This is a genomic window from Hydrogenobacter subterraneus (genome assembly GCF_055390195.1).
Genome location: NZ_AP042473.1, coordinates 1048637 through 1104643, shown reverse-complemented (window position 1 = coordinate 1104643; position 56007 = coordinate 1048637). Strand labels below are relative to the sequence as shown.

Sequence of the window (56007 nt, the reverse complement as noted above, 5' to 3'; positions counted from 1 at the left end):
AGAAATCCAGCTTTAAAGCTCTTTGCTGTCAAGGATTATTGTCACCGGTCCCCAGTTTAGTATATAAACATCCATCATGGCACCAAAGATGCCACACTGGGTTGGCACATACTTAGACATCTTTTCCACAAAAAGCTCATAAAGCTCTTTTGCCCTTTCTGGCCTTTCTGCAAGCTCAAAGCTGGGTCTCCTTCCCTTTTTTGTATTGGCATAAAGGGTAAACTGGGAGACCACTAAGGCAGAGCCTTTTATATCAAGCAAGGATAGGTTAAACTTTCCAGAATCATCCTCAAATATACGTAGATTTATTATCTTTTCTACAAGCTTGTCCACATCCTCTTCCTTGTCCCCCACGCCCACACCAAGGAGTATGTTAAGACCAATGCCAATGCTTGCCACCTCCTTTCCATCCACATACACCTTTGATTCCTTTACCCTTTGCAACACTGCCCTCATGGCTTAAAAAATTTTATTGTAGAATATAGAAAGGAGGGAAATATGAAAAGGTTTGGCCTTATACTCCTTAGCTCCATGGTAGTTTTCGCAGAGGACCTTTCTAATATAAGACTTCTTGACGGTATTAATCAGATGCAAAGAAGTATTGAGTTGGCAAAAGAGAAGAAAGTGGACCAGGCAGACCCCTACCATTTTGAAAAGGCAAGGGCCAATAAAGAAGTGGCATACATATTAGCCTCTGGTATGGATGAGGTTGGTTCAAAGCTTTTTATGGTAAAAAGCTTTAGCTCACTTTCAAAGGCCCTTTCTGGAAGGGAAGAGCTGGATGAGATAAGCTTTGTAAAGGCTGGAAGCTTGTCCACCATTGATGTAGAAAGCCTTAATTCAAAGCTTAGTTATGTAAGAGAAAATAGAGGACTAAACTGCGCACCCGTGGAGCTTGCAAGGGCAGAGGCTTTTTACGAGGCCCTTTCTTATGAACTTTCCAAGCCTGAACCAAACCCCACCAACCTTGTGGATTTCTACAATAAGGCCTTTGCAGACCTTGGCTTAGCAATTGAAAAGGTAAATGTGGCAAAGGAAGAAAGGCTTGAATGCTATACTGGCAAGGCCTATGTGCCCGAGCAAGCAAAGGCTGAACTGCAAACAAAACAGGAAGAAATAGCCCAGCCAACGCCGGAGGCTCCAAAGCCAAGGGAAGAGCCATTAAAGGTGTCCGCAAGGGTGCATTTTGACTTTAACAAACACAGTATAAAAAGGGAATACATCCCCCTTCTAAACGAAGTAGTCAAAGTTCTAAAGGAAAACCCCAACGTGAGAGTTAGGATAGAGGGCTATACGGACGATGTAGGTTCAAAGGCTTATAACGATAAGCTCGCCCTAAGCAGGGCAAAGGCAGTAAAGGATTACCTTGTAAAGGCTGGAATTTCAGAGGACAGGATAGAGGTAGTAGGCTTTGGGAAAGAGAGGTATATAGCGGACAACAAAACGCCCATAGGCAGGTTTACCAACAGGAGAGCGGATTTCATAGTTATACAGGTGCCCGGTCAATAAAGGCATACAAAAAATTCCTCAAAGTTTTTGTTTTTGCGGGCATCCATTAGGAATTTAAAAAGCCTGCTTTCCGAACCTGTATAGAGTCTAAGGCTTTTTATGGGATTACATTTTTCAAAGGTGCCACTTTTATAAACCACTATGGACCCCTTTTGTGGTTCTTTGTCCCTTATTATCTTCCTTTCTGCGTAAAAAGGTAGGCTATGGTGGAAATGTCCCACTTCATACACGGGCATAGCACTCTTAGGGTCAAGCTTTTTTATAAACTCTCCAAGTTCTTTTACCTTTCTTTTTTCTTCCAAATCTGTCAAAAGCCCAAACTTTAAGAGAACAATAAACATCATGCCAGCCAAGGCTGGCGAGAGTCTATGGTCCTTTAAGAAAAGTAAGAAGGGAAGAGGGATAATTAAAAGGAAGGCAAAAGGCAAGGAGAAGAGGAAGATACCAACGGCTAAGGCTATGGATATAAGACTAAGGAGTAAAAGAATGGCATACCTTTTTAATCTCTCCCAGTCTTGGGATAGGATAAAGCCAGAGGTCATAATGGCGAGGGCAGGAAAGGCAGGAAGCACATAAACAGGGATCTTTTGAGCCACAAGGCTAAAAATGCCGTAGACAAATAGGAACCAAACCATAGGAAAGGCGTATTCCCTTTTAATCTTTAACACCACCCAAAGGAAGGCAAAAAAGAAAAGGAAGGAGTAGGGCAAAAAGCTTACATTGAGGTCAAGAAGGTAAAAGTAAAAGGGGTCTTTCCCATCATAAACTCGTTTAAAGTTTTCCCTGTAGAAGACCTCCCAAAAGGTGTGGCCCTTTGTCAAAAGCTCATAAACGTGCCACCAGAGGCCAAGGACCAAAGAGATTGCAGTAAATATGTAATACTTAAGCTTTAAAAGCTCCTTTGGGTCCGTAAAGAGTAGATAAAGGAAGACTATGCCAGCAGGCAGTAGAAAGCCTGCAGGACCTTTTACAAGCATGGCACAAGAGGAGGAAAGGAATGCAAAGAAGAGCAAAAGAAGGCTTTTCCTCTTGTAAGAGATAAACCAAAGGTATAGGCTTAGGGTTATAAAGAAGGTAAAAGGAACCTCTGGAGAGGCATACTGAGAATTGGCAAAGAACTGCACAGAAAGGGTAAGCATGAGAAAGCTAAAAAGGCCTATCTTGTAGTTTCCTGTTATTTCCTTTGCTATAAGGAAAGTGATTATTCCTGTCATAAGGCCCAAAAGGGCATGCATAAGCCTTAGGCCCCACTCGTTTATACTCAAAAGGTAGTAGCCTATAGCCACAAGCCAATAGGTCATAGGAGGCTTGTTTAGTCTAAGTTCTCCGTTGTAATAAGGGTCTATAAAGTTCCCACTTTGAACCATGGCCCTTGTAGCATCCGCATAGAAGGCCTCATTGGGAGACCAAACTTGAAAGTAGCCAAGGTTTAAAAGATAAAGCAAAGGCACCAAAGCCACAAGCAAATAAACCATGCTACAATTATAACCATGAAAAGCATCCCCTTTATGAGCCTAAGGTACTATGCCTATGTTATATCCATAATACTTCTGCTTTTGAGCCTCTTTTCCCTTTTCTACAGAGGCCTAAACCTTGGCCTTGATTTTACCGGCGGTAGCCTTTTGGAGGTAAAGTTTGAAAAGAAGGTAAGTATAGCAGAGGTAAGAAAAAAGCTTGAAAGCCTTGGATATTCACACTTTCAAGTTCAAGATACAGCCCAAGGCACCACCCTTATTAAGCTAAGGCTTGGAGAACCCACAGAGAAGGCCCTTGAAGGCTTAAAGGAGCTTTCTCCTTACCAGCTTATAAGGTCGGAAAGCATCGGCGGTATTATAACCTCGGAACTAAGACAAAAGGCCATATGGTCCATCTTGGTAGCCATAGGGGGTATACTCTTATACCTTGGCTACAGGTTTGAGCCTCTTTGGGCCTTTGGTGCCATACTGGCCCTTGTGCATGACGTTCTCATAGTGGTAGGTGCCTATTCCTTGACCTATAGGGAGGTAAACCTTGATGTGGTGGCTTCCCTTCTTATAGTGGCTGGCTATTCTGTATCCGATACGGTGGTGGTCTTTGACAGGATAAGGGAGAACCTACGCCTGAGAAAAGGCACGCCTTTTAAGGACCTTATTGACCTGTCCATAAACCAAACACTTGCCAGAACCCTCATGACCTCTTTAACTACGCTTGTGGTATCCCTTGCACTTTTTCTCTTTGGTGGTCCCGCCCTTTCCAACATCATGTTTGCCTTTGTGGTGGGCATCTTTGTGGGAACTCTATCCTCCATCTTCGTGGCAAGCGCCATAGTTTTTGATGTAAAGAGCAGGCTAAGACCAGAGCTAAGGGGTAGTGTATAATTTTTAGTGATGAAAGATATAGTTTTAAGGGTTGGTAGCCTTATAGCTGTAATCTTGCTTTTGGTGGGAGGGTTCCTTTTTTGGGACAAATACAAAAAGGATAAGCTTGAAAAGCTGGCATATAAGGAGCATGAAATAAGCAAACTAATCCAAACGGGCAACTACTCCAAGGCCTTGGAGCTTATAAAAAAGGAGGAATCGGCCGGGCCTTTTAAACCATTGCTTTTGTCTTATGAGCTATACATTGCGGAGAACTCAGAAGAAAAGATAGACGAGGGTAAGGTGCTAAAAGAAATCCTTGAAAGTTTAAAGGACAAGGACCTTCTTGCCCTTTATAGGGAAAGGTATGCCTATTACCTTTTTAAACAGGGCAAACTGCAAGAAGCTTTAAAGGAGTCGGAAAACATAGGAGAAAAGGACTTTAACTATGTTAGCGCCATGCTTTTAAAGGCTCAGATACTCAAAAAGGAAGGTAAAAACAAAGAGGCTCAAGAGCTGTTATCCAAAGTAATGGAAAAAAGCCCAAACACCTATTTTTCTAACATGGCTCAAGCCATGATGCTTATGGGTAGGTAAGATGAAGGACCTTCTCATAGAGATAGGAACGGAAGAGCTTCCAGCAGGAGTGATATTACAAGCGGTGGAATATTTAAAGGAAAGGTTTTCTCAGATATTGGGAAGACAAGACATAAAAACCTATTCAACGCCCAGGAGGCTTGCCTTCTTTGTTGAAAACTTTGAAAACAAGGCTCTGGAGAAGGAAGAGGTTCTTTGGGGACCTCCCGTAAAGGTGGCCTACGAGGAAGGAAAGCCCACAAAGGCCCTTCTTGCCTTTCTTGAAAGGAACTCTGCAAGCCTTGAAGAAGTGGTGCATCTGCAAAAGGGGGAAGGCACATACGTGGCCATAAAAAGAGTTTATAAGGAGGACACACCCATAGAAAAGCTTTCCCAATCCTTTGAGGAAATACTTCAATCGGTGCCTTTCCCAAAGAGTATGAGATGGGATAGTTCAAGCCTTAGGTTTTCAAGGCCTATAAGGTGGATATGCGCCCTATATGGCGAAGAGATGTTACCCCTGTCCTTTGGAAGGGTAAAGGCCAGCAATATAACCTACGGCCACCGATTACTTTCCTCAGGACCAATAGAAATTAAAAATCCAAGAGATTACTTGAATGTTCTCAAAGACAACTACGTGGTAGCAGACTACAAAGAAAGGCTCGGTATGGTATTGGCCTTTCTTAAAGATGAGGCCTACGCCTTGGGAGGAAGGCCACTTTACCCAGAGGGTTTGGAGGAGGAAGTGGCAAACCTTGTAGAATTCCCCTTTGCAGTGGTAGGAAAGTTTGAGGAGAAATACCTTGAGCTTCCCCAAAAGGTAATAATGACCGTGCTGGCCCATCATCAAAGGTTCTTCTGTGTAGAAAAGGATGAAAAACTCCTTCCATACTTTATAGCCATAAGCAACAACTACCCAAAGGATGGAGTTATTGTAAAAGGTTATGAAAAGGTCATAAGGGCAAGACTTGAGGATGCCCTTTTCTTCTATAGGGAGGACCTAAAAAGACCCCTTGAAGAACTTGTAAAGGACCTTTCTGGTGTAGTCTTTCATCCAAAGGCAGGCAGTATGTTGGAAAAGGTTGGAAGGGTTGGCGCCCTTGCCCTCAAGATTGCGGATATACTCAAGCTTCCAGAGGACAAAAGGAAAAAGATAGAAAGGGCAAGCTACCTTTGCAAGGCGGACCTTCTTACCCAGATGGTAAGAGAACTGGATGAACTTCAGGGCTATATGGGTTACATATACGCCTTAAAACAAGGAGAGGACCCAGAGGTAGCCCTTGCCCTCTATGAACATTACCTTCCTGTAAAGCCAGGAGATACACTACCATCCAATGAAGTATCTGCTGTGTTATCTGTGGCGGATAAGCTGGATAGCATAAACACTTTAATGGCCGTTGGAGAGATCCCCAAAGGTAGCTCGGACCCCTATGGCATAAGAAGGTTGGCCTATGGTATATATGCAGTATTGGATGCCTTCAATTGGGATATAAACCTTAGGGAAGTTATGGAAAGTATACCACCGGAGCTTGAGGAGTTTTTGAAAGCAAGGCTTTCTGCCTACCTTGAGCCTTATGGCTATGACCTGGTTAGGGCAGTTCTTGAAGTAAAAGACCCGCTTAGACCCTATGAGGTTATAAAAGAGGTAAAAAGACTTGCCAGTTTAAAGGAAGAGGAAGAATTTAAAAATATAGTGGAGGCATACAGAAGGGTGGTAAGGATATTACCTTCCAATTGGGGGGATGATAGGGTAGAAGAAAATCTTTTTAAGGAGGAGGAAGAAAAAGCCCTTTGGCGATCCTTTAAAGCCTTAGAAGCTACAGGAGACCTGCTTGCCCTATCTTCTTTGAAAAAAACCATTGACGATTTCTTTGATAAGGTCCTTGTTATGGACCCAGATGAGAATATAAGAAGAAACAGGCTTGCCTTGCTTTTTAGAATAAAAAGGCTTTTTAACAAGTTTGCAGACTTTAGCAAGGTAATAAGCTAAGGAGGTAAGGCATGAAGAAGTATTTAGTCTGGTTAGATGAGGTGGGCATTGAGGATATACCCTTGGTGGGGGGCAAAAATGCTTCTTTGGGTGAGATGATAAGGAACCTCTCTTCCCTTGGTGTAAACGTGCCATACGGCTTTGTGGTAACTTCTGAGAGCTACTATGAGTTTATAAGGTATAACAATCTGGAGGAGGAAATAAAAAAGATATTAAAGGGCCTTGACCCAAACAATGTGGAGGACCTTGCCAGAAGAGGCCATCAAGTAAGGGAGCTTATAAAGGGTGGAGACTTTCCAAAAGAAATAGAGGAAGGAATAAAGGAGTATTATCAAAAACTTTCCGAACGTTATGGCTCCTTTGCCGTGGATGTGGCCGTGCGTTCCTCTGCAACGGCGGAAGACCTACCCCATGCCTCCTTTGCGGGACAGCAAGAGACCTACCTTAACGTGGTTGGTGCAGAAAACGTGCTTACGGCTGTAAAAAACGGCTTTGCCTCCCTCTTTACCGATAGGGCCATATCCTACAGGGAATCCTTTGGCTTTGACCACTTTAAGGTGGGCATAGCCATGGGCGTTCAAAAGATGGTAAGGTCTGATTTGGGTGCCTCTGGGGTTATGTTCACCATAGACACAGAATCGGGCTTTAAGGATGTGGTGGTCATAAACGCCTCCTATGGCCTTGGAGAACTCCTTGTGCAAGGCATGGTAACACCCGATGAGTATATGGTTTTCAAGCCCACATTGCAAGCAGGATACTCGGCCATAATAGAGAAAAAGCTTGGAAGGAAAGACAGGAAGATGGTCTACGGAGTGGGCCAAGAGAGGGTAAAGATCGTAAACGTGCCTTTGCAAGAGCAAAAACAGTTTGCCCTTTCCGACGATGAGATACTCCAACTGGCAAGGTGGGGCATTCTTGTGGAGGAATACTATTCAAAGAAAAACGGAAGATGGATGCCCATGGATATAGAGTGGGCAAAGGATGGGGTCCTCAACCAGCTTTTCATAGTGCAAGCAAGGCCCGAAACCGTCCATTCAAGGAAAGAAGAAAATATCCTAAGGGTTTATAAGTTTACCGAGCCACTGGAAGAGAGAATAAAAAAGAGAATAGTGTATGGTATAGCGGTAGGGGACAAGATAGCCCACGGAAAGGTAAGGGTCATACACGACTTAAAGGATGCAGGACAATTTCAAGAGGGAGAAATACTGGTTACCGACATAACGGACCCAGACTGGGAGCCTATAATGAAGAAGGCTTCTGGCATAATAACCAACAGGGGAGGAAGAACAGCCCACGCCGCCATAGTGGCGAGGGAGCTTGGCATTCCAGCAGTGGTAGGCACACACAAGGCCACAGAAATACTCAAAACAGGTATGGAGGTGACACTCTCCTGCGCAGAAGGAGAAATAGGTTATGTTTATGAGGGCTATGTGCCTTATCAGGTGGAGGAAATAAACCTTGAGAACCTTCCAAGGACCAATACCAAAATTATGATGAATGTGGGAAATCCAGAATCTGCCTTTAAGTATTCATCCATTCCAAACGATGGTGTGGGCCTTGCCAGAGAGGAGTTTATCATAGCCAACTACATAAAGATACATCCCTTGGCACTTTTGCATTATGAGGAGATAAAGAAGCTATACGAAGACCTAAGGGTTCAGGGCCTTTTGGATGATAGGGGTAATGTGAATATGGCAACCATATACAGGTATGCCAAGCCACCTCTCTCTGAAAAGCTTGCAAAAGGCAAAGACAGAAAGCAGATAAATCTCCAAAAGCTAATAGAAGACATAGAAAACCTCACCTTTGGCTATGAGGACAAGGCTCAATACTTTGTTAAAAAGCTTTCCTACGGTATTGCCAAAATATCCTCCGCCTTTTACCCAAATCCTGTTATAGTGAGGTTTTCCGACTTTAAGTCTAACGAATACAGAGGCTTGATAGGTGGCGAGCTTTTTGAGCCAGAGGAAGAAAACCCTATGCTTGGCTGGAGGGGTGCCTCCAGATATTACTCGGATGTATACAAGCAGGCCTTTGGCCTTGAATGCCAAGCAATCTTAAGGGTTAGGAACAAGATGGGACTTACCAACACAAAGGTTATGGTGCCTTTCTGCAGAACGCCAGAAGAGGGAGAAAGGGTCCTAAAGGTTATGGAGGAGTATGGACTTAAGAAGGGAGAAAACGGCTTGGAAGTTTATGTGATGGCAGAGCTTCCAAGCAATGTGATCCTTGCGGACAAGTTTGCGGAGATCTTTGACGGTTTTTCCATAGGCTCCAACGACCTTACCCAGCTTACCTTGGGCCTTGACAGAGACTCGGGCCTTGTGGCCCATCTTTATGATGAGAGGAACGAGGCGGTAAAGAGGTTTATAGCTCATCTTATACAAACTGCCAAGGAGAAGGGTAAAAAGGTAGGCATATGCGGTCAGGGACCTTCCGACTTCCCAGACTTTGCCGTCTTCTTGGTAGAACAAGGAATTGACAGCATATCCCTAAACCCCGACTCTGTGCTAAAGACCATGCTGGTGGTGGCAGAGGCCGAAGGCAGGCTAAAAGAGGCGGTGATATAAATCATGGATTGAGATGCAAAAAGCTTTTAAAATAGCCAAAAACTCAAAAAGGAGGTTTTATCATGGCACAAACTGTAAATCTTAAGGGCAATCCTGTGGCCCTTTGTGGACCAACTTTGAATGTGGGAGACCCTGCCCCAGTGGCCTATGTGGTCACCAAAGACCTGCAAGAGATAGCCATAGGAGGACAAAAGGATAAGGTGCAGGTTATAGTTACTGTTCCATCCCTTGACACACCCGTCTGTGAAACAGAAACAAAGAAGTTTAACGAGCTTATGGCTGGAATAGAGGGCGCAGAGGTATATGTGGTATCCATGGACCTACCCTTTGCGGAGAAGAGGTTCTGCGAAAGCTTTAACATAGGCAATGTGGTAGTAGCTTCCGACTTTCGCTATAGGGATATGGAAAAGTATGGAGTGCTAATATCCGAAGGAGCCCTCAAGGGCATCCTTGCAAGGGCTGTTTTTGTTGTGGATAAGCAAGGTAAAATAGCCTACATACAACTTGTGCCAGAGATAACACAAGAGCCAAACTACGACGAGGTGGTTGCAAAGGTAAAAGAACTCTTGTAAAAGGCTTTGGGGGCTTTTGCCCCCTTTGCTTTATAAAAAAGGGAGGTGGTTATACTGTGGAAAGGCAAAGGCTATACTCAAAAACCTTAAGGGCTGGTAAAAGAACCTATTATTTTGACGTAAAAAAAGGCAGGGATGGCTCAACCTATCTGGTGATAACAGAGCAGAAGGATGACAAGCGCAACAGGCTTATGATCTTTGAAGACAGAGTGGAAGAGTTTGTATCCCTTTTAAAGGAGGCGGTGGATAAGATGAAAGAAAGATAAGGGGGTAGGAGGATGAAGCTATTGTCTATTTTACTTTTTGCCATAACCCTTAGCTTTGCTATTGAGTGTGGAAATGTGATAAGCATAGAACAAGCCATAAACCACGCCAAGCAGTATGTAGGCACGGTGCAGTCTTCACAGCTATCGCAAAATAAAAAGACCGGTGAATGCTACTACCGGATTAGAGGAACGGAAGGCACAGCCCTTATAGACGCAAGGGATGGGAAACTGCTTAGGTTTTACAGGAAAAGGTAGGTTTATTTAGAGGGCCTAAAGGCCCTTATTTTGCTTTCATCGGTGGTAAGATAGGGACCACCTATGAGGTCTATGCAGTAAGGCACCGCTGGGAAGACAGCATCAAGGCAAACCTTTATAGATTGAGGCTTGCCCGGTAGGTTTATGATAAGGGTTTTGTTCCTTATACCTGCCGTTTGACGGGACAGGATGGCCGTAGGCACCTGTTTTAAAGATACAGCCCTCATAAGCTCCCCAAAGCCCGGAAGAATTTTCTGGCATACGTTCATGGTTGCCTCTGGAGTTACATCCCTGGGTGCAGGGCCAGTTCCGCCCGTGGTCAAAATAAGGCAACATCCCTCCACATCGGCCATATGAATGAGGGCACCCTCTATAAGGTCTTGCTCATCTGGAATTATTCGGTATACCACCTCAAAGGGAGAGGTTAAAACCTCGTTTAAATACTCTATGATGTATTTACCGCTTATGTCCTCATACTCTCCCCTGCTTGCCCTATCGGATATGGTTAGCACGCCTATCTTTGCCTTCTCCATGGTTTTAATATTATAGGGTTTTACACGCCGTGTGAGAAATTAATTAAGCAAAGGTGATGCCATTATACCTTTTTGTTAAAAAAAATAAATGAGACAAGAAATGTAGAAGCACGGCATGCCGTGCCACTAATAAAAAATCTACTGGTCTTGAATTTGCCTGATGCTTTATAATCCGGCAGGTTTAAAACTTGCTACTACAAAGGACGAAATTCCTCACCCAGCGTTTTTTCACCTAAATTATTCTCTTATGAGAGTGGCTGTTGGCATGAGCGGGGGTGTAGACAGTAGCGTCTGTGCCCTTCTTATGAAAGAGCTTGCACAAGAGGTAATAGGTGTAACCTTAAGGTTTCACCAAGTTGCATGTTCCACAGAAGACCTAAGAGTTTGCTGTTCTCCAGAGGATGTAAAGGATGCGGCAAGGGTTTCCGAATATCTTGGCATACCCCACATAACCTTAAGCTGGGAAAATATATTTGAAGAAAGGGTTATAAATTACTTTTTAAAAGAGTCCCTTTCTGGAAAAACGCCCAACCCATGCGCCGTATGCAACAGGGAGGTAAAAACAGGCTTCCTTGCCCAATACTTAAGAAAGGTGGCAGACATAGATAAGCTTGCCACGGGCCATTATGCTAAGTTTGTAGAATACAAAGGCAAAAGGCTTATAGGAAGGGCAAGGGACATAAAAAGGGACCAGTCCTACTTTCTAAGCCTTGTAAAAAGGGAACACTTGGAGCTTTTAGAATTTCCTTTGGGAGATTTAACAAAGGAAGAGGTAAGAAGGATAGCAAAAGAAAATGGCCTGCCTGTGTGGGACAAAAGGGACTCTCAGGATGTATGTTTTTTGATGGGGAAAGAACCCGGTGAGTTTATAGAAGAGAGGACTGGGTCTAAGGAAGGTTATTTTTACTTTGATGGGAAGCCCGTAGGCAGGCACAGGGGCTTTTTCCACTACACAATAGGGCAAAGAAAGGGACTTGGTGTAGCCTTGGGCTTTCCCGTGTATGTCTGTGGTGTGGATGCGGAGAATAACATAGTGTATCTTTGCAAGGAAGAAGACCTTTATAGAGATTGGCTTCTATTGGAAGATATAAACCTTCATCTTGACCTAAACCTTTGGGAGAATCCCAAGGCACAGATAAGGTATAGGAACGAGCCTGTGGTGGTAAAGGATATTGAAAAAACTCAAGAGGGTTATATAATCAGGTTTGAAAAGCCCGTAAGGGGCATTACACCAGGACAGGTTTGCGCCTTCTACGAAAGTGATATTCTGCTTGGTGGTGGCATAATAAAATCATGATAGTTTATGGTAAAAATCCTGTGATAGAGGCTTTGCGTTCTGGAAGGTCCGTAGAGAAAGTGCTTGTGGCCCATGATTCACATCCACCCCATCAGGTTATAAAGCTTTGCAAAGAAAAAGGCATAAAGATACAAAAAGTGCCAAGGCAAAAAATAGAAGAGCTTTCTGGAACAAAGAAAACACAAGGCATCCTCGCCATACTCAGCCCAATAGAGTATGTGGAGCCTTATATTCTTTTCAAAAAGACCTTAGAGGTTGGTTCTTTCTTCTTAGTGCTTGACCATATTACAGACCCACAAAACGTAGGAAACCTTTTAAGGACCTGCGAGGTCTTTGGTGGCGTGGGCGCTATCATGCCAAAGGATAGGTCCTGCCCCATAAACGAGACTGTGGTAAAGGCTTCCGCCGGAGCTGTCTTTTATCTTATGCTTTCAAAGGTGGGGAGCCTATCAAAGTCTTTAAAAACTTTTAAAGATATGGGTGGCTGGATCGTGGTAGTAGAGAGGGGGGGCAAAGATATAAGAGATTTTGACTTTCCAACAGGATGTGCCCTTGTGCTTGGCTCCGAAGGAGAAGGAGTATCAAAAAGCCTTATGGAGATAGCGGACGCGGTGGTATCCATTCCTATGGTTGGAAAGATTAACTCTCTTAACGTTTCCTCCGCAGGCGCCATAGCCATGTGGCATGCTGTTATAAAAAAACTTGACAAGCTCCAAAAATAAGGATATAATTAATTAGGCATTAGATAGGTCCAGTCGGGGCCAGATGGGTCCCGTGAAAAAAATGGGTTGACAAAAAGAAAAATTGGTGTATAATAAATAACCTGTATGCGGTTGAGGGGCCACAGGTCCCTTGTCATATTGAGAGATGAATAAACAAAGGGCTTGACAAATCCGAAAATTTGAAATATAATGAAAGATTGTTCTAAGTTCGGGGTTGGAATAAACCCCGTGTAAAAAACACTTGACAAAGTGAAAAAGTTGGATTATAATAATAAGTCTGTAAGAAAATTGGAAAGGGTTTGAAAGCCCTTGACAGCTTGGCAACTGAATAAGGAGGAAGGGCTCCTAAAACTGGGGGTTTTTCTGAAGAGTTTGATCCTGGCTCAGCGCGAACGCTGGCGGCGTGCCTAACACATGCAAGTCGTGCGGAGGTGCCTTTTGGCACCTCAGCGGCAAACGGGTGAGTAACACGTGAGTAACCTGCCCTCAGGAAGGGGATAACCCTCCGAAAGGGGGGCTAATACCCTATAATGTCAGTCACCACTAAGGTGGCTGACCAAAGGTGGCCTCTGCTCTGCATGCTACCGCCTGAGGAGGGGCTCGCGGCCCATCAGGTAGTTGGTGGGGTAACGGCCTACCAAGCCTATGACGGGTAGCCGGCCTGAGAGGGTGTCCGGCCACAGTGGGACTGAGACACGGCCCACACCCCTACGGGGGGCAGCAGTGGGGAATCGTGGGCAATGGGCGAAAGCCTGACCCCGCGACGCCGCGTGGAGGAAGAAGCCCTTCGGGGTGTAAACTCCTGTCAGGGGGGAAGATGCTCACAGAGGTGAATAATCTCTGTGGGTGACGGTACCCCCAGAGGAAGGGACGGCTAACTACGTGCCAGCAGCCGCGGTAATACGTAGGTCCCGAGCGTTGCGCGAATTCACTGGGCGTAAAGCGTCCGCAGCCGGATGGGTAAGCGGTTCGTCAAAGCCCACCGCTCAACGGTGGAAAGGCGTACCGAACTGCCCATCTTGAGGCACGCTCAGGCAGGCGGAATTCCCGGTGTAGCGGTGAAATGCGTAGATATCGGGAGGAACACCGAAGGCGAAGGCAGCCTGCTGGGGCTGTTCTGACGGTCAGGGACGAAAGCTGGGGGAGCAAACCGGATTAGATACCCGGGTAGTCCCAGCCGTAAACCATGGGCGCTAGACGTCGTCCGTAAGGGCGGTGTCTCAGCTAACGCGTTAAGCGCCCCGCCTGGGGAGTACGGGCGCAAGCCTGAAACTCAAAGGAATTGGCGGGGGCCCGCACAACCGGTGGAGCGTCTGGTTCAATTCGATGCTAACCGAAAAACCTTACCCGGGCTTGACATGATGGGAAACCTCTGCGAAAGCGGAGGGTGCCGTCCTCTGGACGGAATCCCATCACAGGTGGTGCATGGCCGTCGTCAGCTCGTGTCGTGAGATGTTGGGTTAAGTCCCGCAACGAGCGCAACCCCTGCCCTTAGTTGCCACTCTACGGAGGGCACTCTAAGGGGACTGCCGGCGATAAGCCGGAGGAAGGTGGGGATGACGTCAGGTCAGTATGCCCTTTATGCCCGGGGCGACACAGGCGCTACAGTGGCCGGGACAATGGGAAGCGATCCAGAAATGGGGAGCAAATCCTCAAACCCGGTCATGGTGCAGATTGAGGGCTGAAACTCGCCCTCATGAAGCCGGAATCGGTAGTAATGGCGGATCAGCTAGGCCGCCGTGAATACGTTCTCGGGCCTTGCACACACCGCCCGTCACGCCACGGAAGTCAGTCTTCCCGGAAGCCCTCGGGCTAACCCGCAAGGGAGGCAGAGGACGATGGGAAGGCTGGCAACTGGGGCGAAGTCGTAACAAGGTAGCCGTAGGGGAACCTGCGGCTGGATCACCTCCTTTATAACGGAGCAAACTCTAAGGATAAACTTTCAGGAGCCCTTCCTCCTTATTGAGCTGCCTTTTCCTTTGGGCCTCTAGCTCAGTCGGTTAGAGCGTGCCCCTGATAAGGGCAAGGTCGGTGGTTCAAGTCCACCGAGGCCCATTATCTGGGGCAGGTCCAAGGGGATGTAGCTCAGCGGGAGAGCGCCTGCTTTGCAAGCAGGAGGTCGTGGGTTCAAATCCCACCATCTCCACGTTATCTTGGCAACTGAATAGGTTTTCCTTCCTTGTGGGTGTGCAAGTTAGTAAGGGTCCGGGGTGGATGCCTTGGCTGCCCGAGGGGATGAAGGGCGTGCTAAGCTGCGATAAGCCGGGTGGAGGCGCAAAGAGCCTGTGAGGCCCGGATGCCCGAATGGGGAAACCCGGCAGGGCGTTGAGCCCTGTCATCCGCGCAAGCGGAGCCAATACGGGACGAAGTAAAACCTTCTAGTAGTCCCAGGAAAGGAAATCAAACGAGACTCCCCGAGTAGCGGCGAGCGAAAGGGGACCAGCCCAAACTATGCGGGTGCCATGGTGGCGGCCTTAGCCCGCATAGGGTTGCGGGACATGCACGGAGAGGTCCGCCAGCCTCTCAGGGAGTTACAAAACTGCCACCTAGCCGAAGTGAGCTGGAATGCTCCGCCATAGAGGGTGAAAGCCCCGTAGGCAAAAGGTGAGCAGTCTCCTGGGTGCATGATCCCAAGTACCACGGCCCCCGTGGAAGGTCGTGGGAATCAGGGGGGACCTCCCTCCAAGGCTAAGTACTACGGGCAGACCGATAGCGCATAGTACCGCGAGGGAAAGGTGAAAAGAACCCCGGAAGGGGAGTGAAATAGAACCTGAAACCCCGGATCCACAAGCCAGTGGAAGGGTCTTTATGGCCCGACTGCGTGCCTTTTGCAGAATGAGCCAGGGAGTTGTCCTCAGCGGCGAGGTTAAGCCGTCAGGCGAAGCCGTAGCGAAAGCGAGTCCGAATAGGGCGTTAAGTCGCTGGGGGCAGACGCGAAGCGGAACGATCTACCCATGCCCAGGGTGAAGGACGGGTAACGCCGTCTGGAGGCCCGAACGGGTCGGTGCTGCAAAACCGTCCGATGAGGTGTGGGTAGCGGTGAAAAGCCAATCGCGTTCCGTGATAGCTCGTTCTCCCCGAAATAGGTCGACGCCTAGCGTCCTACGGTCCTTCCCGGAGGTAGAGCCACTGGTTGGGCTAGGGCCTCGAAAGAGGTACCGAACCCTGCCAAACTCCGAATGCCGGGAAAGGTAGTAGGGCAGTCAGTCCCCGGGGGATAAGCTCCGGTGGACAAGAGGGAAACAGCCCAGACCGCCAGCTAAGGTCCCAAAATCCGGGCTAAGTGGGGAAGGATGTGCGGCTGCTAAGACAGCTGGGAGGTTGGCTTAGAGGCAGCCATCCTTTAAACAGTGCGTAACAGCTGACCGGCCGAGCGGCCGTGCGCCGAAAATTTAGCGGGGCTCAAGCCCGGTACCGAAGCTGCGGGCTCGCGTAAGCGAGCGGTAGGGGAGCGTTCCCTGTGGGCCGAAGTCTCACCGCGAGGTGGGATGGACTGCAGGGAAGTGAGAATCCTGGCATGAGTAGCAGCGAAGACAGGTGAGAAACCTGTCCGCCGGAAGCCCCAGGTTTTGGCGGCAATGTAAATCATCCGCCAGTTAGCCGGGACCCTAAGGTGAGGCCGGAAGGCGTAGCCGATGGGAAGCGGGTCAACATTCCCGCGCCAGCTGTGTGGAGCCAGAGTCGTGACGCAGGAGGCTAGGGAGAGCCACCTATGGAATGGTGGTCTAAGGTAGTAGGAGGGGGTGGCAGGCAAATCCGTCACCCCATACTCCGAGAGCCGATGGGGTAACTCTCCTGACGCCACACTGCCGAGAAACAACGGCGCTGGCGTTGAAGCACAGCTGCCCGTACCGGAAACCGACACAGGTGGGCTGGGTTAGTAGCCTAAGGCGTCGGGGGAACTCTCCTCAAGGAACTCGGCAAGTTGCCCCCGTACCTTCGGTAGAAGGGGGGCCCATGGGAGTGAAGCCCTTGCGGCGTAAGCTCCTGTGGGTCGCAGAGACCGGGCGGTGCCGACTGTTTATCAAAAACACAGGACTACGCAAACCCGTAAGGGGCTGTATGTGGTCTGAAGCCTGGCCAGTGCCCGTAGGTTAAGGGGAGGAGTGCAAGCTCCGAACCGAAGCCCGGGTAAACGCCGGCCGTAACTATGACGGTCCTAAGGTAGCGAAATTCCTTGTCGGGTAAGTTCCGACCTGCATGAATGGCCCAACGAGTGCCGCACTGTCTCGAGGAGAGTCCCGGCGAAATTGTAATGCCGGTCAAGATGCCGGCTACCCGCGGCAGGACGGAAAGACCCCGTGAAGCTTCACTGCAGTCTGGCATTGAGCCTTGGCTTGTCCTGCGCAGGATAGGTGGGAGCCTGTGAAGTCCCTCCTCCGGGAGGGATGGAGGCGCCGGTGAGATACCACCCTGGACAGGCTGAGGCCCTAACCGAGCGGAGTTATCCTCCGCCGGGACCGTGTCAGATGGGCAGTTTAGCTGGGGCGGCTGCCTCCTAAAAGGTAACGGAGGCGTCCAAAGGTACCCTCAGGCGGGTCGGAAATCCGCCGTAGAGTACAAGGGCAGAAGGGTGCCTGACTGTGAGGCCGACAGGCCGAGCAGAGGCGAAAGCCGGGCCTAGTGACCCACTGGTCCCATGGGGAAGGGCCAGTGATCAGCGGATAAAAGCTACTCCGGGGATAACAGGCTAATCTCCCCCGAGAGCCCACATCGACGGGGAGGTTTGGTACCTCGATGTCGGCTCCCCCCATCCTGGGGCTGAAGCAGGTCCCAAGGGTTGGGCTGTTCGCCCATTAAAGGGGGACGCGAGCTGGGTTCAGAACGTCGCGAGACAGTTCGGTCCCTATCCGCCGCGGGCGCAGGAGTCTTGAGTGGGTCCGTCCCTAGTACGAGAGGACCGGGACGGGGCAGGCTCTGGTGTACCGGTTATCTCTCCAGAGGTAGCGCCGGGTAGCCATCCTGCTACGGGATAAGCACTGAAAGCATCTAAGTGCGAAGCCCACCACAAGATAAGGACTCCCTGAAGGGCCCTGGAAGACTACCAGGTTGATAGGCAGCAGGTGGAAGCTCCGCAAGGGGTGTAGCCGAGCTGTACTAATAGCCCGTTCGACTTGCACACCCACAGGAAGGAAAACCTATTGAGTTGCCAAAGATGCCAAAGCTTCCCTCGGGACCATAGCGGAGGGGAAACACCCGGTTTCCATTCCGAACCCGGCAGTTAAGCCCTCCAGCGCCGATGATACTGTGCCGGACGCACGGCACGGGAAAGTAGGTCGTCCCGGGGGTTTTTAATTATTCCAATTTATAACTCACAGGAAGCCTTATTATCACATCTACAGGCGGTTTTGGAAAAAGATGTGCTACCTTTTTAACCGTTTCTAAGGCATTTCTGTCCAAAAGTTCATAGCCAGAGCTTTTTTCTATCTTCACATCTTCCAAAGTGCCATCACTTCTAAGATGTATGCAGATTATTACCTTGCCTTCCCATCCCATTTTGCGAGCTAAAGGCGGGTAGCTAATATTCTTTTGAATGATTGAAGAGATAACAGAAAGCTTCTCTTTTAAGAACATCTCTTGAGCATGCTCTTTGCTTAAACCCTCTTTAGACTCTTTTTTAACATTCTTTGAAGCTGTGACCTCTTCTCCATTACTTTGAGCCTGGGCAGTTTGACCAATACTTTTTGCCTGTGTATATTGATTGGCTTCATCTTTATCTTTTTGAAAAACAGGCTGGTTTACCTCTTGTGTTTGCATTGGTGGTATGTTAGTTTCTTCCTTTGTATCTTTGATAATCTGGGATTGGTTAGCTTTTAGCTTTTCGGGCATACTTTTATAACTATGTTTTTCTTGTCCTTTTATCTCCTCTTTTGTAGACGGCTTCTCTATTCTAAAATCCTCAATGTTTAGATTTACTTCTATTATTTTTTGTTCCTTATTAAAAGTACTTGCAAAAAATAGGATCATAACTAAAAGCAAAAAGTGCAGAATAAAAGACAAGCTATAAGCTTTTAATTTCATATCACTATGATTCATCTCTTTCCGTTCTTATTACAACCTTTCCCAAGCCATACCTTTTAAATAGGTCAAGAAGGCTAACCAAAGACTGCACCTTGGCATCTCTATCGGTGGAAAGGCTTATTTTAGTAGAAGGACTAATGCTTTTTAAAATATTCTCAAGCTCTTGCAAATTTACCCTTTTCCCTTCAAAGTATATCTCACCTTCCTTTGTAAGGACTATCTCAAGGCTTTTTAAGGCTTCTTCTTTTCCTTCCTTTGCCTTGGGTAGATTTACTGGTATGGCACCCTGCACCATAAAGCTTGCGGTTATAAGCACTATGGTAAGAAGCACAAGCAGTATATCCACAAAGGGTATAACATTTATGGAGCTAAACTCTTTATCCTCCATTTTCCATCTCCCAAAGGCTTATCTTCTCTTTGACCTTTCTTAGAAGATAGTTGTAAAGTACAGAGGAAGGAATGGCTACCAAAAGCCCCAAAGCAGTAGCCTTGAGAGCCAGAGCAAGGCCAACCATAACCTTTTTTGTATCCACCAAACCCTCCTGTCCTATGGTGTAAAAGGTAAGCATTATACCAAGCACCGTTCCCAAAAGCCCAATGTATGGAGCGTTAGAGGCCACAGAGGCTATTATAAAAAGCCCCCTTGTTAAATCTATTTCAATCTCCTGCCTACTTTTATAGGCTTTTAAATCTACCTTTTTTAGATACATATACCTCTCAATGGCAACACCTACACTGAGAAAACTCAAAAAGGCCAAAATACCGATAACTCCGTAATCTACAGAGGTTTTTATCCAATCCATGGTGTTAATTTTAATATAAAGTTATGAGATTTTCAACGATTTAAGGTGTATAAACGGCTTCTATTCTGGTAGTAACCCTTCCCTGAGGGTCGCGCACCTCGGAAATGATTGAATATATATTGCCTTTATTCCCTGGCATTGGTCTACTATAGGCTACTCCAATAAGAGGATAACCAGGTGGTTGAGTATATCCAAGAAAGCACACGGTAATCCTATTTGTGTAAATTTCATTGGTGCCTTTTAATCTAAACTGGAGGTTAAAGGTGCATCCCAATTGAATGTTACCTCCTTGCCCTGCCAAAACTGGACAGCGAGGATTGTTAACAGATGGAGTACCATCGGGACAAATTCCAAGACTGGCTATAGTATCAAAGATTCCTGAAGTTATGGCATAATTCACTCCTGCAACAGCCGCCTCTCTTGCAGAAGAGTAAGTTCGTGTAGTTTCCGATGTCTCAAAAAGCCTTGTCAGCATAAAGTATAAACTACCCAAAAGTACTAATACAATAACCGAAATTATAAGGGCGGATATTAAGGCTATACCTCTTACCTTATGTTTTTCAATGGTATGTCCACCTCTATAGCTGACCATCTGTAAAACCTCCAATTGTTGTTTGGTACAGGACCACCTCCACATGACTGGCTAAACTGCGGAACATCCATAGCCACGCTTTGTCTTCCACCTATCTGTAGAAGCAAGCAAAGCCTTAATCCTAGAAGGTTGTTTACATTATCAACACTGTCGCTGTATACGGCACTTCCGTTTTGGTTGGTTATATACCTGACTCTAAAAGCTCCCACACAATCTATTATTGGTTGTGGTGCATCATTACCTACTTGTTTCATAAGTGTTCGAGTTTCATTTGCACATAAACGAGAGGCTGTTTGGCTTTGGTCGTCTAAGTAATACCGCGTTATAAAGTCGTTGGGATAATTAGGCGGATTATTACTATTATTACTACTTATATCAAAGACCATCATGTTTCTACAGCTTTGATTTTGTTGCGGGTCTGCACAGTTTGGAACTACACAGTTTCCTCTACAGCTTTTAGTTATAGGTTCTAAACAAACGCACCATTCCCATCTATTGTTGCCAGTATTACACTCCCTTCCAAGATAATCCCTTGCAGTTTGGGTAGCTATGTTGCCATTATTATCTACATAGCTCCAACATCCTGCGCTATTATTTTGCCTTGTGGCTAAGCTCAAAAATTCCACTCCATTTTCAGATATGGCTATGAGAGGTGGTATCTGAAGCCTGCTTCTGTCTATACCAAAGCCCACAGAGGAAAGCTCGGAAACAAGGGTAGAAATCAAGAACTGAGCTTCCTGTTCATTCTTTGCCACAAGACTTTGAGAAACCCCTTTTTGAAACACTTCTCTATATGCATAAAAGATTCCACCTGCGAGTATAAGGGTTATCCCAATAACCATCAAAAGCTCAACCAATGTAATACCCTTCTTCATGGCTTCCTCTTTATAAGGGTAGTGCTTACATACTTATATCTATTATCTATGGGACTAAAATACCATGCGGTAATGCCAAAGGCTTTGCCTATTTCATTATTCTTTTGAATTAGCCTTGCTACGGTAATTCCTACATATATCCTTCTGTTCCCTATGGAATACTGCCTGGGTGGACAATTATATTGAATATTTGGATCATCACATAGAGGATGAGGCTTTGGTCCTATAAGAAGCCAATCTGCGGTGTCTAACGGATGATTTTTAAAGTAGTCGCTATAGTTATTGCCATTGTATGGGTCATAGAAATCCGAAATATTATCTCCGTCGGAATTAGTATCTTCTGCTGTAATTTTAAAGGAGGTGCAATTATTTTGATCATAACATTCAATGGAAGCGTTGCCCCAATTGTTTGAACTGTTTGGATATGGATCAGGACTTATAAGGCTTGCATTGTAAGGCAAGCTTTCAAGATATCCAGACCAGTCTCTTATGGCTTTACTTGCCGTATCTTTCATGCGTGCATCCAAAGAAAACTGTATATAAGTTAATACACCACGCAAAAAGCCTATCATCACAAACATAAGAAAAAGCATGGCTATGAGAAGCTCTATGATGGTAAAGCCTTTACTGTTTAGTTTTCCACACATGTTGTTATTTCACCCTCCACTACTCTTATCCTACCATACCTGCTAATGCATATAGTTCTGGCTTTGTTCAAGGTTTCTGATTCTATAATTATGTTAGTCGCACCAAAGCCACATATAGCATTCCTTGGGTATCCCTTTTTGTCAAAGACTATAACGAGAGGATTCCTTACTTTTACTCCGCTTTCCATTTGAAAAGTCTTTACCACTTCTTCGCCGTTATTACAATTGTTATCGCACCGACAATTGGAATTTGTGTCTTCAAAGAGAATAAACCTTCTACCATCTTCAGTTACATAAACACCCCATGGTCTTGGCCCTATTCCACGAACATCCCTCCCTGTCATAGAATACATCCTTGCGGTATTTAACACGCTTACAAGGTTATCTGTGGAGGCTTTTAACCTCTGGTTTAAAACTATGTTTCTAAAGCTTACGAAAGCAAAGCCAGCAAGGATGGAAAGTATAGCTATTATCACCAAAATTTCCATTATGGTGTAGCCTTTTACTTTTCTATCCATAGCAAGAACCTACCCTCGTATGGTTGTGTAACCTGTTGTTGAAGCTTCAATATTCCGCCCGTAGAAATTTGAGCATAAGCTTGATATTCCTTACCCGTTCCTGCTACCACCTGGAAGGGCATGCCTAAGGGCGGGATACCTATACCAAGATTGATACTCTGCTGTACCTTATTGTTTACCACAGCTTCAGGTGATAAAACCGTAGGCCTTGGGTAAGGCGTTCCAGTTTTGTAGTAGAGAGAGTAAAGCTTAGAGCTACCTTCCATAGAGCATATGTCCTGAGGTAGTACTGCTGAAAGAGTGTTTACAGTTCCACCAAAGACAAAGGGCTGGGAGTATATGGCTTCACCACTAAGCCTAATATACCAACCTGTAGAAGGTTCATCTGCCAAAGATCCGGACGCATCGGTAACAATTTCTCTATTACTACATCCTGTTTTATCGCATACGCACATCTGGGTTGTTTCTATTATCTGTATAGGCGTTGTCCAGCCTGTGCGGTTGAGGAGATCGCTTAAATATACAGTGCTAGCCGATTGCCAGGCGTCATACTTTGTTCCATGTTTAAAGCCTATAAGGTAGTTTGTGTAGTTTATAGTTTTGTCTGCAAGGCTTAGGTACTTTCCTGTACCAAAGAATACCCAGAAGTTGTTGTACTCATCTAAAGTGTAGCTTGGAGCTCCAAAAACTGGAGCTGGAGAGTTCCCAAAGTCAAAGGCTTGGCTTACAGTCCAATTGTTAGGGTTTAGGTATCCGTTTTGGGCTCTAAAGTTTATCCTCATAAGAGCTCCAAAAATACTTCCAGATTGCTTTTTACCATAGAGGCCAAAGTATGCTACATCATCGTTGTAATCGTTGTCTATATCTACAGGCATAATATCGCCTATGGCAAAGCTGGCACCCGGTACATTTACATCTTCCGTTGCTACAAGGCTCCCATTCCTTAGGTTAAAGATATACACCTTAGGTGAATTGGTATAGCTCTCACCCAAGGTCTGGTCTATATGTTTTGGACCACTACCCACAAGCACATACCAATTATCCTCCACTTTAGCAATAGCCGGGAAGGAAAGCGTAAGTGTTCCGTCAGGAAGAGATGTTTCCCAAAGGAGCTGTGGTGTGCCAGAAAGGTTATTGTTTAACCAATCTGTTAGGTCAAGGACAAAGACAGAGGAGCTAAAGGATCCAGAAGAGGTTGTTATCGCTTTCCCGCCAAAGCCCATGGCTCCTACCAAGAGGGTGCGCCAATTGGGATTTTGAGCTGTGCCAAAGTTTGCATCAAATATCATTACCCTATAATCCACCGTTGGCACATGGCAATAGTCTTGGTTTCCATACCAAAGAAGATAGGGAAGGGCATTCTTTGGTATAAAGGCAAACACTTCTTCACCTACAAGGTCAGAGCTTGAAGAAAATTGGTCGTTTACAAGCCTTACTGGTCTATATTGTTCATCTGTTTTTTTAAGATATCCCACTCTGAATATGTGAAGCATGCCATCGTTGGCACCAACGGCAACTACGGTTGGCCTCTTTTTATAGCTTTCGCTGACAATATATTGTAAATAACTCTGGTCGTTATACCTAAGGTGGTAATTATTTAATGGATCCGGCCCAGCTATTGCTGGACTTGAGTTTATTATGTCCCCAAGCTTCCAAACCTTATTTCCGCTTATGCCTAACGCACTGCAAAAAGCAGAGACATCAAGAGTTCTTGGTCTTTTTACATAGTCATAGGATGTACATCCAGAAGGATTGTCCTCTCCCCTTATATACCTTATAATACAGCTGGCATCTGCGCTAACGCACGCATTGCCTCCACAATCGCCGTTGTTGGTACAAAGTATACTTTGGTTGTTGGAGCATACTTTCCAGATGTTTGTAAGGTTGCTTGCCTCCCCTGTAGTAAAGGATGTGAGATTTCCATCTTTGTTATAGTAGATCTTCCTTTGGGCTGGGTCTATTTCTGCAAGCCTACAACCCGCATCAAAAACAGGTATGACCTCATCCAAGCGCTTTGTGGTGCTTGAACTACAGGTATCTATATCATCTACTATGGACGCCTTAGTTTCGTTGGTGTTATCATCAAAGAAGATTTGGAATATCTTGTCTATAAGGTTTCCTCCTATGTTTAGGACCTTACTTTCAACAGTGTCCTCCCTTAAATTTTGTTTAGTATCTATCCAGAAGCTTCTAAGAAAGCCAAGCCACTTTAGTTCCACATTAGCCGTTGGGTAGGTTGGTCTAAAGTAAGGCTGTATGACAACTTGAGAGACTTGTGATCTACCGGAAAGTGTGGCCACAGTAGAACCGGAGGAAGCTCTTTTGAGAATATCTGCAAAGGCGGAAAGAAGGGCGCTCTTTAAGCTTTCAGCATCATCTGCTTCATAAAAGTTGTAAGGGAGGCCCTTAGGTGGTTGGGCTGTATCCCATTCGGCGCACTTGGGATCCCAAGAACTATTAGGATTACACTGGGGAAGTGGGTATTGAACTCCTCTGCTATTACAGTAAGTTTGAGTTGGTGTTTGTATATTTGTTCTTATAGTGTATTCAAGACTACTGCAGGTTCCACTGCCATTAGGATACTGAATATTTGTAAATGGATAGGGCCATGTGTTGTTGTCTCTGTCATCAAAACCACCAAAGATGGCGGTGGTTATCATAGCCTGTCTTCCTTGAAGTTTTGTATTAGGGTCCAAATCGCCAAAAGCATAAACTGCATAGGTGTAAACATTTTGCTTTCCTGGTAGGTCGCTTCTGAGGTCCTGCGTTGCCATAATACGGGCAGGCACTACTGGGTCCACATTCCCATTCCAAGCACCGTCAGAGAGCAGGAGAACAAAGCTCTTCCTGCAGGATACTGCGTAAGAATTTTTACCAGAACCATCGTAGTATGGGTCCGTATTGCCATTACCCCTACCAATATAGGCAGTGTTTTTTTCGTAGTCATGGTCGTTGCTTTGCTTGTAAAAATCGTACGCCTCCCACATAGCCTCACCAGTGGGAGTACCGTAGTAAGGAGTTTCATTATTTATGGCGTTTATTAGATCCGATATAGTAGCCTGTTTCCCAACCTTTATTTCTCCATATCTCCCATCACTTGCAAAAACCATAAATTCCATTATTAGCTGGCATTTTTCATTGATCTGTCCGTTTAAGTTTGAAGTATCACAGAAGGAGTGAATAATTCCTTTAATAGAAGATGGGTCTGAAGGTCTTATTTGAAGCTGTGCGTTGTTTATAGCGTTGTTTCCAAGGGGACAAGTTCCATTGTAGTTTCTTATTGTTAAACTTCTGTTGCTGGGTTGGCCGGCGGTTATTTGGAATTGGCATTTGAGGTTTGAGTCATATATAGTGTATATGGCTCCTTCGCTTATAAGAAATGTGTTGCCTTGAGAAGAGCTTGACCTTCCGCCAGTCAAAACCCAACGGGCTATATCAATCCTTGTGGCACTTATCCAGTTTAAAAGGTTTCCAGAGATGCAGGAGGAGGTGCCGATCTTGTTAGAACAATCACAGTTTGCTTCTACAAAGTTTGATCCTGAATAACTATAGCATTTATTTGGATTAAAGTATCCCGAGTAAATCTTGTTAGTGTCATACTTAGCAGGAGATGAGGAGGTTATATAAGAAGTTCCACAGTTTGCCGTTTTTTGCTTAGTATATCCCAAAAAATCACATGGCACATAGGCTGGAAATTGCATGGATCCAGAGAAATCCATAACTATAAGAACGTTGGGCTTTACTGCGTTTGATATAAAAGGTGGTACATAACAGTAATCAGACATTTGGGCTGGCTTTGTCTGCGTGAAAGCCAAAAGTAAGATAACTATCAAAAACAGCACTTTTCTCATGGTGCCCACCTCATATCCACCACTCTAGAACTTTTATAAATATGACCTTTCCCCTTTTATCAAACTCAAGCCTTATAGTCTTTGCAGAGGGAAGGCTCTCTAAGGTAAGCTCCTGACCTGAGGGTCCTTCTATCTTAACGTCCTTTGAAATTGTATACTCTTTTTTGTTAACCATTATAATATCACCCTTTACCTCTATTTGCACATCTCTAAGTTCTAAGGCCAACGACAAGCTTACCAATAAAAGCCCCACAATTAAGACCTTTCTCATCTTCTTCCTCCTCTTACTTTCTATTATTTTCCTATCTTTCTATGTTTACGTGATGTTTTTGTGAAATGCAAGGTTTAAATCCTTAGCAGGGCTTGGGCCCCCCTTGCCATGCAGTATTCTGCACAGGAAGAAAAGAAAAGTTTAAAGCATTTAGCTGGCAAACTTTCACACATGGCTTTTAGGTCCTCCTCAAGACCTCCAAGTAGGTCTTTCATGGCATCTATAAGACCTCCGCCTAAGACTATTCTATCTGGATTGAAGATATGCACGGAGTTCATAAGACCAAGGAGAAGATACCTTCTAAATTCCATAAGAGCTTCTAAGGCCATGGGGTCGCCTTCCTTGGCCTTGTTTATTATCTCAAAGTCCTTTAGCCTTTGGCCAGAGACCTTCTCGTATATCCTTTCAAAGCCATAGGAAGAGGAGTAGGCCTCCCAACAGCCAAACCTACCACAGCTACATTTTTCTCCCCCAGCCTTAATAATATGATGTCCAAGTTCTAAGCTGCTACCACAAGCGCCAAGAAAGGGCCTACCATCTATTACAAGGCCACCACCCAATCCAGTGCCTATGGCCACAAAAAGTAAAACTTTACTGTCCCTGTGGTCATAAAACCACTCGCCAAGAGCGCCAGCGGAAACATCGTTTATAACCTTTACCTTAAGGCCTGCAAATACTTCTTTGAGGTTTACTCCATCAAGGGCTGGTATGTTGGGAGACCTATAGACCACACCATCCAAAGAAGTGAAACCAGCTACTGCTATTCCAACCTCTTCTGGGTCTCCCTCAAGCACAATGTTTTTTATCCTTTCCAAAAAGGCCTTTCTGTTTTTAGAAACATCCTTTATATAATGCTTTTCCTTTTTCCCGTTTTCCCAGTATACCTTTACAAAAGTGCCACCAATATCAACCCCCTTTTTCATACTCCACCCTCTTTATCTTTACACCTTCCTCTCCCCTCTCAAAGTAAAGCCTAACAGAAGCAACCTTTTTTATAATACCTTTTTCCTTAACGAGCAGGTCCACCAAAAGCTCATCATCTTTCAACACCTTATCTTTTGCCATGGCCGAAGGATAGGATTTTCTATAGGACTGACATATGGAGATAAGGCCCTTTTCTCCGCCAAGTTCTTTGTATAGACCTTCATCTAAAATCTTGGAAAGCTCAAAAGCCTTGTCCTCCTTACATTCCTCTAAGCCTAATAAAAAGCTATAGAAGGCTTTTACCTCTTCCATTGTATGTTTTCTTTCCATAGCATCCTCAAAGAATATGAGCAAGGCTATAAGGAAAGGGTAGGATATGCCAAGGACTATAAAAAAGCCTATAAGAAGGTTCTCTTTGCTATATTTTATCCTCATAACCATCCTTTCTTCTTTACCCAATATATAAGAGAAAGGGTAACAATCACCATAAGAAAGAGAGATAAAGGATAACCATACTTCCAATGGAGTTCAGGCATGTTGTCAAAGTTCATGCCATATATGCTGGCTATCAAAGTAGCTGGTAGAAATATGGTAGCTATAACTGTAAAGACTTTAACCGCCTCGTTCTGCTTTATGGATATAAGGCCCAATAGGGAATTCTGTATGCTATCCAGCTTGTCCATATAAAAGCTTGTGTAGTCAAGCAAGGTATGAAGGTCATCTAAGGCTACTTTTATCTCCCTTTTGGTTTGAGCGTTTACTCTTGGACTTTTAACAAAATGGCTCAAAACTCTTAGCTTTTCATTTATAGTCTCCCTTATGGTAATATTCAGTTCATCATAGTAAGATATTTCTCTAATAATCTCTTCAGATTGTTCTGCAAAAACCTCTTTTCTTAGGTTTCTTATCCTTTTACCAAGTATTTCAAGCCTATCCCCCAGCCTATCAACTTCAATATTAACTATCTGTGAAAATATTGCCTCTGGAAATTGAAAATTTATAGGGCTTTCTTCCATTCTTTTTATAAAAATTAGCATACTTGGAATATCTCTATACCTAATGCTTACCATATATCTTCCCTTTATAAAGAAAAGGACAGGTTCTACGCTTATATCCTCTTTTTGTTGTATAACAAAGGAAAGGTTCATATAAATGGCATCCTCTTCTTCCTTATATTTACTGCTTATCTCTATATCTCCAAAAACTTCCCTTGGAGGCATTTTAAAGCCTACTGCACTTTTTAGCCAATCAATTTCCGCATCGGTGGGTTTTTCCACATCAAGCCATAAGACAGCCTCCTTTCTTATATCACCAAATTGGTCAAGTCCATACTTTTTGAAGGTACCTCCCAGGCTTGCGTATATGTTTATCATTAGATAATATTTTACAGCTTACGCATCTTCATACTAAGGTCAAGCCACCTGGCAGAGTGGGTAATGGCTCCACTTGATATAAAATGCACACCTTCTATGGCATAATCCTTTATGTTTTCAAGGTTTATATTGCCGGATACCTCCACTAAAACCCTACCCTTTGTAATCTTTACAGCTTCCCTTACCTCCTCTGGAGAAAAGTTGTCTAAAAGCACCATATCCACACCACATTCAAGAGCTTCTTCCAATTCTTGTAGGTTTTCCACCTCAACTTCAACCTTATAGGCAGGGCTAAGCCTCTCTTTTACACGTTTAACTGCCTCTCTTATGCTACCAGCCACAGCCTTATGATTATCCTTAATTAGCACCATATCATATAGGCCAAAGCGGTGGTTTATACCACCACCAACTCTAACTGCATACTTTTCAAAATACCTCATGCCGGGCGTTGTTTTTCTTGTATCAAGAAGCTTTATATTTGTACCTTCCAAGGTCTTTACATACCTTCTTACTACAGTGGCTATGCCGCTTAGTCTTTGCATCAAGTTTAGAGCTACCCTTTCACCCTTCAATAGTACACCTGAGGGTCCTTCCAATACAAGAAGTTCATCACCCTTTGAAAACTCTTCCCCATCTCTAAGGCTTTTTATAAGCTCTACACCGCCTAAAAGTTCAAAGACCCTAAGGGCAAAGCCTATACCTGCCAAAACTCCCCCTTCCTTAGCCACAACCACAGCCCTCGCCTTTTCTCCCCTGCATACACCTTCAGTGGTTATGTCCGCATGTCCTATATCCTCTTCAAGAAAGCTTAGCAATAACCTATCTATCATACCATCACCTTGATATAAAACATAAAGTTTTTACGCACCCTTGGGACAGGCAATATTTTAGGCTTATAATTATAAACTATGGGAAAATTGAGAGTTCAAGATGTGGCAAAAGAGCTGGGTGTGCCAGTAAAGAAGATAAGGGAAGTGCTTAAGGAATGGGGTATAGAAAAGGGCAACTTTGCTTACCTTGATGAAGAGGAGCTTCAAATAGTGTATGATAATCTTCTACCTTCAAAGGAGAAGCCTGCAGAATCAATGGAAAAACCTATAGAGGATGTTAGCTTGGTGGAGGTTAAAGAACCGGAAGTTAAGGCTGAAAGCCTTCAAGCCATAGAAGCTCCAAAGGAAGAAAAGCTACCGAAAGAACAAAAACCTAAGTTTCAAAAACCACAAGAACAAAAAACCAAACATTTTGTAAAGGAGACAACTGGGGTGAAAAAAGAAAGACCTTATGAGAAAGAAAAACCACGTAGAACAGAGGAAAGGAGACCCTTCCCTCCAAGGATACCTTCTCCACCACCCGTGCCACCACCACGCGACCAAAAGGTAGAAGAAAAGCCACAAAAACCGCAACCACCCAAAGAAAAGGAAAAGCAGAGCAAAGGAGAAGAGCAAATCCTGAAGAAATTAGAACAACAGATAAAGAAGGAAAAAAGAGAAGAAAGGGAAGAAGAAATTAAGATAGTGCAAATACCGGAAGTGGTAACTGTTAGAGAACTTGCAGAACTAATGAAGGTTCCACCCAATCAAGTAATGGCAGAGCTTCTCAAAAGAGGAATATTGGCAACGATAAATCAAACGGTGCCTGCAGAGGTTGCCCTACAAGTGGCAGAAGCCTTGGGCTTTCTTGCTGAGATAAAAAGGGAAGAAATAAAAGAAGAAGAGGAAGAAGAAGTAGTGGAAGAAGGTGGTGAACCCAGGCCTCCCGTGGTTGTGGTAATGGGCCATGTGGACCATGGAAAAACTACTTTGTTGGACACCATAAGGAAAACGAGGGTGGCAGAAAGGGAAAAAGGTGGTATAACTCAGCATATTGGTGCCTCTGTGGTAGAAATGCCCGATGGAAGGAAGATAACCTTCCTTGACACACCTGGCCATGAGGCCTTTACCTCCTTGAGGGCAAGGGGCGCGCAGGTTACAGATATTGCCGTGCTTGTGGTAGCTGCCGATGACGGCGTTATGCCCCAAACGGTGGAGGCCATAAACCATGCCAAAGCCTTTAACGTTCCAATTATTGTAGCGGTAAATAAAATAGACAAGCCTGATGCAGACCCGCTTAAGGTGAGAAGAGAACTCTCCGAGCTTGGGCTTATCCCAGAGGAATGGGGTGGTGATACAATCTTTGTGGATGTCTCTGCAAAAACTGGCCAAAACGTGGATACACTTCTTGAATACATACTCCTCCTTGCAGATATCCTTGAACTAAAAGCCAATCCTAACAAGCCTGCAAGGGGAACCATAATAGAGTCCAAGCTTGATAAACAAAGGGGTGTGGTTGCTACCGTCTTGGTGCAGGAAGGCACTCTAAAAGTGGGAGATGTGTTTGTAGCTGGGACCACCTACGGTAGGGTAAGGGCGATGTTTGATGACAAAGGCAGAAGGGTCAATTCGGCTGGTCCTTCCATTCCCGTTGAAGTGCTTGGCTTTGAAGAGCTTCCTATGGCTGGAGACCAGTTAAAGGTAGTGGAAGATGAAAAGAAGGCAAGGCAGATAGCTGAGCAAAGAAAACTCAAAAAAGAACAGATGGAAAAAGTCTCAAAAGGCTTTGTGTTGGAAGAGGTTTTCAAAAAGATACAAGAGGGAGAATTAAAAGAGCTAAGGCTTATAGTAAAGGCAGACACGGTTGGGTCCTTAGAAGCTCTTAAAAAATCCTTTAGTGAACTTTCCACTCCGGAGGTCTCCGTTAGAATAATCCACGGCGATGTGGGTGGTATAACAGAAAACGATGTAATGCTGGCAAAGGCAAGCGGTGCCATAATAATAGGCTTTAACACAAGGCCCGACGTAAAGGCAAGAGAGACTGCAGAGGCAGAAAAGGTAGATATAAGGCTTTATAGCATCATATACGAGGCTATAGAGGATGTAAAGAAGGCCCTACGGGGTATGCTAAAGCCTGTAGAAAGGGAAGTGGTGCATGGCTCTGCGGAGGTTAGGGCTACCTTTAAGATAAAGGGTGTGGGAACTGTAGCAGGTTGTTATGTGTTGGATGGAAAGATTTTAAGGAACGCCAAAGCAAGGCTCATAAGGGATGGTGTGGTCATCTTTGATGGCAAGATAGAGAGCTTAAAAAGGTTCAAAGAGGATGTGCAAGAGGTTGCCAAGGGATTTGAGTGCGGTATAAAGCTGAAAGACTACAACGACGTAAAGGTGGGTGATATTATAGAATGCTACGAAGTGAAGTTAGAAAAGCCTCAATAAGCATAAATGAGGTTTATCCAAGCATACAGGGGGAAGGCCTTTTGGTGGGCCTTCCCAGCCTCTTTATAAGAGTTCAAGGCTGTAATTTACGGTGTCCATGGTGCGACCAACCTTCTGCTTTGCCCTTTAAAAACCCATCCACAAGCCTTGAAGACCTTATAAGCCTTGTGGAAACCTATCCTCACAAGCACATAGTTATAACCGGTGGTGAGCCTTTTACAGAAGTTAGCTTACCTGACCTTGTAAAAGAGTTGTTAAAAATGGGAAAATCTGTGCAGATAGAAACCAACGGAACCCTATGGCAGGAAGAGCTTGAGGATGTGGCGGAAAATATACATATAACCTGTTCTCCAAAGGCTGTAGCAGGTTGGTATGTGCATCAAAAAATAAGAAAGTATGCAAAAGAGCTTAAGTTTGTGGTGGATGAGAATCTAAACCTTGATGTGCTACTTGCCTTTGAAGATTTTCTCAAAAGGTCCTGTGTGGTGCTTCAACCAGAGAGCAATAAGGCCCAGTTCCTTGAGAAGGCTTTAGATTTACAAAATAAGCTTTTGCACCTTGGCTATGAAGTTAGGGTTCTGCCCCAGGTGCATAAGCTTCTTGGGCTGAAGTAACCTTTTGGGAGCTTGGGAAGAAGTAATCCACTATGGTAAGGTATAAAGCTCTTGCAAAACTCTCTTGAAACTCTTCACTTGACATCATAAGAGCTTCCTCTGGGTTTGTCATAAAGCCCACCTCTACCAAAACCGACGGTATGCCGGGTGTTTTTAACACTGCAAACCCAGCCCTTTGAATACCCCTAAAATGCACATCCCTTCCAAGCTCTCTTCTTATAACCTTTGCCAGCTTACTCCCAAACACTACGCTTTCGTTCAAGGTCACATCCATAGCAAGGTCTGCAAGGACCACCTTTGCTTGCGTTGGTATATCTGCCCTTCCCAGAACAAGCTTGGCATACTGATCGTTATTTACTATACTCTGGCGTTTTTTCTGCGCTGCTTCTGAAGATATGGCAAATACGGTGGTGCCTCTGGCGTATGGTAGCTTTTGAGGATGGGCATCTGCATGTATGCTTATGAGTAGGTCCGCCCTATTGCTTAGGGCTATCTTAGACCTCTCTTGAAGGGGTATAAAAGTATCATCTTTGCGCGTCATTATAACCTTAAACCTTCCATCCTCTTCAAGGAACTTTGCAAGCTTTTTGCCTATGGCCAGAACCACATCCTTTTCCCTAATGTTCATATAACCAATGGCCCCTGGGTCATGTCCTCCATGTCCCGGGTCAATAACTATAACCCTTCTCTGTGTTATCACCTGGCTTTTTCTTACTTCGTTTATCACCCTTGCCTGGTCTTTTGTTTTCTCTGTGTATCTCAAGACCCTTATAAAGCTTGGGTCTATTATTTCCAAAAGCTCATCTTCTCCATCCTTTTTTGCCACAGGCTCACCCGTAGCTTTTGGAAGGTAAACATCCAACACTATTCTAAAGGGTTCTTGAAGGGAGAAGGCTTTTACTTCATCAAAGTTTTTCTCAATAACAACCCTTGTGCCCCATGGGTGCCTACCCACCCTCGCCTGTATATCTTTTGGAAGACTTACTTTGACATCTTCCATAATATCTACCACGATTCTCTTTGGGTTTTCAAGGGTAAGCACTTTGTAATCCACCTTCTTATCCAATTGAAGGACTATACGCTCCTTGTCGCTGTACTTACCTACCCTAACCAAGGCTGTTTGAGAAAAAGCCAAGCTAAAAAACAGGCTAAAAATTACCAAAATCCTCAGGAACATAAACCTCCTCCTCTACCTCAGAAGGTCTTGTTGCCCATGCGGGCTTTGGAAACCTAATTATCATAGGGTTTGGAATGTCCGGCTGGTAAAGTATCATGGTGCCTTTCTTTAGCATTATGGCCCTCTGGCGGAAGTTTCCTGTCAGATATTCATATTCCTTTCCAAGCACCTCGCTGGAGTCCATCCTACCAAGCACCTTTAGGGCAGAGTTGGCTATAACCCTTTTTTCCACCTCGCTGGCAGTCTGCTGGGCGCCTATTAGGATCACCCCCAAGCTCCTACCCCTTTCTGCAATGTCCAAAACCACATCCTTTATGGGACTCCACCCATCCTTGGGTGCATACTTATTAAGTTCGTCAAGAACCACAAAAACCTTAGGATCGGGCTTTCCTATGTTTTCCTTTTGTCTGAATACCTTCTTTAATATGGCGCCTACCACAAACATCTTGGCTATGCTATGAAGACCACTTATATCTATCACAGAAAGCCTGTTTTCTCGCCAGTTGGGTGGGTTTGAATCCTCACCTATAAACCTGTTTATATAATCACAGGCTCTACTAAACCTTCTAAAAAAAGCTTGCACTGTTTGTATTTGGGCTTCGCCAAACCAGCTTCTATAAAGCTCTGAGTTTTTATCCTGCTCCTTATCCCTTATAGCTTCCTCAAGCCTTTTCTCAAGAGTCTTTAAGCTGTCTATGTCCCTTCCAAGACCATCCAAAAGACGGCCCTCTGGGCTATTTTGTGCAAGGTAATAGAGCCTGTTGGCCACCCTGTCCATAACATAGTGTATGTTTGATATACCCTCTTCCCCCTCTGTAAACATAAACCTTATTAGCCCTTCCTCTGCAAACTCCCTCATACTCCAATAAAATGGCACTACTTTTTCATCCAACCTTTCACAATCGGGTATGTTTATGTTGTCTGGAGAAGGAGGCACATAAAACTTGACGTTTTTAAAAGGTTCGGGCCTTAAGCCCATCCTTTTGTATAGTTCCTTGCTTTCCTCATCAAGCACCTTGCTTCTCTTGTCAAGCCAAAGAAGGTCCTTCCCTTTTACGTTAAAGATTATCCCATGCACTCTGTCCTTGTCCCTCGCCTTTTCCAGTATGGAATAAAGAAGGAAAAGGGCGTAAGAAGTTTTTGTAGCTATGCCGGACATGCCAGATATGCTTACGTGCGCCCCTTCCACGCCGTTTATAAAGTGATAGTTTACATAAACCACATTGCCGTTCCTGTCAAGACCGGCTGGGATCTTTTCCTTCATCTGGTCGTAATAGAGCGCCCTATCAAACTCCTCACCTTTGGCCATATAAACACCATCTCCGGGCGATGGCGGTGCAAAAATCTCTGGTTCTATCCTCGTTATGTTTAGCTTAGCAACGTAGGCAATGTTTACGGGTATTAGACCTTTTGTTACAAGGTGGGCATCATAAACAAACTCAGCTCCCTCAAGGAACTTATGCACTTCACTAACGATACCATAGTATTTAACAGGTGTATTTCCTATTTTACTTTCTACGTAAAGCACATCGTCCAGTTGAACCACTTGACCCTCCTCTACCCCTATCCAAAACTCCAAAGGGCTAATGGGCTTTGTACCAAGAACTATTCCCACCCTCATGCATAAAAAATATATCACTTTTAAGAGCGGGCGACGGGATTTGAACCCGCGACCTCCTGCTTGGGAAGCAGGCGCTCCACCCCTGAGCTACGCCCGCTTATGGTATATATTATATTTCATGGAATTTCCTAAGCTAAGGCCAAGAAGGCTAAGAAAGAATGAAAATATAAGAAGGCTTGTGAGAGAAACAAAGCTAAGCCTTGATGACCTTATCTACCCCATCTTTGTGCGCTATGGTGAGGGCATAGTGGAAGAAGTGCCGAGCATGCCGGGAGTCTACCGATACAGCCTTGACAAGGTGGTGTATGCAGTAAAAGAGGTAAGGGACCTTGGCATACCAGCCATAATCCTCTTTGGCATACCAGAACACAAGGATGAGGTGGGCTCTGACACTTGGAGTGATGAAGGGATAATACAGAGGGCTTTGAGGCTTATAAAAAAAGAAGTGCCAGATATGTATGTTATAACCGATGTATGCTTTTGTGAATACACTTCCCATGGCCACTGTGGGGTGCTTTGTGAGGGAGATGTGCATAACGACCTTACCCTTGAAAACCTAAAAAAACAAGCTATTTCCCATGCAAAGAACGGAGCGGATATGCTGGCGCCCTCTGGCATGATGGATGGTATGGTTAAGGCCATAAGGGAAGCCCTTGATTCCTCTGGCTTTGAAAACATACCCATAATGGCTTACTCGGCCAAGTATGCTTCAGCCTTTTATGGTCCTTTTAGAGATATTGCCGAGTCTGCTCCTGCCTTTGGAGATAGAAGAAGCTACCAGATGGACCCAGCCAATTCAAGGGAGGCGTTAAAGGAGGTGCTTTTGGATGTGCAAGAGGGTGCGGACATAATCATGGTAAAGCCTGCCCTTGCCTACTTGGATATAATAGCCAAGGTAAAAGAGGCTACCTTGCTTCCTGTGTGCGCTTACAATGTAAGCGGTGAGTATGCCATGATAAAGGCAGGGGGAAGGCTTGGATGGATAGACGAGAAAAGGGTGATGATAGAGACCCTTTTGTCCATAAAGCGCGCGGGCGCAGATATGATAATCACATACTTTGCCAAGGATGTGGCAAAACTTATAAATAAAGGAGAGATAGGATGAGGTTTTATGGCATACCTTCCGAAGATAGGGTTTTGGAGATTATAGAGGGCATAAAAGATGGTGTATGGGTTCTTGAGGAAGATGGAAAAACTCAAAGCTTTGATGCTGAAGGTATAAAGGAAAGACTTCGCGAGCTTGTTTATATGGTAAAAGGTTGGAAGGAGCAAAACAAGCATTTGCCCACGGGCACGGTCTTTTTCTTTGTTAGCACGCCCGATAACCCACAGGCCTTTAAGGTCTATGACCTTTCTTCTTTGGGCTGTTCTACAAAGCTTGACCCAGCAAGATGGAAGGTGTATAAAAAAGAGCTTTTAGGTCAGGTTTGATATATATCCCTCAATATCTCCTCTCCACCACTTTCCAATAGCCTTTTGGCCAGCCTTTTTCCTATCTCTTGTGCCTCTTCTGGCCTTCCTTCTTCATAGCCCTCTATGAATCTCTCTCCCTTAAGGTCTGAGATGAAGGCCTTTAGCTTTAATGTGTTTCCTTCTACCCAAGCGTAGGCCCCTATGGGAACCTGACAGCCACCGTGCAACTCCCTCAAAAAGGCCCTTTCGCACTCTGCCCTTAGCCTGCTTTCCCTGTGGTCAAGGAAGTCTATGGCGGACCTTACCCTTTCATCCCCTTCCCTTATCTCTATGGCAAGAGAACCTTGTCCCACTGCTGGTATAAAGTCTCCCAAAATCTGAGTTATTCTGCCCTCAAGACCCATCCTCTTTACACCCGCATAGGCCAGCACAATGGCATCATAAAGACCCTCTTCCATCTTTCTTATCCTTGTGTCCACATTTCCGCGAAGGACCTCCACCCTGAGGTCTGGCCTTCTCCTTTTTATCTGCACTTGCCTTCTGAGGGATGAGGTGCCGACCTTTGCACCGATGGGAAGCTCTTCCAGGCTTTTGCCGTTCTTTGATAAAAGCACGTCAAAGGGGTTTTCTCTTTCCGTTATGGCTCCCAAGGTGAGGCCCTCTGGCAGGACCATAGGCACATCCTTCAAAGAATGCACCGCCAAGTCTATATTTCCTCTTAGCAGAGCTTCCTCTATCTCCTTTACAAAAAGGCCCTTCCCACCTATCTTTGCCAGAGGTGCATCCAGTATTTTGTCCCCTGTGGTGGTGATAAGGACAAGCTCTACAGTGTGGCCCCTCTCTTCCAGCTTTTCCTTTACAAAGTTTGCCTGCCATAGGGCAAGCTTGCTCTTCCTTGTGCCTATGCGCAGGTGCATCACTCCACCACCTTTACATGAAGCTCTTTTAACTGCTTTGGGTCCACATAGTCTGGCGCGCCCGTCAAAGGACATATGCCCTTTTGAGTCTTTGGAAAGGCTATCACATCCCTTATGGAATCAAGGCCTCTCATAATAGCCAAGAGCCTATCAAAGCCAAAGGCAAGGCCTCCGTGAGGTGGTGCGCCATACTTTAAAGCGTCAAGAAGAAAGCCAAACTTCTCCCTCGCCTCCATATCCGATATTTGAAGAAGCCTAAAGACAAGCTCCTGAACCTCCCTTCTGTGTATTCTTATGGACCCACCACCCACCTCATAGCCGTTTATCACAAGGTCATAGGCCCTTGCTCTTACCGAATGAACAAGTTTTTTCTTCTCTTCCAAGTCTTCCACTTCCAAGGCTTTTTTCAAAAGGGGAATGTCCTCCTCCCTTGGTGAGGTAAAGGGGTGGTGCAAAGATACAAACCTCTTTTCTTCCTCATCCCACTCCATAAGGGGGAAGTCTACCACCCAAAAGACATCAAAGTTTTCTGTGTTTATAAGGTTGTATTTTTTGCCTATGTGTAGCCTTAGGCTTCCGAGGACCTTATAGACCATCTCCCTTTTGTCTGCGGAGAAGAAGATAACATCGCCCACTTCAGCCTGAACCCTTTCAAGAAGCTTTTGGGTCTCCTCTTGGGAGAAGAACTTTACTATGGGTGAGTTTAGCTTGTCTTCTTCCACCTTTATCCATGCAAGGCCTTTGGCGCCAAGGCTTTGAACAAACTGGGTAAGCTCATCAATCTCTTTCCTTGAAAGGTTTGAACCTTTAAAGTTTATGGCCTTTACCACACCACCATTATCTATAGCTTGGCGAAAGACTTTAAACTCTGTGTTTGAAAAGATATCCGTTAGGTCTATAAGCTCCAAGCCAAAGCGCCTGTCTGGCTTGTCCGACCCATACCTCTCCATAGCCTCCCTGTAAGGCATCCTATCAAAGGGTCTTTTTAGCTCTATGCCTAAAAGCTCCTTAAACAGTGTAGCTATTAGCCTTTCACTGAAGGCCATCACATCCTCTTCATCCACAAAGGACATCTCAAAGTCTATTTGGGTAAACTCGGGCTGGCGGTCTGCTCTTAGGTCCTCATCCCTTAAGCATTTCACTATTTGAAAGTACCTGTCAAAGCCAGCCACCATAAGGATCTGTTTGAAAAGCTGGGGAGATTGGGGAAGGGCGTAGAACTTGCCCGGATGAAGCCTTGAAGGAACCAAAAAGTCCCTCGCACCCTCCGGCGTGGATTTGGTAAGGAAGGGAGTTTCTATCTCCACAAAGCCCTCTTCCACAAAGACCTTTCTTGCAACCTGATAGGCCCTGTGGCGGAAGAGAAGGTTTTCTTTCATGCTTTCCCTTCTTAGGTCAAGGTAGCGGTAGCGAAGCTTGGTCTCTTCTGAGATAGGTGTTTCTTCATCTATGGGGAAGGGTGGCACTTCGGAGGTGTTTAAAATCTCAAGCTCCTCTATAACAACTTCATAGTAGCCCGTTTTTAGCTTTTGGTTTTCTGTGCCAGGTGGTCTTCTCCTTACCTTGCCCCTTATGGCCACCACATACTCGGACTTTAAAGAGTCTGCAAGGTCATAGACCTTTGGATTGTCCTTCTCCTCTACCACGCACTGTACTATGCCCTCTCTGTCTCTTAGGTCAATGAATATAACACCACCATGGTTCCTTATCCTATGCACCCATCCGTTTAAAATAACCTCTTTGTTTAAGTCCTCTTCCGAGATGTGTCCGCAGTACTTTGTGCGCTTAAGCATAACGGAATATTTTACCAAAGCTTACAAAAGAGGCTCCATCTCATAGTGTTTATAAACCTGTTCCCACCAGTAGGAGACTCTAAGTAAGGAGGCCTCATCAAAGGCTTTACCTATAAGCTGTCCGCCCACCGGCAGGTTGTTGGACATGCCTATGGGGATGGATATGCCCGGAAGTCCTGCCAAATTTACACTTACTGTGAAAACATCTGAAAGGTACATGGCTATGGGATCATCCGTCTTTTCTCCAAAGCGGAAGGCCACCGTTGGTGAGGTGGGAGTGGCTATAAGGTCTACCCTTTCAAAGGCCTTTTCAAAGTCTTGGGCTATGAGCCTTCTTACCCTCATGGCCTTAAGATAATAGGCATCATAGTAGCCAGCAGAGAGGGCAAAGGTGCCAAGGAGTATCCTTCTCTTTACCTCAGGCCCAAAGCCCTCGTCCCTTGTCTTGGAGTACATATCTATAAGGTCCTGGTATTTTTCCGTTCGGTAGCCAAACCTCACACCATCATAGCGGGCAAGGTTGGAAGATGCCTCGGAGGGGGCTATTATATAGTAGCAAGGTATGGCGTATTTTACATGGGGAAGGGAGATCTCCTCTATGTAAGCTCCTTCCTTTTCCATCTCCTTTAAAAAGCCTTCAAAGGCCCTTTTGACACCTTCCTCCACACCATCCTCCATAAACTCCTTTACTATGCCAACCCTCAGACCCTTTATATCCTTGCCAAGCTCCTGTGTGAACTTGGGAACTTCCCTTTTACTGCTTGTGGAATCCCTCGGGTCATGCCCGGAGATTACTTCCATAATGAGGGCTATATCCTCCGTCTTTCTTGCAAAGGGACCTATCTGGTCAAGGGAGGAGGCAAAAGCTACAAGGCCATAACGGGATACTCTACCGTAGGTAGGCTTTAGGCCTATAACACCGCAGAAGCTGGCAGGCTGGCGAATAGAACCTCCCGTATCAGAACCCAAGGAAAGGGGTGCAGACCTTACCGCCACAGCCACCGCAGAGCCACCGGAGGATCCACCGGGCACCCTCTCAAGGTCCCATGGATTCCTTGTCTTGAAAAAGGCAGAATACTCAGTGGATGAGCCCATGGCAAACTCGTCCATGTTGGTCTTTCCCACTATAAGGGCTCCAGCCCTCTTTAGCCTTTCTATAACGGTGGCATCGTAGGGAGAGATGTAGCCCTGGAGTATTTTAGAGGCGCATGTGGTAGGATAGCCTTTTACGTTTATATTATCCTTTATAGCTACTGGAATGCCCAAAAGAGGCTTGTCTTCTGAAAGGTCTATTCTTTCCGCTTCTTTTAAAACCTCCTCATAGAGGGGTGTGATGTAGGCCTTTACCTTTTCTTCTGTTTGAGAAAACCTCTCATAGAAGCTTTCAAGCACTTCTTTGGGATGCACTTCCCTTTTCTTTATGAGGTTTACAAGCTCATAGGCGGACTTTTTCCAAAGCATAGTTTATAGTTTAACATATGAAGGTTTTTGACCTTTATGCCAAAAGGTATGACCTTTGGTACGATTTGCCCTTTGGAAGTTCTGTCTTTCCTCTGGAGGTTGAGTGTTTAAAGAGGTGTGGTCCGGTGGAGAGTCCTTCCCTTGAGGTGGGTGTGGGCAGTGGAAGGTTTGCCAAGGCTTTGAATGTGGATGTGGGCGTGGATATTTCTTTTGAGCTTTTGAAGATGGCAAAAGGCAGAGGCCTAAATGTTCTTATGGCAAGGGCTGAGGAGCTTCCTTTCAAGGACGGAAGTTTTAAAAGCATCTTTATGATAGTTTCCCTTTGCTTTTTTGAAGACCCGCCGAAGGCCCTTAGGTCCGCAAGAAGGGTGATAAGGGAGGATGGGAAGCTCTTTTTGGGCCTTGTGCTGTCCGATAGTCCTTGGGCTAAGTTTTACATAAAGAAGGCAAAGGAAGGACATCCCCTATATTCTCATGCCAAGTTTTACAGCTTTTGGGAGATAAGTAATATGCTAAAAGAGGCAGGCTTTGAACTAAAAGAGGTCTTTAGCACCCTCTTTGAAGAGCCACAGGATCAAAGGCCTGTAAAAAACAGGGAAATAAGGGAGGGCTTTCATCCGGAAGGAGGCTTTTTCTGTATGGTGGCAAGCCCTTGAAATTTGATAAAACTTGACTAAAATTTATTTACATGGCGAACTCAACCAAGAGGGATTACTACGAGATACTTGGGGTGCCAAGGAATGCCACCCAAGAGGAGATAAAGAAGGCTTACCGCAGGCTTGCCAGAAAGTACCACCCAGACTTTAACAAAGACCCAGAGGCTCAAGAGAAGTTCAAAGAGATAAACGAAGCCTACCAGGTGCTTTCCGACCCAGAAAAGAGGAAGCTTTACGACCAATATGGCCATGCAGCCTTCTCTGCCCAACCCGGAGGCCAAGAGTATCAAGAGGTGGTCTTTCAAAACATAGGAGACCTCTTTGAAGAGGTGTTTAAGGGCTTTGGCTTTGAGGATATCTTTGAAAGGGCCACAAGGGGTAGGAGAAGGGAGCAAAGAAGGCCTATAAAGGGAGAGGATATATACTACACCGTAGAGCTAAGCTTAGAGGAGGCCTTTAGAGGCACGGTGGTGAGCATACCCTTGGTGAGAGAGGTAGCATGCGATGCCTGTGGTGGAAGGGGCTACGATGTTAATAAGGGTGAAAGGGTATGTCCCACCTGCGGTGGAAGGGGCGAGGTAATTCAAAGGCAGTTCTTCATAACCATATCTCAGACCTGTCCTACCTGTGGTGGTGAAGGTGTTATAAGAGAAGCTTGTCCAAAATGTAGGGGCAGAGGCACCATACCCCAAAGGGAGGAGGTAAAGGTGAGAATACCGCCAGGCGTGGATACTGGAAGCAAAATAAAGGCGGAGGGCAAGGGCCATGCGGGTAGGTTTGGAGGTCCTCCGGGAGACCTTATAATAACCGTAAAGGTAAAGCCACATCCTATCTTTGAAAGAAGGGGCAACAACCTTTATGTGGATGCCTACATAAAGATAACAGAGGCCATGCTTGGCACAGAGATAGAAGTACCTACCCTTGAAGGTGGGAGAGTCAAAGTAAAAGTGCCTGCAGGAGTGCAGGAGGGAGAAACTATAAGGGTGGAAGGCTATGGCATGCCAAGGCTTATGTCGGATGGAAGAGGAGACCTTTTTGTAAGAATTCACATAGATATTCCAAAGCTTGGCTTTTTTGAAAAATTCTTTGGAGATGGTAAAAGGATAAAACAGCTCCTTGAGGAGCTTGACAAACTCCTACCAGAACCAAAACGGATAAGGGAGAGGCAGACATGAAGAAGACAAAGCTTTATACCATAGGTGTAGTAGCCAGTATGTTTAATATACATCCACAAACGCTTAGACTATATGAGAAAGAAGGGCTTATAAAACCTACCAGAAGCAAAGGAAGGACAAGGTATTACACAGAGGAGGACCTACAAAGGCTTGAGTTTATACTAACGCTAAGCAGAAACCTCGGTGTGAACCTTGCCGGCATAGATATTATCCTTAGGATGAAAGAGCAGATAGAGGAGCTTGAGGCACAAATTCAAAAGCTCATTGAGTTTATACAGAAGGAGTTTGCAGAGGTTTATCAAAAGGATGAAAATATAAAGTCCATAGTCCTTTCGGAAAGGAAGGACCTTTTAAAGATAATTAAAAAGCAAGAGTAAAACACATGAAGTATAGCTTATAGGATATATAAGGAGTTTTTATTGACATCAAAAAGAGATTAAATATCATTTGCCATAAGGAGGTGTTTGCCATGGTTATAAAAGGAGTTAACTTTTGGAGCTTCCTCTTTGCAAGTCAGATGGGTGGCTATGCTATGGTTTTATTAGATGAGGTTTATGCCAAATGGTTTGGATTGTTTGGCCTTTTCCCAGGAATTAGGGACCCAGCCTGGTTTATACACCATCAGATTGATTCTACCCTTTTTGCCATTCCTTTAGTCCTTCCCTTTATCTGGAACAAGATTCCCGGCCCTGGCCTTGTTAAGGGTATAATTTACGGGATAGCATGGCATATATTTGTGGTTATTGTCTCCTTGATAGGCGGTGCAGGCGGTGCGGAGTGGTTCCAAAAGCCTATGAGCGCCAGTGCTCAAATATCTTTGGTTATACTACACATAGTTTGGGGTGGAATAACGGGCTTTTTGTATAACCCATCGCAGGAGGGTAGGGAGTAAAATATACTTTATGGAAATTAGAGAAACAGACCTACCGGGCATAGGCAAAAAGTATTCTATAAGGTTAAGGGAGGGAAGGGACCTTGTTTTGGTTATATACAACACGGGCAAAAGGGAAATATACCTTATGGAAGAAGAAGAGGCAAGCTGTGTTTTTAGCCTGACAGATGAAGAAGCAAAGGAGCTTGGGTTTTTGGTGGCTGGGGCGGTTTATCAACCCATAAAGGCGGAAAAGATGGAGCTTATATTGAAGGAAGTGGTGATGGAGTGGGTAAAGGTGGAAAGTGGTTCAAACCTTATAAACAAAACCATAGCAGAGCTTCAGATAAGGAGAACTACGGGTGTATCGGTAATAGCCATAGATAGAAAGGGTAAAATAATACCAAATCCAGACCCTTACAAGGAAAAAATAGAACTGGGGGACATACTTATAGTGGTAGGCACAAGGCCACAGATAAACCACTTTTTGGAACTCTGCGGAAGGTGTAGCACATAAGATGCACAGTTCACAGGACTTTATACTTGCCGGCGGTGTCTTTCTACTTCTGTTTTTTTCTGCCTATTTACTTTCAAAGCTTAAAGTGCCATATATCCTCTCTTTTATACTGGCTGGGCTTCTTGGTAAGTTTATCTTCCCAGAAAAAATACAAGAGGCGTTTATCATTTTTGAACATTTAGCGGTGGTTTTACTTTTCTTTTTTATAGGTCTTGAGTATTCCTTTGAAAAGCTCATAGGGATGAAAAAGCTTTTAAAGCCCGGCATTATAGACTTTCTTTTTAACTTTTTGCCTGCCTTTGGCCTTTCTTATCTATTCACAGAAAACTTCCTCTTTTCTTTGGCTGTAGGCACTATAGTCTATCCAAGTAGCACAGCCATAACAGCCAAGCTACTTATGGACTATAAAAGGCTTGTAAATCCAGAGGCGGAGTTTTTGATAGGAGTCCTTATATTTGAAGACTTAATAAGCATTATCCTTCTTTCACTTCTTACAGGCTTTACTTTAAAGGGTAGTCCGGATACGTTGAGCCTTTTGAGAGGTATTCTTGCCATAATCCTTTTGTTTAGTATGTTCTATCTTTTAAGGGGGTTGGCGGAGAAGTTTTTTGAATATATGGAGAAAAGAGTAGAGGAAGAGCTTGTTCCCTTTTTTGTTCTTGGCTTTTTGCTTGTATCTTCCGGAATTAGTCTAAGCTTTGGTCTATCAGATGCACTCATCGCTTTTATGCTTGGTGTTATTGTTCCAGAAAATAGTAGGGTTTTTGGAATTATAGAAAAATCTCTTTCTGAGCTGAAAGATCTATCTGTAGGTGTTTTCTTTTTCATGTTTACCTTTAATTCCAAGCTAAGCTTTGATTTTAACCCTTGGTTTTTCATAATTATTGTTTTTCTTTCTATAATTACCAAGTTTTTATCCACTTACTGGGGGGCTCACCTTTATGACATTGGGAATAGAGCTGCTCTTAGAGCTTCCTTGTCTTTCTTACAAAGGGGTGAGTTCTCTGTAATCTTTGCCAGCTTTTATGAACCAGCCCAATCCATGGCCTTCCTCTTGGTTCTTATAACAACCCTGCTGGGAAGCTTTAGCTTTTTGTTCGCTCCAGAGATTTCTCTAAGGGTTTTCCCAAAGAAAGAGAGGAAAGGACCTCCTCCAGCTCCTCCCTCTTGACCTCCACGCTATCCTCCGGAAGTACCCATATGGGATGGCCTATCCTTACCTTGGCCCTTGAAAAAGGAAGTGGAAGGGTAAATTTATCCCAAGTGTTAAGCTTAATAGACCAGTCAAAGCTGACATACACAGGGATTATGGGTATACCCGACTTTTGCGCCAAAAGGATTATGCCGGGCTTGACCTTTCCATAGGGACCCTTTGGACCATCCACAGTGATGGCTACCGTTTGGCCTTCTTTTAAAACTTTTAAAAGCTTTAAAAGTCCCACGCTACCACCCTTTTGGGGCTTTCCCTCCTCCGTAGAACCCCTTATAACCCTATAGCCAAGGCTAAGCAAAAATTTTTCTGCAATATCTCCATCTCTAAACCTGCTTACTAAAGCATATATGCCTCTGTCTATACCAAGCATGGCCACACCCAGAGCATTACCGTGCAAAAGAGCTATTATCTTTCCCTTGTATAGCTCATAGTCTATCCTTTTGTCCCATCTTATGGTTTTATGGATAAGCCTTATGAGAAAAGCCACAAAAGGAACTAAAAGAAGGGAAGTGTTATGTTTTAACTTCTTCATCTTGCTTCAAATACAGAAATAATGCTGTTCTTTACCCATTTGGGATCTAGCCATTCAATTGGATTTACCTCATAGCCCTGTACTACTATACCAAAGTGAAGATGGTCTCCCAAAGCAAAGCCTGTATTCCCAGTCCTTCCTATTATCTCACCCTTTTTTACAAACTGTCCTTCCTTTACGCTTATCTCCGAAAGATGCCCATAAAGGCTCATAAGGCCCATGCCATGGTCAATGATTATTGTATTTCCATATATGCCAAGACTTCCGGTAAAGACTACCACGCCCGAGTTGGAAGCTGGCACAGGCGCCCTTTCCACAGAGGCAAAATCAAAGCCCATATGCCTGCTTTCGCTAACCTTCTCTCCGTTGTAATAGTAGTACCTTATGTCTCCGTAGGTTGCAAAGACCTTGCTGTTTGGCAGTTGCAAAAAGGCACCTTCCCAAAGGACCCTTGGCTCGCTCCTTTTGCCTATTTCCTCTACCTTTTTGACATCCCCTGAACGCCAAACCTCGTTCACCCTTTTAAAGGCCTCAAGGGGTGTAAGACCCTTTCCTTCATCCTTCAAAAGGGGATATACCGCTCTGTTTATAAAGTTATCGTCTATGTTTATCTTGTCTTCCTTAAAGCTTACTTGCTTTATGTTTAGCTTAAGCCCCTGTGATGTTGAATTACCTACTTTATCCGTAGCATATAGGATAAAGGGTATCCCTTCCTTATCAAGCCTTATGGGAAAAAGTCCAAAGTAATAACCTTCACCCACAGGGTATAGGTTATATCTGTGTTCTCTTTGCACTACATAAACCTGCGCTTCTTCTCCAACCTTTACCTTTAGAGCAAAGGTGCCACCAAGTGATGGGTATGGAGTGTAAGAGATCACATCCAACTTTGGTGGTACTGTATCTACCAAAGCCTTAAGATGGTACGTCCGGCTCCTAAATATACCAGAAGAAACCTCCAAAAGTAAGTTTGCCTCACCGTCTTTTAAACCTATATCCTTCGCTTTTAGCTTAAAAGAAAGCTCTTGCTGAGGCTCCAAAAAAACCGCTTTGTAAATTTCTTTCTTTTGATCCTTTTCTTCTATGTACAGTTTTATTTCTTTTATCGGCCTGTTTAGTTTTAAATGGTATGTCTTTTCAAGGGGTATAAGGGAAAGATCTCTTAGACTTTCCTCTGAAACCTGAGGCCTCAGGCCCAAGGAAAGGAACAGGAGATAAAAGGCGATAAAAAACAAAGCAAATATGGCAAGCCTCCTTATAAGCCTTACAAAGCCAAGCCTTCTTTCACTTTTTTCTTCAAGCCTGTAGCGATATTTCATCTTTTGACCACCACCCCATACCAGTTTTCTAACTTTTTAATTTTAACAGGTTTAAAAGCAAGGAGCTTTAAAAATTCCTCTAGCTCTTCCCTTCCATATATGCCGGAAAAGATAGCCACACTTTTAAAAAGGTTTTTAAGATATTTTAGCTCCCTTTTGAATATCTCCAGCTCAAGGTTTGCCACCAGAAGGTCAAAGGCCTCTTTTATGTCCTTTGGCTCTGCCTGAAGGCACTCTATATCTACACAGTTTTCTTTGCTATTGTGTATGCACTCTTCTGTGGCCTGTGGGTCTATATCAATGGCCAAAACCCTGCTGGCTCCAAGCCTTTTTCCTGCTATAGCCAGAATACCTGTGCCAGTGCCTACATCCAAAAGAGACCAGTCCTCCTTTAAAAACTCCTGCATAAGATAAAGGCATAGCTTGGTAGTAGGGTGCAAACCCGTGCCAAAGGCCACACCCTGCCTTATTACCACAGGCTTTATCCAAGAGGGTAAAACCATAATATCCTTTACTTTCACAGGCCTAAAGGCCTTCTGAGGTGGTATAACTTCAACTTCTAAAACTTCCAAAGGCTCAAGACCCTCAATGGGTTCATAAAGGGCAAACTCTACAAAGGATTCACCCTCGGAAAGTACCTCCACGCCTCTTCCGTAATCAATTAAAAACTGATAAAAGTCCTCTGGCGAAAGCTTATAGACATACTTTTTATAGTGCATCCCTTCTATTATATATTGTGCCTCTCCACAAGAGTCCAGCCTTTGTAAGCATATCCTTGTCCTCCAAAAAGTCTTTCATCTCTCCGTAGTATAGGATTGTGTGGTCCTCTCCGAGGACCAAAAGCTTATTTCCAAGGTCTTGCACAAGGTTTAGGTTGTTTGTAGCCACAAGGCTGGTAATCTCCATATCCCAAAGTAGCTCTATCAACAATTGGGTAGTTTTGGAGTCCAAATTGGCCGTTGGCTCATCAAGGAGAAGCACCTTAGGCCTTAGGACAAGCAGGCATGCAAGGCAGAGCCTCTGTTTTTGGCCTCCGCTTAGTTCATAGGGTGGCCTGTTGAGGAAAGGCATAAGGTCAAGCCTTTCGGTCCAGTAATGCACCTCTTCTTTTATCATCTTCTCCTCCATCCCCAACTGTCTTAGGCCAAAGGCTATCTCATCGTAAACGGTAGGATTAAAAAGCATCACCTCTGGGTTTTGAAAGAGTAATACCACTTCTTTCCTAAACCATCTGTTTATATTTTTGTCCTTCAGAGTCTTTTCCTTTATCTCTATGTCCTTGTAAAAGTATGCGCCTTTTTTAGGAAAGATGAGGCCGTTTAGTATCTTCAAAAGGGTGGTCTTCCCAGAGCCGTTTGGCCCAAGTAAAACAACCCTATCACCTTCAAAGATTCTAAAGCTTATATCCCTTAAAACATCCTCTCCGTTGTAGCTGTAATAGACATCCCTTAGCTCAATCATTGTAAAAACCTCTTGACCTCATGGCCTCTTGGACTTCCCTTGATGTGTTTATGGACTTTTCAAAAAAGAAAAGGGACAACCTTTTGGTAAAGGCTACAAGAGTTTTCCTTTCGGGCTTTTGTAAGGTCCTACTCCTTATGGCATCTTTGAAGTCCTTTAAAAGTCTATTGTAAGTTATGGCATTGCCAACAGCCATAACAAGCAAAAAGCTTAAAGTCTTTGAAAAATCAAAGGCCCTATAAAGGTTAACCATCCTTAAAAATATAAAGGTGAGAAGGCTAAGGTCAAAGGACCTAAGGTTTATCATTAGAAAGTAATCAAGGGCTTTTTGGTTAAAAAGAAGATAGGAAAATGATATGAAAAAGCTAAAAAGGAAAAAGGAGAAGAAGGCATGTTTTAAAAGCTTTAGCTTTCTCTCTATGGGGGACAGTATCAAAAACACAAGCAAAAGGACTAAAGCTATCAAAAGCGTGTAAATATGGCTGGAAAAGGACAGGTATAAGAGGCAAAACAGGTATAAAAGCATTAATAACTTATCCCTCATATCCTACCCCTCAAGGCCCTAAGGATTATTATGGTGAGTATGCCCTCTCCTATGCCCACAAGGATATGTGGGAAAAGCACGGCGGGAAGGACCAAAGATAGCTTGAAAGGGAAGTAAAGGGGCTTTCCGAAGGGGTCTTTGAACAGGTAGGGATGTATGCCAAGCACAAGGGCTACAGCAAAGGCAGACATTAAGGTTGATAAAAAGCCAGAAAGGAAAAGGGAGGCTTTATCCTCAAGGTATCTTTTGGCGATGAGATAGGTATAGTAGGCACAAAGGCTTCCTAAAAAGGCTATGGATAGGGAGTTTATGGGAAAGCTTGTTATACCACCTTCTCCAAAGATGGTAGCCTGTAGGAAAAGGACCAAGGATATGGAGAGGAAGGCTGTCCATGGGCCAAAGAGTAAAGAAAGGCTTGCCACACCAAGGCCATGCACGGAAGTGCCACCGGGCAAAGGTATGGCTATGGACATGATGATAAAAGAGAAGGCAGACAGGGATGCCAAATAGGGTATCGTTTTCTCTTTTAGGTTCTTTTTAAACCTCTTGAAGGCATAAAACAAAAGGCCTATATCTACAAGGTAGGCTGGTATGTAGACCTGCGGAGCCAAAAAGCCATCGGGTATATGCATGCAAGCCTCCTAAAAAAGGGTGGAAAGGGTAAGGATAAACCTGTAGCTTTCCTTACCTTCTGAACCTTGCTGTTGGCCTTCTTCATTTAGCCTCTTCCATAGGGGGACCTTTATGCCGGCACCAAGGGACATGCTTTTGTAATAAAGCCTGATTCCACCCACTCCGTAGAGTATGCTACCACCAGAAGCACTCTGTTTGACTCCATCCTCCTTGTCTCTTTGATTATGTTGAAAATTGGCCTCCAAGAGTGCATCCAAACGTAGTTTTCTATCCATGTCTTCATAAAACCTGTAGGCCAAGGTCGTATTTAGTCGGAACTCATCGCCAAACTTGTATTTTTTCCTTCTTCCATCTTCTGTGTAGTTATAGGTGTGTTCAAAGAACTTTATGTAGTTCGTGTCAAAGACAAAGGTAAGCCTTGGAAATCTGACGAGTTGTTTCGTTGCCGTAAAGCCCAGTGTTATGGAAGGCTTGCCAAAGCCTGTGGACATATCGGGTTCAAATTCTCCCTTTGGATCCCTTGACCTGTCATACTTGTTAGGGTTGCCCGTTGGTAAAGATATACCACCGTATAGGGTAAAATGCCAGTCCATAAGGTCATCAAGGCTTTCCTGTCTTGGAACAAGCTTAAAGCCTTTATCGTACTTAAAGCCAAAGACAGCCATGAGGGATAGGTCCGCAAAGCCCGAGTTGGTGTAGGAATAAAAGCCACCATCCTTTGATTTTATCTCCTTTTTTGTGTAGTAGGGGATGAAAAGGTAAAGGGAGAGCCATGGCCTTAGACCATAGCCTATGCCGTAGGTCCAAAAGTGATAGCTGTCCTTTTGGTCTGGAAACTCTGAAAAGCTGTACCTTTTCCATTTGACATGGTCAAGCTTAAGGTAGAGGAGCCATTTACCTTCTGGAATGGTGGCAGAGCTTGAGGTTTCAAGGGGTGCGCCAGGGCCTTCCAAACCAACGCTACCCAAAGAAGCAACGCCATGGTGAGCAAAAGAAAGGCCTACAGCTAAGGTAGATACTACCAGCACCTTTTTCATCCTTTTGCCCTCCTAAGGTATATTTCCAAAAGCCCAAATATTCCCAAAAGCCATCCTAAGCCTGCCAACACCTTTCCATACCTTTCCAAGAGGTTCTTCTCCTCCTTAAGGTCCTTCCCTTCAAAGTTTATTTTTACCTGCGCACCATGGCCGTCCTCTGAGTAGGTTATAACCGTCCATAAACCCCCTTCTCTTGGACAGAAAACCACCCTCCCAAGGGCATCCGTACTACCTATCTGGAAGGGTGCCCTTTCCCCCTCCTTATACACCTTGTACTCCTCATAAGAGAACTTGCTACCATCTGGAAAGAAAAAGCTGACCACCACACAGTTCCCTTCTCTATGTATGGTGTGTTCAAGGTCATGGGCAAAGAGAAGGGCAAAGCTTAGTAAAACACCAACAAAGAACATCATCTTACCTCAAAGATAAGGCTTGTGCTTTTAATGATGTAATCCGCCTTTATGCCATCCGCCCTTTCTTTTATGGAAGTGCTTATCCTTTGAAGGCCCTTTCCCTTTATCCTTACGTTTATACCACCGTCTTCCTCCGTTGTGCCAACAACGTGGTTGTTATGAAGGACCACCACACCTTTAACAGGCTTTCCCCTGTAATAAACCCTAAGCCTTACCTTATCATATAGCTTAAGGTTAAAAGGGTCTTCCAAAGGCACTATCTCAAGGTCTTCCGTTAGGGGCCTTTTGAAGGCCTCCGACCACTCCTCCATCCTTTTTACACTTTCGTAAGAGAGCCAACTTTCCAAAGGGCTTTCCACCCTATCCTTTGGTAGGTTTTTAAGACCTTGCACTCCTTTGGTCCAATAGCCTGTGGAAAAAAGCACATAATAGGCGGAGCAAGCCATAGGAAAGGAAAAGGGATAGTCCTCCTTTATGGCCACTTTCATCCCATTCCCTTCCTTATTAAAGCAAAGAGCCTTTAACACGTTTTCTGTCTTGTATTTTATGAACTTTTCCTCTCCTGGCTTTGGCTCAAGATGGCCATAATAAAGCACCATTTTACCCTCTCTTTTTTCCAGCCAAAGGTCATGGGCAAGGCAGAGGGAAAAGGTTAGCAAGAAAATTAAAGCTATCATAAAAGCCCTCCTGCAGGGAAAATATTAATGAATAATTGTTCAATTGTCAAGCTGTTTTAAAGGAAGAGGACCATAAGACTTTCTTATAGGTCCTATAAGAAATTCACCCTTGACACATGGAAAGGGTCTATGCTAAAAAATTATGAATTAATATTCAATCAAGGAGGTGCCAACTATGGAGACCTTTTGGGAGACCTTTAAGAGGCACGGCGTAAGCCGGAGGGACTTTTTGAGGTTTGCCACAGCCATAACCGGCCTTATGGGCCTTTCACCCTCCATGATACCAGAGGTGGTAAGGGCCTTGGAGACAAAGCCCAGAGTTCCTGTTTTGTGGATACATGGGCTTGAATGCACCTGCTGTTCTGAGTCCTTTATAAGGTCCGCAACCCCCCTTGCCTCCGATGTATTGCTTTCCATGATATCCCTTGAATACGACGATACACTATCGGCGGCAGCAGGCGATGCCATAGAAAGACATAGAGAAGAGATCATGAAAAAGTATTGGGGGAAATATATCCTCGCCGTTGAGGGAAATCCACCTTTGGGTGAGGATGGAATGTACTGCATAATAGGTGGAAAGCCCTTCTTGGAGAACCTTAAGGAAACGGCAAAGGGAGCCAAGGCTGTAATTGCTTGGGGTTCTTGTGCAAGCTGGGGATGTGTGCAGGCCGCAAAGCCAAACCCAACCACTGCAGTCCCCATACACAAGGTTATAACGGACAAACCCATAATAAAGGTCCCCGGATGCCCACCCATAGCGGAGGTTATGACGGGTGTTATCATGCATCTTGCCCTTTTTGATAGCATACCCCCTCTGGACTCTCAAGGTAGGCCAAAGCAGTTTTATGGAAACAGGATACACGACACATGCTACAGGAGGGCCTTCTTTAATGCGGGTCAGTTTGTGGAAAGGTTTGACGATGATGGAGCCAAAAAGGGCTGGTGCCTATATAAAGTAGGATGCAGAGGTCCAACAACCTATAACTCCTGCGGTAATATACGCTGGTACAATGGCCTCTCTTATCCCATACAGGCTGGCCATGGTTGTATAGGCTGTGCGGAGGAGAACTTCTGGGACAACGGGCCCTTCTACGAAAGGCTTACCAACATACCAGTGCCAAAGGTGGAAGCAAGCCCAGATAAGGTGGGTGCCACCCTTGCAGCTGCGGCAGCTGCGGGTGCTGTTGCCCATGGTATTTTGTCCAAAGTAAGAAACAAATAAAAGGAGGTGATAGACATGGCAAGGGTTGTAGTTGACCCAGTAACAAGGATTGAGGGGCACCTAAGGATTGAGATCATAGTGGATGAAAAAACCGGTAAGGTGGTGGATGCCCTTTCCTCCGGCACCATGTGGAGAGGCATTGAGCTAATATTGAGAGGAAGGGACCCAAGGGATGCTTGGGCTTTTGCCCAAAGGATATGCGGTGTTTGTACCTCTATCCATGCCTTGGCATCGGTAAGGTGCATAGAGGATGCCCTTGATATTCAAATCCCCAAGAATGCCAACTACATAAGGAACATAATGCATGGGTCTTTGCAGGTTCATGACCACCTTGTACACTTTTACCACCTTCATGCCCTTGACTGGGTATCCCCCATAGAGGCCCTAAAGGCTGACCCGGTTCAGACGGCAGTTTTACAAAACCAGCTCCTTGAAAAATACGGTGCCATTGGAGACCTCCTGCCGGACCCCATAGTGCATAGAGCCTATCCAAAGAAGTTCCCAAAGGCAACTCCCGGCTACTTTAGAGCCTTCCAGGAGAAGATAAAGAAGATAGTGGAAAGTGGACAGCTTGGCATATTTGCAGCCCATTGGTGGGACCACCCAGACTACAAGCTATTACCACCAGAGGTGCACCTTATGGCTGTGGCCCACTACCTTAACATGCTTGATGTCCAAAGGGAGCTATTTATACCACAAGTTGTCTTTGGAGGTAAAAACCCACACCCCCACTATCTGGTAGGAGGCATGACTTGCTCCATATCTTTTAACGATATGAACGCACCCATAAACGCAGAAAGGCTTGCGGTGGTTGAAGACTCCATATACACACAAGTGGAGTCCGTAAACCTATTCTACCTTGTGGACCTCCTTGCCATAGGACATATATACGTGCAAAAAGGACAAACCTACGGAGGAGGCCTTGCAAAGAAAAGGGTCCTTGGCTACGGAGAGTTTCCCGATGAGCCCTACAAGGGAATAAAGACGGGAGATTATCACACCAAGATACTTCACCATTGCAACGGTGTGGTGGAAGACTTTGCGGAGGGTGTGGAAAAGGCCAAATACTATCCTCTTGTAGGCAAGGACTTTGCAGACCCCAACGTAATACAGGAGTTTGTGGCCCACTCCTGGTATAAGTACCCAGACGAAAGCAAGGGCCTACACCCATGGGATGGTATTACAGAGCCTCATTATACAGGACCAAAGGAGGGAACAAAGACCAATTGGAAGTACCTTGATGAGAAGGGCAAATATTCATGGATAAAGTCTCCAAGGTGGAGAGGAAAGCCCTGCGAAGTGGGCCCCTTGGCAAGGTATATAGTGACCTACACAGCCGTAAAGCAAGGACATATAAAGCCCTCTTGGATGGATGAGATGGTGGTAAGACAGGTAGACTTTGTTTCTAAGGTGCTGGAGTTGCCACCCCATGTATGGCTTCCTACAACGGTGGGAAGGACTGCAGCAAGGGGCTTGGAGGCCCAGCTTGGAGCTGCGGCAAACCTCTACTTCCTCAAAAAGCTCTACGATAACATAAAGGCTGGAGATACATCCGTCGCTAACATGGAAAAGTGGGACCCCTCCACATGGCCCAAAGAGGCAAAGGGTGTGGGAATTGCGGAAGCACCAAGAGGTGCTTTGGGACACTGGGTCATCATAAAAGATGGCAAGATAGCCAACTACCAATGCGTGGTTCCTACCACATGGAACGGCGGTGCAAGGGACCCCATGGGCGGACAGGGAGCCTTTGAAGAGTGTATGAAGGACACACCCGTTAAGGTTATAGACAAGCCCCTTGAAGTTCTCAGAGGCATACACTCCTTTGACCCGTGCCTTGCGTGCTCTACCCATGTTTATGATACGGAAGGAAGGGAGATAGTGGAGGTAAAGGTTCAAGGAGCTCAAGCTTGCTACTAAGGGAGGTATAAACCATGGAAGTCAAAAGGATTTATGTTTTTAGCCCAGGCCTTAGGCTTTGGCACTGGGTAAACTTCCTTTCCATCCTTACCCTTTTTATAACCGGCCTTTACATAGGCAACCCCTTCTTTTTAGGACCTACGGGCTACGAGGCCACCTATGCCTACGATAAGGGGATAACCATGGACTTTATAAGGAAGGTCCATTTCATAGCAGGCTATGTGTTCCTATCGGGCTTTATCTTCAGGGTCATAATAGCACTCTTTAGCAAAAGGGACAGGATATTCATTCCACCTCTCTGGAGAAGGGATTACTGGATAGGGCTAAAAGAGATAACGCTAAAGTATGCCCTTATTATGAAGGACAAGGAGGGAAGCGAGTACATAAGGAACGCATGCGCAAGGACTGTATACCCCCTTGTCTACCTTCTTTTTTTCTTTATGATCATCACAGGCTTTGCCATGTACGGCATGTCTAAGCCCGATGGCTTTTTGGCTTCTCTCTTTGGATGGGTAATATGGTTCCTTGGTGGTGAGTTTATGGCGCACATGTGGCACCATTGGGTAGCTTGGATCATAATAGTGTTTGCCATACTCCATGTCTACTTTGTCATCAGAGAGGAGATGATAAAGAGAAATGGCGAGCTTACTTCTATGTTTAACGGCTATAAGGTCTTTGAAAAGGATCCTGTGGATGTGGAGGATATAAAGGGATGAAGATAGCCGTCTTGGGTGTGGGAAACGTGCTGTTGTCCGATGAGGGCTTGGGAGTAAGGGTGGTGGAAGAGATAAGGAAGAGGTATAGTCTTCCGGAGGAGGTGCTTTTGATAGACGGTGGCACCTTGGGGCTAAGCCTTCTTTACTTTTTGGAGGGTGTGGAGAGGCTTTTGGTGGTGGATGCTGTGCTGGGGGGCTTGCCCCGGGCTCTCTTTACAAATTCAAAGGTGAGGAGGTCTTGACCTACTTTAAGAGTAGAAAGCTTTCTGCCCATGATATAGGCATTCAAGAGGTGCTTGCCTTGGCGGATTTAACAGATAGGCTTCCTAAGGAGATAGTGGTCTTGGGCTTGGAGCCAGAGA

Annotated in this window: 54 protein-coding genes, 3 tRNA genes, 3 rRNA genes and 2 pseudogenes (2 of these 62 only partly in view); 31 read left to right on the top strand and 31 right to left on the bottom strand. The window is 45.0% G+C overall.

Features of this window, described 5'->3' with window-relative positions:
- On the top strand, positions 1-16 hold the 3' end of the coding sequence (locus ACZ5GB_RS06005; RefSeq protein WP_464326343.1) for a helicase HerA domain-containing protein. The gene continues 1832 nt to the left of window position 1, outside the view; the window shows 16 of its 1848 coding nt (coding positions 1833-1848); its start codon lies beyond the left edge, outside the window; its stop codon occupies positions 14-16.
- Here ACZ5GB_RS06005 and dtd read toward each other — a convergent pair.
- Positions 13-456 (bottom strand): D-aminoacyl-tRNA deacylase, encoded by a 444-nt coding sequence (gene dtd / locus ACZ5GB_RS06000; RefSeq protein WP_464326342.1) that lies wholly within the window; start codon positions 454-456, stop codon positions 13-15. The two genes, ACZ5GB_RS06005 and dtd, sit on opposite strands and share 4 nt — an antisense overlap.
- A 42-nt stretch (positions 457-498) precedes the next feature.
- Here dtd and ACZ5GB_RS05995 point away from each other — a divergent pair, with 42 nt between their 5' ends.
- A complete protein-coding gene (locus ACZ5GB_RS05995; protein ID WP_464326341.1) occupies positions 499-1509 on the top strand; it encodes an OmpA family protein in 1011 nt (336 codons plus the stop codon).
- Here ACZ5GB_RS05995 and ACZ5GB_RS05990 read toward each other — a convergent pair.
- Positions 1503-2984 (bottom strand): ArnT family glycosyltransferase, encoded by a 1482-nt coding sequence (locus ACZ5GB_RS05990; RefSeq protein ID WP_464326340.1) that lies wholly within the window; start codon positions 2982-2984, stop codon positions 1503-1505. The genes ACZ5GB_RS05995 and ACZ5GB_RS05990 overlap by 7 nt on opposite strands.
- A gap of 15 nt (positions 2985-2999) precedes the next feature.
- On the opposite strand from ACZ5GB_RS05990, the gene secF reads away from it, so the two are divergent.
- From secF to ACZ5GB_RS05955, 7 genes are all read left to right on the top strand, one after another.
- Positions 3000-3866 (top strand): protein translocase subunit SecF, encoded by an 867-nt coding sequence (gene secF, locus ACZ5GB_RS05985; RefSeq protein ID WP_464326339.1) that lies wholly within the window; start codon positions 3000-3002, stop codon positions 3864-3866.
- Between the two features lie 9 nt (positions 3867-3875).
- On the top strand, positions 3876-4442 hold the full coding sequence (locus tag ACZ5GB_RS05980; RefSeq protein ID WP_464326338.1) for a tetratricopeptide repeat protein: 567 nt from the start codon (positions 3876-3878) through the stop codon (positions 4440-4442).
- A 1-nt stretch (position 4443) separates the two neighbouring features.
- Entirely contained in the window at positions 4444-6411 is a 1968-nt protein-coding gene (gene glyS, locus ACZ5GB_RS05975; protein ID WP_464326337.1) for a glycine--tRNA ligase subunit beta, read from the top strand.
- A gap of 11 nt (positions 6412-6422) precedes the next feature.
- A complete protein-coding gene (ppsA, locus tag ACZ5GB_RS05970; RefSeq protein ID WP_464326336.1) occupies positions 6423-8981 on the top strand; it encodes a pyruvate, water dikinase in 2559 nt (852 codons plus the stop codon).
- Between the two features lie 62 nt (positions 8982-9043).
- Complete coding sequence (tpx, locus tag ACZ5GB_RS05965) at positions 9044-9553, top strand: thiol peroxidase (RefSeq protein ID WP_345803946.1); 510 nt, start codon at positions 9044-9046, stop codon at positions 9551-9553.
- A 56-nt stretch (positions 9554-9609) separates the two neighbouring features.
- Positions 9610-9819: a DUF3276 family protein gene (locus ACZ5GB_RS05960; protein ID WP_345803947.1), complete on the top strand. Its 210-nt coding sequence runs from the start codon at positions 9610-9612 to the stop codon at positions 9817-9819.
- Positions 9820-9831: 12 nt separating this feature from the next.
- Entirely contained in the window at positions 9832-10074 is a 243-nt protein-coding gene (locus tag ACZ5GB_RS05955; protein ID WP_464326335.1) for a PepSY domain-containing protein, read from the top strand.
- A 2-nt stretch (positions 10075-10076) separates the two neighbouring features.
- Here the strand turns inward: ACZ5GB_RS05955 and mog are convergent, their stop codons facing one another.
- Entirely contained in the window at positions 10077-10607 is a 531-nt protein-coding gene (mog, locus tag ACZ5GB_RS05950; protein WP_345803949.1) for a molybdopterin adenylyltransferase, read from the bottom strand.
- 247 nt (positions 10608-10854) lie between these two features.
- On the opposite strand from mog, the gene mnmA reads away from it, so the two are divergent.
- The 7 genes from mnmA (at position 10855) to rrf (ending at position 17914) form a co-directional block, all read left to right on the top strand.
- Positions 10855-11904 (top strand): tRNA 2-thiouridine(34) synthase MnmA, encoded by a 1050-nt coding sequence (gene mnmA / locus ACZ5GB_RS05945; RefSeq protein WP_464326334.1) that lies wholly within the window; start codon positions 10855-10857, stop codon positions 11902-11904.
- Positions 11901-12626 (top strand): 23S rRNA (guanosine(2251)-2'-O)-methyltransferase RlmB, encoded by a 726-nt coding sequence (rlmB, locus tag ACZ5GB_RS05940; RefSeq protein WP_464326333.1) that lies wholly within the window; start codon positions 11901-11903, stop codon positions 12624-12626. Before mnmA ends, rlmB begins: the two co-directional genes overlap by 4 nt.
- 360 nt (positions 12627-12986) lie before the next feature.
- A 16S ribosomal RNA gene (locus ACZ5GB_RS05935) occupies positions 12987-14539 on the top strand.
- 68 nt (positions 14540-14607) lie between these two features.
- A tRNA-Ile gene (locus tag ACZ5GB_RS05930) sits at positions 14608-14681 on the top strand.
- Between the two features lie 19 nt (positions 14682-14700).
- A tRNA-Ala gene (locus tag ACZ5GB_RS05925) sits at positions 14701-14772 on the top strand.
- 41 nt (positions 14773-14813) lie between these two features.
- Positions 14814-17748 (top strand): 23S ribosomal RNA (locus ACZ5GB_RS05920).
- A gap of 46 nt (positions 17749-17794) precedes the next feature.
- Positions 17795-17914 (top strand): 5S ribosomal RNA (rrf, locus tag ACZ5GB_RS05915).
- The 16S, 23S and 5S rRNA genes sit together here with 2 tRNA genes alongside, the layout of an rRNA operon.
- Before the next feature lie 7 nt (positions 17915-17921).
- Here the strand turns inward: rrf and ACZ5GB_RS05910 are convergent.
- From ACZ5GB_RS05910 to nadC, 13 genes are all read right to left on the bottom strand, one after another.
- The gene (locus tag ACZ5GB_RS05910) at positions 17922-18647 is read right to left on the bottom strand and encodes an energy transducer TonB (RefSeq protein ID WP_464326332.1); all 726 of its coding nucleotides are present in this window, start codon (positions 18645-18647) and stop codon (positions 17922-17924) included.
- Between the two features lie 4 nt (positions 18648-18651).
- The gene (locus ACZ5GB_RS05905; RefSeq protein WP_464326331.1) at positions 18652-19035 is read right to left on the bottom strand and encodes an ExbD/TolR family protein; all 384 of its coding nucleotides are present in this window, start codon (positions 19033-19035) and stop codon (positions 18652-18654) included.
- Positions 19025-19450: a TonB-system energizer ExbB gene (gene exbB, locus ACZ5GB_RS05900; RefSeq protein WP_464326330.1), complete on the bottom strand. Its 426-nt coding sequence runs from the start codon at positions 19448-19450 to the stop codon at positions 19025-19027. Before exbB ends, ACZ5GB_RS05905 begins: the two co-directional genes overlap by 11 nt.
- 40 nt (positions 19451-19490) lie before the next feature.
- A complete protein-coding gene (locus ACZ5GB_RS05895) occupies positions 19491-20042 on the bottom strand; it encodes a hypothetical protein (RefSeq protein ID WP_464326329.1) in 552 nt (183 codons plus the stop codon).
- The gene (locus ACZ5GB_RS05890) at positions 19997-20917 is read right to left on the bottom strand and encodes a PilW family protein (RefSeq protein WP_464326328.1); all 921 of its coding nucleotides are present in this window, start codon (positions 20915-20917) and stop codon (positions 19997-19999) included. The genes ACZ5GB_RS05895 and ACZ5GB_RS05890 overlap by 46 nt, the downstream gene beginning before the upstream one ends.
- Positions 20914-21564 (bottom strand): prepilin-type N-terminal cleavage/methylation domain-containing protein, encoded by a 651-nt coding sequence (locus tag ACZ5GB_RS05885; protein WP_464326327.1) that lies wholly within the window; start codon positions 21562-21564, stop codon positions 20914-20916. The genes ACZ5GB_RS05890 and ACZ5GB_RS05885 overlap by 4 nt, the downstream gene beginning before the upstream one ends.
- The gene (locus tag ACZ5GB_RS05880; protein WP_464326326.1) at positions 21549-22082 is read right to left on the bottom strand and encodes a pilus assembly FimT family protein; all 534 of its coding nucleotides are present in this window, start codon (positions 22080-22082) and stop codon (positions 21549-21551) included. Before ACZ5GB_RS05880 ends, ACZ5GB_RS05885 begins: the two co-directional genes overlap by 16 nt.
- On the bottom strand, positions 22067-25933 hold the full coding sequence (locus ACZ5GB_RS05875; protein ID WP_464326325.1) for a pilus assembly protein: 3867 nt from the start codon (positions 25931-25933) through the stop codon (positions 22067-22069). Before ACZ5GB_RS05875 ends, ACZ5GB_RS05880 begins: the two co-directional genes overlap by 16 nt.
- A gap of 10 nt (positions 25934-25943) precedes the next feature.
- The gene (locus ACZ5GB_RS05870; protein WP_464326324.1) at positions 25944-26204 is read right to left on the bottom strand and encodes a hypothetical protein; all 261 of its coding nucleotides are present in this window, start codon (positions 26202-26204) and stop codon (positions 25944-25946) included.
- 74 nt (positions 26205-26278) lie between these two features.
- Entirely contained in the window at positions 26279-27127 is an 849-nt protein-coding gene (locus ACZ5GB_RS05865) for an ROK family protein (protein ID WP_464326323.1), read from the bottom strand.
- Positions 27111-27563 (bottom strand): hypothetical protein, encoded by a 453-nt coding sequence (locus ACZ5GB_RS05860; RefSeq protein ID WP_464326322.1) that lies wholly within the window; start codon positions 27561-27563, stop codon positions 27111-27113. Before ACZ5GB_RS05860 ends, ACZ5GB_RS05865 begins: the two co-directional genes overlap by 17 nt.
- A complete protein-coding gene (gene corA, locus ACZ5GB_RS05855; RefSeq protein WP_464326321.1) occupies positions 27560-28501 on the bottom strand; it encodes a magnesium/cobalt transporter CorA in 942 nt (313 codons plus the stop codon). The genes ACZ5GB_RS05860 and corA overlap by 4 nt, the downstream gene beginning before the upstream one ends.
- Positions 28502-28512: 11 nt before the next feature.
- Positions 28513-29331, bottom strand: a complete 819-nt coding sequence (nadC, locus tag ACZ5GB_RS05850; RefSeq protein WP_464326320.1) for a carboxylating nicotinate-nucleotide diphosphorylase — start codon at positions 29329-29331, stop codon at positions 28513-28515.
- A gap of 78 nt (positions 29332-29409) precedes the next feature.
- Between nadC and ACZ5GB_RS05845 the strand changes: the two are divergent.
- The 3 genes and pseudogenes from ACZ5GB_RS05845 to ACZ5GB_RS05835 all read left to right on the top strand — a co-directional run.
- Positions 29410-29490, top strand: a pseudogene (locus ACZ5GB_RS05845) (hypothetical protein); the annotation flags it as partial.
- Between the two features lie 96 nt (positions 29491-29586).
- A complete protein-coding gene (infB, locus tag ACZ5GB_RS05840) occupies positions 29587-31749 on the top strand; it encodes a translation initiation factor IF-2 (protein ID WP_464327821.1) in 2163 nt (720 codons plus the stop codon).
- Positions 31716-32363 carry a 7-carboxy-7-deazaguanine synthase QueE gene (locus ACZ5GB_RS05835; protein ID WP_464326319.1) on the top strand — a complete coding sequence of 216 codons (648 nt, stop codon included), beginning with the start codon at positions 31716-31718 and terminating at the stop codon, positions 32361-32363. Before infB ends, ACZ5GB_RS05835 begins: the two co-directional genes overlap by 34 nt.
- On the opposite strand, the gene ACZ5GB_RS05830 is transcribed toward ACZ5GB_RS05835, so the two are convergent.
- From ACZ5GB_RS05830 to ACZ5GB_RS05820, 3 genes are all read right to left on the bottom strand, one after another.
- Positions 32320-33540: an N-acetylmuramoyl-L-alanine amidase gene (locus ACZ5GB_RS05830; protein ID WP_464326318.1), complete on the bottom strand. Its 1221-nt coding sequence runs from the start codon at positions 33538-33540 to the stop codon at positions 32320-32322. The genes ACZ5GB_RS05835 and ACZ5GB_RS05830 overlap by 44 nt on opposite strands.
- The gene (locus ACZ5GB_RS05825; RefSeq protein WP_464326317.1) at positions 33512-35161 is read right to left on the bottom strand and encodes an ATP-binding protein; all 1650 of its coding nucleotides are present in this window, start codon (positions 35159-35161) and stop codon (positions 33512-33514) included. Before ACZ5GB_RS05825 ends, ACZ5GB_RS05830 begins: the two co-directional genes overlap by 29 nt.
- A gap of 25 nt (positions 35162-35186) precedes the next feature.
- A tRNA-Gly gene (locus ACZ5GB_RS05820) sits at positions 35187-35258 on the bottom strand.
- A 21-nt stretch (positions 35259-35279) separates the two neighbouring features.
- Between ACZ5GB_RS05820 and hemB the strand changes: the two genes are divergently transcribed.
- Together hemB and ACZ5GB_RS05810 are read left to right on the top strand one after the other, a co-directional pair.
- Positions 35280-36266: a porphobilinogen synthase gene (hemB, locus tag ACZ5GB_RS05815; protein ID WP_464326316.1), complete on the top strand. Its 987-nt coding sequence runs from the start codon at positions 35280-35282 to the stop codon at positions 36264-36266.
- Positions 36263-36592, top strand: coding sequence for a hypothetical protein (locus tag ACZ5GB_RS05810; RefSeq protein WP_464326315.1), 330 nt, complete (start codon positions 36263-36265; stop codon positions 36590-36592). The genes hemB and ACZ5GB_RS05810 overlap by 4 nt, the downstream gene beginning before the upstream one ends.
- Here the strand turns inward: ACZ5GB_RS05810 and hemC are convergent.
- Genes hemC through gatA form a run of 3 tightly spaced genes read right to left on the bottom strand, consistent with a single transcriptional unit; the run spans position 36583 to position 40745 of the window.
- Positions 36583-37491 carry a hydroxymethylbilane synthase gene (gene hemC / locus ACZ5GB_RS05805; RefSeq protein ID WP_464326314.1) on the bottom strand — a complete coding sequence of 303 codons (909 nt, stop codon included), beginning with the start codon at positions 37489-37491 and terminating at the stop codon, positions 36583-36585. The genes ACZ5GB_RS05810 and hemC overlap by 10 nt on opposite strands.
- Positions 37491-39284, bottom strand: coding sequence for an aspartate--tRNA ligase (gene aspS / locus ACZ5GB_RS05800; RefSeq protein ID WP_464326313.1), 1794 nt, complete (start codon positions 39282-39284; stop codon positions 37491-37493). Before aspS ends, hemC begins: the two co-directional genes overlap by 1 nt.
- A 21-nt stretch (positions 39285-39305) precedes the next feature.
- Complete coding sequence (gatA, locus tag ACZ5GB_RS05795; protein WP_464326312.1) at positions 39306-40745, bottom strand: Asp-tRNA(Asn)/Glu-tRNA(Gln) amidotransferase subunit GatA; 1440 nt, start codon at positions 40743-40745, stop codon at positions 39306-39308.
- 17 nt (positions 40746-40762) lie between these two features.
- Here gatA and ACZ5GB_RS05790 point away from each other — a divergent pair, with 17 nt between their 5' ends.
- The 6 genes from ACZ5GB_RS05790 to ACZ5GB_RS05765 all read left to right on the top strand — a co-directional run bounded on the left by ACZ5GB_RS05790 (position 40763) and on the right by ACZ5GB_RS05765 (position 45135).
- On the top strand, positions 40763-41401 hold the full coding sequence (locus ACZ5GB_RS05790; RefSeq protein ID WP_464326311.1) for a methyltransferase domain-containing protein: 639 nt from the start codon (positions 40763-40765) through the stop codon (positions 41399-41401).
- A gap of 32 nt (positions 41402-41433) precedes the next feature.
- Positions 41434-42576, top strand: a complete 1143-nt coding sequence (dnaJ, locus tag ACZ5GB_RS05785; RefSeq protein ID WP_464326310.1) for a molecular chaperone DnaJ — start codon at positions 41434-41436, stop codon at positions 42574-42576.
- A complete protein-coding gene (locus tag ACZ5GB_RS05780) occupies positions 42573-42953 on the top strand; it encodes a heat shock protein transcriptional repressor HspR (protein ID WP_464326309.1) in 381 nt (126 codons plus the stop codon). The genes dnaJ and ACZ5GB_RS05780 overlap by 4 nt, the downstream gene beginning before the upstream one ends.
- A 92-nt stretch (positions 42954-43045) precedes the next feature.
- Positions 43046-43468 carry a hypothetical protein gene (locus tag ACZ5GB_RS05775; protein ID WP_464326308.1) on the top strand — a complete coding sequence of 141 codons (423 nt, stop codon included), beginning with the start codon at positions 43046-43048 and terminating at the stop codon, positions 43466-43468.
- A gap of 10 nt (positions 43469-43478) precedes the next feature.
- Positions 43479-43964, top strand: a complete 486-nt coding sequence (locus ACZ5GB_RS05770) for a cation:proton antiporter regulatory subunit (RefSeq protein WP_464326307.1) — start codon at positions 43479-43481, stop codon at positions 43962-43964.
- 1 nt (position 43965) lies between these two features.
- Entirely contained in the window at positions 43966-45135 is a 1170-nt protein-coding gene (locus ACZ5GB_RS05765) for a cation:proton antiporter (RefSeq protein ID WP_464326306.1), read from the top strand.
- On the opposite strand, the gene ACZ5GB_RS05760 is transcribed toward ACZ5GB_RS05765, so the two are convergent.
- The 9 genes from ACZ5GB_RS05760 to ACZ5GB_RS05720 form a co-directional block, all read right to left on the bottom strand.
- Positions 45050-45709: a lysophospholipid acyltransferase family protein gene (locus ACZ5GB_RS05760; protein WP_464326305.1), complete on the bottom strand. Its 660-nt coding sequence runs from the start codon at positions 45707-45709 to the stop codon at positions 45050-45052. The two genes, ACZ5GB_RS05765 and ACZ5GB_RS05760, sit on opposite strands and share 86 nt — an antisense overlap.
- Positions 45706-47025, bottom strand: a complete 1320-nt coding sequence (locus tag ACZ5GB_RS05755) for a M23 family metallopeptidase (RefSeq protein ID WP_464326304.1) — start codon at positions 47023-47025, stop codon at positions 45706-45708. Before ACZ5GB_RS05755 ends, ACZ5GB_RS05760 begins: the two co-directional genes overlap by 4 nt.
- Entirely contained in the window at positions 47022-47744 is a 723-nt protein-coding gene (locus tag ACZ5GB_RS05750; protein WP_464326303.1) for a 50S ribosomal protein L11 methyltransferase, read from the bottom strand. Before ACZ5GB_RS05750 ends, ACZ5GB_RS05755 begins: the two co-directional genes overlap by 4 nt.
- Positions 47734-48486 (bottom strand): energy-coupling factor ABC transporter ATP-binding protein, encoded by a 753-nt coding sequence (locus ACZ5GB_RS05745; protein WP_464326302.1) that lies wholly within the window; start codon positions 48484-48486, stop codon positions 47734-47736. The genes ACZ5GB_RS05750 and ACZ5GB_RS05745 overlap by 11 nt, the downstream gene beginning before the upstream one ends.
- Positions 48479-48952, bottom strand: coding sequence for an ABC transporter permease (locus ACZ5GB_RS05740; RefSeq protein ID WP_464326301.1), 474 nt, complete (start codon positions 48950-48952; stop codon positions 48479-48481). Before ACZ5GB_RS05740 ends, ACZ5GB_RS05745 begins: the two co-directional genes overlap by 8 nt.
- Positions 48953-49026: 74 nt before the next feature.
- The gene (locus ACZ5GB_RS05735; RefSeq protein WP_464326300.1) at positions 49027-49662 is read right to left on the bottom strand and encodes an energy-coupling factor ABC transporter permease; all 636 of its coding nucleotides are present in this window, start codon (positions 49660-49662) and stop codon (positions 49027-49029) included.
- Positions 49663-49671: 9 nt separating this feature from the next.
- Entirely contained in the window at positions 49672-50700 is a 1029-nt protein-coding gene (locus tag ACZ5GB_RS05730; protein WP_464326299.1) for a transporter, read from the bottom strand.
- Positions 50697-51113, bottom strand: coding sequence for a hypothetical protein (locus ACZ5GB_RS05725; protein ID WP_464326298.1), 417 nt, complete (start codon positions 51111-51113; stop codon positions 50697-50699). Before ACZ5GB_RS05725 ends, ACZ5GB_RS05730 begins: the two co-directional genes overlap by 4 nt.
- On the bottom strand, positions 51110-51790 hold the full coding sequence (locus tag ACZ5GB_RS05720; RefSeq protein ID WP_464326297.1) for a DUF4198 domain-containing protein: 681 nt from the start codon (positions 51788-51790) through the stop codon (positions 51110-51112). Before ACZ5GB_RS05720 ends, ACZ5GB_RS05725 begins: the two co-directional genes overlap by 4 nt.
- Positions 51791-51965: 175 nt before the next feature.
- On the opposite strand from ACZ5GB_RS05720, the gene ACZ5GB_RS05715 reads away from it, so the two are divergent.
- The 4 genes and pseudogenes from ACZ5GB_RS05715 to ACZ5GB_RS05700 all read left to right on the top strand — a co-directional run.
- Entirely contained in the window at positions 51966-53012 is a 1047-nt protein-coding gene (locus tag ACZ5GB_RS05715) for a hydrogenase small subunit (protein WP_464326296.1), read from the top strand.
- Between the two features lie 15 nt (positions 53013-53027).
- Complete coding sequence (locus ACZ5GB_RS05710; protein WP_464326295.1) at positions 53028-54929, top strand: nickel-dependent hydrogenase large subunit; 1902 nt, start codon at positions 53028-53030, stop codon at positions 54927-54929.
- A gap of 14 nt (positions 54930-54943) precedes the next feature.
- The gene (gene cybH, locus ACZ5GB_RS05705) at positions 54944-55645 is read left to right on the top strand and encodes a Ni/Fe-hydrogenase, b-type cytochrome subunit (protein WP_464326294.1); all 702 of its coding nucleotides are present in this window, start codon (positions 54944-54946) and stop codon (positions 55643-55645) included.
- Positions 55642-56007, top strand: a pseudogene (locus ACZ5GB_RS05700) (HyaD/HybD family hydrogenase maturation endopeptidase); it runs 143 nt beyond the window's last position. The gene cybH and the pseudogene ACZ5GB_RS05700 overlap by 4 nt, the downstream one beginning before the upstream one ends.

Coding starts and splice junctions, on each gene's coding strand:
- ACZ5GB_RS05990 (WP_464326340.1), bottom strand. CDS start 2,984: ATGGTTTATTTGCTTGTGGCTTTGGTGCCTTTGCTTTATCTTTTAAAC.
- ACZ5GB_RS05870 (WP_464326324.1), bottom strand. CDS start 26,204: ATGAGAAAGGTCTTAATTGTGGGGCTTTTATTGGTAAGCTTGTCGTTG.
- ACZ5GB_RS05755 (WP_464326304.1), bottom strand. CDS start 47,025: ATGAAATATCGCTACAGGCTTGAAGAAAAAAGTGAAAGAAGGCTTGGC.
- hemC (WP_464326314.1), bottom strand. CDS start 37,491: ATGCACCTGCGCATAGGCACAAGGAAGAGCAAGCTTGCCCTATGGCAG.
- ACZ5GB_RS05790 (WP_464326311.1), top strand. CDS start 40,763: ATGAAGGTTTTTGACCTTTATGCCAAAAGGTATGACCTTTGGTACGAT.
- infB (WP_464327821.1), top strand. CDS start 29,587: ATGGAAAAACCTATAGAGGATGTTAGCTTGGTGGAGGTTAAAGAACCG.
- ACZ5GB_RS05770 (WP_464326307.1), top strand. CDS start 43,479: ATGGAAATTAGAGAAACAGACCTACCGGGCATAGGCAAAAAGTATTCT.
- secF (WP_464326339.1), top strand. CDS start 3,000: ATGAAAAGCATCCCCTTTATGAGCCTAAGGTACTATGCCTATGTTATA.
- ACZ5GB_RS05955 (WP_464326335.1), top strand. CDS start 9,832: ATGAAGCTATTGTCTATTTTACTTTTTGCCATAACCCTTAGCTTTGCT.
- ACZ5GB_RS05835 (WP_464326319.1), top strand. CDS start 31,716: ATGCTACGAAGTGAAGTTAGAAAAGCCTCAATAAGCATAAATGAGGTT.
- ACZ5GB_RS05720 (WP_464326297.1), bottom strand. CDS start 51,790: ATGATAGCTTTAATTTTCTTGCTAACCTTTTCCCTCTGCCTTGCCCAT.
- ACZ5GB_RS05735 (WP_464326300.1), bottom strand. CDS start 49,662: ATGCATATACCCGATGGCTTTTTGGCTCCGCAGGTCTACATACCAGCC.
- ACZ5GB_RS05885 (WP_464326327.1), bottom strand. CDS start 21,564: ATGTGTGGAAAACTAAACAGTAAAGGCTTTACCATCATAGAGCTTCTC.
- ACZ5GB_RS05780 (WP_464326309.1), top strand. CDS start 42,573: ATGAAGAAGACAAAGCTTTATACCATAGGTGTAGTAGCCAGTATGTTT.
- glyS (WP_464326337.1), top strand. CDS start 4,444: ATGAAGGACCTTCTCATAGAGATAGGAACGGAAGAGCTTCCAGCAGGA.
- ACZ5GB_RS05730 (WP_464326299.1), bottom strand. CDS start 50,700: ATGAAAAAGGTGCTGGTAGTATCTACCTTAGCTGTAGGCCTTTCTTTT.
- ACZ5GB_RS05825 (WP_464326317.1), bottom strand. CDS start 35,161: ATGAGGGTGGGAATAGTTCTTGGTACAAAGCCCATTAGCCCTTTGGAG.
- nadC (WP_464326320.1), bottom strand. CDS start 29,331: ATGATAGATAGGTTATTGCTAAGCTTTCTTGAAGAGGATATAGGACAT.
- ACZ5GB_RS05775 (WP_464326308.1), top strand. CDS start 43,046: ATGGTTATAAAAGGAGTTAACTTTTGGAGCTTCCTCTTTGCAAGTCAG.
- ACZ5GB_RS05750 (WP_464326303.1), bottom strand. CDS start 47,744: ATGCACTATAAAAAGTATGTCTATAAGCTTTCGCCAGAGGACTTTTAT.
- corA (WP_464326321.1), bottom strand. CDS start 28,501: ATGATAAACATATACGCAAGCCTGGGAGGTACCTTCAAAAAGTATGGA.
- ACZ5GB_RS05895 (WP_464326329.1), bottom strand. CDS start 20,042: ATGGTCAGCTATAGAGGTGGACATACCATTGAAAAACATAAGGTAAGA.
- rlmB (WP_464326333.1), top strand. CDS start 11,901: ATGATAGTTTATGGTAAAAATCCTGTGATAGAGGCTTTGCGTTCTGGA.
- ACZ5GB_RS05875 (WP_464326325.1), bottom strand. CDS start 25,933: ATGAGAAAAGTGCTGTTTTTGATAGTTATCTTACTTTTGGCTTTCACG.
- aspS (WP_464326313.1), bottom strand. CDS start 39,284: ATGCTTAAGCGCACAAAGTACTGCGGACACATCTCGGAAGAGGACTTA.
- ACZ5GB_RS05980 (WP_464326338.1), top strand. CDS start 3,876: ATGAAAGATATAGTTTTAAGGGTTGGTAGCCTTATAGCTGTAATCTTG.
- ACZ5GB_RS05745 (WP_464326302.1), bottom strand. CDS start 48,486: ATGATTGAGCTAAGGGATGTCTATTACAGCTACAACGGAGAGGATGTT.
- mnmA (WP_464326334.1), top strand. CDS start 10,855: ATGAGAGTGGCTGTTGGCATGAGCGGGGGTGTAGACAGTAGCGTCTGT.
- ACZ5GB_RS05860 (WP_464326322.1), bottom strand. CDS start 27,563: ATGAGGATAAAATATAGCAAAGAGAACCTTCTTATAGGCTTTTTTATA.
- ppsA (WP_464326336.1), top strand. CDS start 6,423: ATGAAGAAGTATTTAGTCTGGTTAGATGAGGTGGGCATTGAGGATATA.
- ACZ5GB_RS05810 (WP_464326315.1), top strand. CDS start 36,263: ATGAGGTTTTATGGCATACCTTCCGAAGATAGGGTTTTGGAGATTATA.
- gatA (WP_464326312.1), bottom strand. CDS start 40,745: ATGCTTTGGAAAAAGTCCGCCTATGAGCTTGTAAACCTCATAAAGAAA.
- ACZ5GB_RS05880 (WP_464326326.1), bottom strand. CDS start 22,082: ATGGATAGAAAAGTAAAAGGCTACACCATAATGGAAATTTTGGTGATA.
- ACZ5GB_RS05760 (WP_464326305.1), bottom strand. CDS start 45,709: ATGAAGAAGTTAAAACATAACACTTCCCTTCTTTTAGTTCCTTTTGTG.
- ACZ5GB_RS05710 (WP_464326295.1), top strand. CDS start 53,028: ATGGCAAGGGTTGTAGTTGACCCAGTAACAAGGATTGAGGGGCACCTA.
- dnaJ (WP_464326310.1), top strand. CDS start 41,434: ATGGCGAACTCAACCAAGAGGGATTACTACGAGATACTTGGGGTGCCA.
- ACZ5GB_RS05830 (WP_464326318.1), bottom strand. CDS start 33,540: ATGTTCCTGAGGATTTTGGTAATTTTTAGCCTGTTTTTTAGCTTGGCT.
- ACZ5GB_RS05905 (WP_464326331.1), bottom strand. CDS start 19,035: ATGGAGGATAAAGAGTTTAGCTCCATAAATGTTATACCCTTTGTGGAT.
- tpx (WP_345803946.1), top strand. CDS start 9,044: ATGGCACAAACTGTAAATCTTAAGGGCAATCCTGTGGCCCTTTGTGGA.
- ACZ5GB_RS05725 (WP_464326298.1), bottom strand. CDS start 51,113: ATGATGTTCTTTGTTGGTGTTTTACTAAGCTTTGCCCTTCTCTTTGCC.
- dtd (WP_464326342.1), bottom strand. CDS start 456: ATGAGGGCAGTGTTGCAAAGGGTAAAGGAATCAAAGGTGTATGTGGAT.
- ACZ5GB_RS05715 (WP_464326296.1), top strand. CDS start 51,966: ATGGAGACCTTTTGGGAGACCTTTAAGAGGCACGGCGTAAGCCGGAGG.
- ACZ5GB_RS05765 (WP_464326306.1), top strand. CDS start 43,966: ATGCACAGTTCACAGGACTTTATACTTGCCGGCGGTGTCTTTCTACTT.
- hemB (WP_464326316.1), top strand. CDS start 35,280: ATGGAATTTCCTAAGCTAAGGCCAAGAAGGCTAAGAAAGAATGAAAAT.
- ACZ5GB_RS05890 (WP_464326328.1), bottom strand. CDS start 20,917: ATGAAGAAGGGTATTACATTGGTTGAGCTTTTGATGGTTATTGGGATA.
- ACZ5GB_RS05910 (WP_464326332.1), bottom strand. CDS start 18,647: ATGAAATTAAAAGCTTATAGCTTGTCTTTTATTCTGCACTTTTTGCTT.
- ACZ5GB_RS05995 (WP_464326341.1), top strand. CDS start 499: ATGAAAAGGTTTGGCCTTATACTCCTTAGCTCCATGGTAGTTTTCGCA.
- exbB (WP_464326330.1), bottom strand. CDS start 19,450: ATGGATTGGATAAAAACCTCTGTAGATTACGGAGTTATCGGTATTTTG.
- ACZ5GB_RS05865 (WP_464326323.1), bottom strand. CDS start 27,127: ATGAAAAAGGGGGTTGATATTGGTGGCACTTTTGTAAAGGTATACTGG.
- cybH (WP_464326294.1), top strand. CDS start 54,944: ATGGAAGTCAAAAGGATTTATGTTTTTAGCCCAGGCCTTAGGCTTTGG.
- mog (WP_345803949.1), bottom strand. CDS start 10,607: ATGGAGAAGGCAAAGATAGGCGTGCTAACCATATCCGATAGGGCAAGC.